Annotated in this window: 61 protein-coding genes and 1 riboswitch (2 of these 62 running past the window's edge); of the genes, 41 read left to right on the top strand and 20 right to left on the bottom strand. The window is 36.0% G+C overall.

Going from position 1 to position 57671, the window contains the following annotated elements:
• The 3 genes in view from HMPREF3031_RS08200 to HMPREF3031_RS08190 are tightly spaced (at most 54 nt apart) and all read right to left on the bottom strand, a layout consistent with a single transcriptional unit that may run on beyond the window.
• Positions 1-529, bottom strand: the 5' portion of a protein-coding gene (locus tag HMPREF3031_RS08200; protein WP_070724813.1) for a hypothetical protein. 110 nt of this gene lie to the left of the window's left edge; 529 of the gene's 639 nt are visible here — the first part of the coding sequence; the start codon lies at positions 527-529; the stop codon falls past the left edge of the window.
• A gap of 54 nt (positions 530-583) precedes the next feature.
• Positions 584-1015, bottom strand: a complete 432-nt coding sequence (locus HMPREF3031_RS08195; RefSeq protein ID WP_002479688.1) for a hypothetical protein — start codon at positions 1013-1015, stop codon at positions 584-586.
• Positions 1012-1494 carry a thioesterase family protein gene (locus HMPREF3031_RS08190; protein ID WP_002479687.1) on the bottom strand — a complete coding sequence of 161 codons (483 nt, stop codon included), beginning with the start codon at positions 1492-1494 and terminating at the stop codon, positions 1012-1014. The genes HMPREF3031_RS08195 and HMPREF3031_RS08190 overlap by 4 nt, the downstream gene beginning before the upstream one ends.
• Positions 1495-1649: 155 nt before the next feature.
• Between HMPREF3031_RS08190 and corA the strand changes: the two genes are divergently transcribed.
• The 5 genes from corA (at position 1650) to nrdG (ending at position 7441) form a co-directional block, all read left to right on the top strand.
• Complete coding sequence (gene corA, locus HMPREF3031_RS08185; protein WP_002479686.1) at positions 1650-2597, top strand: magnesium/cobalt transporter CorA; 948 nt, start codon at positions 1650-1652, stop codon at positions 2595-2597.
• A gap of 95 nt (positions 2598-2692) precedes the next feature.
• A complete protein-coding gene (fni, locus tag HMPREF3031_RS08180; protein WP_002479685.1) occupies positions 2693-3730 on the top strand; it encodes a type 2 isopentenyl-diphosphate Delta-isomerase in 1038 nt (345 codons plus the stop codon).
• A 392-nt stretch (positions 3731-4122) separates the two neighbouring features.
• Positions 4123-4602, top strand: coding sequence for a hypothetical protein (locus tag HMPREF3031_RS08175; RefSeq protein WP_002479684.1), 480 nt, complete (start codon positions 4123-4125; stop codon positions 4600-4602).
• A gap of 461 nt (positions 4603-5063) precedes the next feature.
• Entirely contained in the window at positions 5064-6911 is a 1848-nt protein-coding gene (gene nrdD / locus HMPREF3031_RS08170; protein WP_002479683.1) for an anaerobic ribonucleoside-triphosphate reductase, read from the top strand.
• 2 nt (positions 6912-6913) lie between these two features.
• Positions 6914-7441, top strand: coding sequence for an anaerobic ribonucleoside-triphosphate reductase activating protein (gene nrdG / locus HMPREF3031_RS08165; RefSeq protein WP_002479682.1), 528 nt, complete (start codon positions 6914-6916; stop codon positions 7439-7441).
• 74 nt (positions 7442-7515) lie between these two features.
• On the opposite strand, the gene HMPREF3031_RS08160 is transcribed toward nrdG, so the two are convergent.
• Positions 7516-8130, bottom strand: coding sequence for a DNA-3-methyladenine glycosylase (locus HMPREF3031_RS08160; protein WP_002479681.1), 615 nt, complete (start codon positions 8128-8130; stop codon positions 7516-7518).
• Between the two features lie 253 nt (positions 8131-8383).
• Here HMPREF3031_RS08160 and HMPREF3031_RS08155 point away from each other — a divergent pair, with 253 nt between their 5' ends.
• From HMPREF3031_RS08155 to HMPREF3031_RS08115, 9 genes are all read left to right on the top strand, one after another.
• Complete coding sequence (locus HMPREF3031_RS08155) at positions 8384-9022, top strand: DUF805 domain-containing protein (protein WP_002479680.1); 639 nt, start codon at positions 8384-8386, stop codon at positions 9020-9022.
• Between the two features lie 77 nt (positions 9023-9099).
• Positions 9100-9603, top strand: coding sequence for a DUF805 domain-containing protein (locus HMPREF3031_RS08150; protein ID WP_002479679.1), 504 nt, complete (start codon positions 9100-9102; stop codon positions 9601-9603).
• A 143-nt stretch (positions 9604-9746) separates the two neighbouring features.
• Positions 9747-9953: a helix-turn-helix transcriptional regulator gene (locus HMPREF3031_RS08145; RefSeq protein ID WP_002479678.1), complete on the top strand. Its 207-nt coding sequence runs from the start codon at positions 9747-9749 to the stop codon at positions 9951-9953.
• The gene (locus HMPREF3031_RS08140) at positions 9946-10668 is read left to right on the top strand and encodes a DUF3169 family protein (RefSeq protein ID WP_070724812.1); all 723 of its coding nucleotides are present in this window, start codon (positions 9946-9948) and stop codon (positions 10666-10668) included. The genes HMPREF3031_RS08145 and HMPREF3031_RS08140 overlap by 8 nt, the downstream gene beginning before the upstream one ends.
• Before the next feature lie 120 nt (positions 10669-10788).
• The gene (locus HMPREF3031_RS08135; protein WP_002479676.1) at positions 10789-11688 is read left to right on the top strand and encodes an ABC transporter ATP-binding protein; all 900 of its coding nucleotides are present in this window, start codon (positions 10789-10791) and stop codon (positions 11686-11688) included.
• Positions 11681-12910 carry an ABC transporter permease gene (locus HMPREF3031_RS08130; protein WP_070724810.1) on the top strand — a complete coding sequence of 410 codons (1230 nt, stop codon included), beginning with the start codon at positions 11681-11683 and terminating at the stop codon, positions 12908-12910. The genes HMPREF3031_RS08135 and HMPREF3031_RS08130 overlap by 8 nt, the downstream gene beginning before the upstream one ends.
• A 129-nt stretch (positions 12911-13039) precedes the next feature.
• Positions 13040-13366 (top strand): YnfA family protein, encoded by a 327-nt coding sequence (locus tag HMPREF3031_RS08125; RefSeq protein ID WP_002479674.1) that lies wholly within the window; start codon positions 13040-13042, stop codon positions 13364-13366.
• Between the two features lie 37 nt (positions 13367-13403).
• Entirely contained in the window at positions 13404-14420 is a 1017-nt protein-coding gene (locus HMPREF3031_RS08120) for an aldose epimerase family protein (protein WP_037556172.1), read from the top strand.
• Between the two features lie 21 nt (positions 14421-14441).
• Positions 14442-15128 carry a ribose 5-phosphate isomerase A gene (locus HMPREF3031_RS08115; RefSeq protein ID WP_031262441.1) on the top strand — a complete coding sequence of 229 codons (687 nt, stop codon included), beginning with the start codon at positions 14442-14444 and terminating at the stop codon, positions 15126-15128.
• Positions 15129-15222: 94 nt separating this feature from the next.
• Here the strand turns inward: HMPREF3031_RS08115 and HMPREF3031_RS08110 are convergent, their stop codons facing one another.
• The gene (locus tag HMPREF3031_RS08110) at positions 15223-16212 is read right to left on the bottom strand and encodes a peptidoglycan release complex CPBP-like subunit SdpC (RefSeq protein WP_002479671.1); all 990 of its coding nucleotides are present in this window, start codon (positions 16210-16212) and stop codon (positions 15223-15225) included.
• 352 nt (positions 16213-16564) lie between these two features.
• Here HMPREF3031_RS08110 and hutG point away from each other — a divergent pair, with 352 nt between their 5' ends.
• Positions 16565-17494, top strand: a complete 930-nt coding sequence (hutG, locus tag HMPREF3031_RS08105) for a formimidoylglutamase (RefSeq protein ID WP_002479670.1) — start codon at positions 16565-16567, stop codon at positions 17492-17494.
• Positions 17495-17544: 50 nt separating this feature from the next.
• Here the strand turns inward: hutG and HMPREF3031_RS08100 are convergent, their stop codons facing one another.
• Positions 17545-18426, bottom strand: coding sequence for a LysR family transcriptional regulator (locus tag HMPREF3031_RS08100; protein ID WP_002479669.1), 882 nt, complete (start codon positions 18424-18426; stop codon positions 17545-17547).
• A gap of 498 nt (positions 18427-18924) precedes the next feature.
• Between HMPREF3031_RS08100 and HMPREF3031_RS08095 the strand changes: the two genes are divergently transcribed.
• From HMPREF3031_RS08095 to HMPREF3031_RS08055, 9 genes are all read left to right on the top strand, one after another.
• Positions 18925-20250: a YjiH family protein gene (locus tag HMPREF3031_RS08095; RefSeq protein WP_172954252.1), complete on the top strand. Its 1326-nt coding sequence runs from the start codon at positions 18925-18927 to the stop codon at positions 20248-20250.
• Positions 20251-20306: 56 nt separating this feature from the next.
• Complete coding sequence (gene hutU, locus HMPREF3031_RS08090; protein WP_002479667.1) at positions 20307-21995, top strand: urocanate hydratase; 1689 nt, start codon at positions 20307-20309, stop codon at positions 21993-21995.
• Positions 21988-23229 (top strand): imidazolonepropionase, encoded by a 1242-nt coding sequence (gene hutI, locus HMPREF3031_RS08085; RefSeq protein ID WP_002479666.1) that lies wholly within the window; start codon positions 21988-21990, stop codon positions 23227-23229. The genes hutU and hutI overlap by 8 nt, the downstream gene beginning before the upstream one ends.
• Before the next feature lie 126 nt (positions 23230-23355).
• Positions 23356-24540 (top strand): SulP family inorganic anion transporter, encoded by a 1185-nt coding sequence (locus HMPREF3031_RS08080; RefSeq protein WP_306806850.1) that lies wholly within the window; start codon positions 23356-23358, stop codon positions 24538-24540.
• Positions 24537-25652: an amidohydrolase gene (locus HMPREF3031_RS08075; RefSeq protein WP_002479664.1), complete on the top strand. Its 1116-nt coding sequence runs from the start codon at positions 24537-24539 to the stop codon at positions 25650-25652. The genes HMPREF3031_RS08080 and HMPREF3031_RS08075 overlap by 4 nt, the downstream gene beginning before the upstream one ends.
• Before the next feature lie 71 nt (positions 25653-25723).
• Positions 25724-26548 carry an SDR family oxidoreductase gene (locus HMPREF3031_RS08070; protein ID WP_002479663.1) on the top strand — a complete coding sequence of 275 codons (825 nt, stop codon included), beginning with the start codon at positions 25724-25726 and terminating at the stop codon, positions 26546-26548.
• Between the two features lie 189 nt (positions 26549-26737).
• Positions 26738-27349 (top strand): flavin reductase family protein, encoded by a 612-nt coding sequence (locus HMPREF3031_RS08065; RefSeq protein ID WP_002479662.1) that lies wholly within the window; start codon positions 26738-26740, stop codon positions 27347-27349.
• Between the two features lie 89 nt (positions 27350-27438).
• Positions 27439-27549: riboswitch (SAM riboswitch) on the top strand.
• A 68-nt stretch (positions 27550-27617) separates the two neighbouring features.
• Positions 27618-28925, top strand: coding sequence for a Na+/H+ antiporter NhaC family protein (locus HMPREF3031_RS08060; RefSeq protein ID WP_002479661.1), 1308 nt, complete (start codon positions 27618-27620; stop codon positions 28923-28925).
• 156 nt (positions 28926-29081) lie between these two features.
• Positions 29082-29603 (top strand): SRPBCC family protein, encoded by a 522-nt coding sequence (locus HMPREF3031_RS08055; RefSeq protein WP_002479660.1) that lies wholly within the window; start codon positions 29082-29084, stop codon positions 29601-29603.
• 75 nt (positions 29604-29678) lie between these two features.
• On the opposite strand, the gene glpT is transcribed toward HMPREF3031_RS08055, so the two are convergent.
• Positions 29679-31034, bottom strand: a complete 1356-nt coding sequence (glpT, locus tag HMPREF3031_RS08050; protein WP_002479659.1) for a glycerol-3-phosphate transporter — start codon at positions 31032-31034, stop codon at positions 29679-29681.
• 134 nt (positions 31035-31168) lie between these two features.
• On the bottom strand, positions 31169-31705 hold the full coding sequence (locus HMPREF3031_RS08045) for a hypothetical protein (protein WP_002479658.1): 537 nt from the start codon (positions 31703-31705) through the stop codon (positions 31169-31171).
• A 203-nt stretch (positions 31706-31908) separates the two neighbouring features.
• Here HMPREF3031_RS08045 and HMPREF3031_RS08040 point away from each other — a divergent pair, with 203 nt between their 5' ends.
• The gene (locus HMPREF3031_RS08040; RefSeq protein ID WP_002479657.1) at positions 31909-32541 is read left to right on the top strand and encodes an HAD-IA family hydrolase; all 633 of its coding nucleotides are present in this window, start codon (positions 31909-31911) and stop codon (positions 32539-32541) included.
• A 16-nt stretch (positions 32542-32557) separates the two neighbouring features.
• A complete protein-coding gene (locus HMPREF3031_RS13680; protein WP_002479656.1) occupies positions 32558-32740 on the top strand; it encodes a hypothetical protein in 183 nt (60 codons plus the stop codon).
• A gap of 109 nt (positions 32741-32849) precedes the next feature.
• Here the strand turns inward: HMPREF3031_RS13680 and HMPREF3031_RS08035 are convergent, their stop codons facing one another.
• From HMPREF3031_RS08035 to HMPREF3031_RS08025, 3 genes are all read right to left on the bottom strand, one after another.
• Complete coding sequence (locus tag HMPREF3031_RS08035; protein WP_002479655.1) at positions 32850-33032, bottom strand: hypothetical protein; 183 nt, start codon at positions 33030-33032, stop codon at positions 32850-32852.
• A complete protein-coding gene (locus HMPREF3031_RS08030) occupies positions 33029-33382 on the bottom strand; it encodes a hypothetical protein (RefSeq protein WP_002479654.1) in 354 nt (117 codons plus the stop codon). Before HMPREF3031_RS08030 ends, HMPREF3031_RS08035 begins: the two co-directional genes overlap by 4 nt.
• A 68-nt stretch (positions 33383-33450) precedes the next feature.
• On the bottom strand, positions 33451-34293 hold the full coding sequence (locus tag HMPREF3031_RS08025; RefSeq protein ID WP_002479653.1) for a formate/nitrite transporter family protein: 843 nt from the start codon (positions 34291-34293) through the stop codon (positions 33451-33453).
• A 654-nt stretch (positions 34294-34947) separates the two neighbouring features.
• On the opposite strand from HMPREF3031_RS08025, the gene HMPREF3031_RS08020 reads away from it, so the two are divergent.
• Complete coding sequence (locus HMPREF3031_RS08020; protein ID WP_002479652.1) at positions 34948-36339, top strand: amino acid permease; 1392 nt, start codon at positions 34948-34950, stop codon at positions 36337-36339.
• Positions 36340-36384: 45 nt separating this feature from the next.
• Here HMPREF3031_RS08020 and HMPREF3031_RS08015 read toward each other — a convergent pair whose 3' ends face one another.
• On the bottom strand, positions 36385-37257 hold the full coding sequence (locus HMPREF3031_RS08015; protein ID WP_002479651.1) for a MurR/RpiR family transcriptional regulator: 873 nt from the start codon (positions 37255-37257) through the stop codon (positions 36385-36387).
• A 298-nt stretch (positions 37258-37555) separates the two neighbouring features.
• Entirely contained in the window at positions 37556-37900 is a 345-nt protein-coding gene (locus tag HMPREF3031_RS08010; protein ID WP_002479650.1) for a hypothetical protein, read from the bottom strand.
• A 100-nt stretch (positions 37901-38000) separates the two neighbouring features.
• On the opposite strand from HMPREF3031_RS08010, the gene HMPREF3031_RS08005 reads away from it, so the two are divergent.
• On the top strand, positions 38001-38717 hold the full coding sequence (locus HMPREF3031_RS08005) for a CPBP family intramembrane glutamic endopeptidase (RefSeq protein ID WP_002479649.1): 717 nt from the start codon (positions 38001-38003) through the stop codon (positions 38715-38717).
• Positions 38718-38743: 26 nt separating this feature from the next.
• Here HMPREF3031_RS08005 and HMPREF3031_RS08000 read toward each other — a convergent pair whose 3' ends face one another.
• Positions 38744-39430 (bottom strand): helix-turn-helix transcriptional regulator, encoded by a 687-nt coding sequence (locus HMPREF3031_RS08000; protein WP_002479648.1) that lies wholly within the window; start codon positions 39428-39430, stop codon positions 38744-38746.
• Between the two features lie 399 nt (positions 39431-39829).
• Here HMPREF3031_RS08000 and HMPREF3031_RS07995 point away from each other — a divergent pair, with 399 nt between their 5' ends.
• From HMPREF3031_RS07995 to HMPREF3031_RS07960, 8 genes are all read left to right on the top strand, one after another.
• Positions 39830-40639, top strand: coding sequence for an inositol monophosphatase family protein (locus HMPREF3031_RS07995; RefSeq protein ID WP_002479647.1), 810 nt, complete (start codon positions 39830-39832; stop codon positions 40637-40639).
• Positions 40640-40703: 64 nt separating this feature from the next.
• Complete coding sequence (locus HMPREF3031_RS07990) at positions 40704-41660, top strand: LCP family glycopolymer transferase (RefSeq protein ID WP_002479646.1); 957 nt, start codon at positions 40704-40706, stop codon at positions 41658-41660.
• Positions 41661-41777: 117 nt separating this feature from the next.
• Entirely contained in the window at positions 41778-42080 is a 303-nt protein-coding gene (locus HMPREF3031_RS07985; RefSeq protein ID WP_002479645.1) for a hypothetical protein, read from the top strand.
• 561 nt (positions 42081-42641) lie between these two features.
• Entirely contained in the window at positions 42642-45599 is a 2958-nt protein-coding gene (gene fdhF / locus HMPREF3031_RS07980) for a formate dehydrogenase subunit alpha (protein WP_002479644.1), read from the top strand.
• A complete protein-coding gene (locus HMPREF3031_RS07975) occupies positions 45592-46062 on the top strand; it encodes a helical membrane plugin domain-containing protein (RefSeq protein WP_002479643.1) in 471 nt (156 codons plus the stop codon). The genes fdhF and HMPREF3031_RS07975 overlap by 8 nt, the downstream gene beginning before the upstream one ends.
• A gap of 124 nt (positions 46063-46186) precedes the next feature.
• The gene (locus HMPREF3031_RS07970; RefSeq protein ID WP_037556062.1) at positions 46187-46438 is read left to right on the top strand and encodes a hypothetical protein; all 252 of its coding nucleotides are present in this window, start codon (positions 46187-46189) and stop codon (positions 46436-46438) included.
• A gap of 25 nt (positions 46439-46463) precedes the next feature.
• The gene (locus tag HMPREF3031_RS07965; RefSeq protein WP_002479642.1) at positions 46464-47240 is read left to right on the top strand and encodes an N-acetylglucosaminidase; all 777 of its coding nucleotides are present in this window, start codon (positions 46464-46466) and stop codon (positions 47238-47240) included.
• Between the two features lie 107 nt (positions 47241-47347).
• Positions 47348-48472: an FAD-dependent monooxygenase gene (locus HMPREF3031_RS07960; protein WP_002479641.1), complete on the top strand. Its 1125-nt coding sequence runs from the start codon at positions 47348-47350 to the stop codon at positions 48470-48472.
• Between the two features lie 93 nt (positions 48473-48565).
• Here HMPREF3031_RS07960 and HMPREF3031_RS07955 read toward each other — a convergent pair whose 3' ends face one another.
• The 4 genes from HMPREF3031_RS07955 to HMPREF3031_RS07940 form a co-directional block, all read right to left on the bottom strand.
• The gene (locus HMPREF3031_RS07955) at positions 48566-49534 is read right to left on the bottom strand and encodes a 2-hydroxyacid dehydrogenase family protein (protein ID WP_002479640.1); all 969 of its coding nucleotides are present in this window, start codon (positions 49532-49534) and stop codon (positions 48566-48568) included.
• Between the two features lie 87 nt (positions 49535-49621).
• The gene (locus tag HMPREF3031_RS07950; protein ID WP_002479639.1) at positions 49622-49936 is read right to left on the bottom strand and encodes a DMT family transporter; all 315 of its coding nucleotides are present in this window, start codon (positions 49934-49936) and stop codon (positions 49622-49624) included.
• Positions 49936-50268 (bottom strand): DMT family transporter, encoded by a 333-nt coding sequence (locus HMPREF3031_RS07945; RefSeq protein WP_002479638.1) that lies wholly within the window; start codon positions 50266-50268, stop codon positions 49936-49938. Before HMPREF3031_RS07945 ends, HMPREF3031_RS07950 begins: the two co-directional genes overlap by 1 nt.
• Before the next feature lie 121 nt (positions 50269-50389).
• Positions 50390-50770 carry a DUF4870 domain-containing protein gene (locus HMPREF3031_RS07940; RefSeq protein WP_002479637.1) on the bottom strand — a complete coding sequence of 127 codons (381 nt, stop codon included), beginning with the start codon at positions 50768-50770 and terminating at the stop codon, positions 50390-50392.
• Between the two features lie 431 nt (positions 50771-51201).
• On the opposite strand from HMPREF3031_RS07940, the gene HMPREF3031_RS07935 reads away from it, so the two are divergent.
• From HMPREF3031_RS07935 to HMPREF3031_RS07925, 3 genes are all read left to right on the top strand, one after another.
• Entirely contained in the window at positions 51202-52272 is a 1071-nt protein-coding gene (locus HMPREF3031_RS07935) for an NAD/NADP-dependent octopine/nopaline dehydrogenase family protein (protein ID WP_002479636.1), read from the top strand.
• Positions 52273-52296: 24 nt separating this feature from the next.
• A complete protein-coding gene (gene nhaC, locus HMPREF3031_RS07930) occupies positions 52297-53715 on the top strand; it encodes a Na+/H+ antiporter NhaC (protein WP_002479635.1) in 1419 nt (472 codons plus the stop codon).
• A gap of 235 nt (positions 53716-53950) precedes the next feature.
• Positions 53951-54454, top strand: a complete 504-nt coding sequence (locus HMPREF3031_RS07925; protein WP_002479634.1) for a hypothetical protein — start codon at positions 53951-53953, stop codon at positions 54452-54454.
• Between the two features lie 170 nt (positions 54455-54624).
• Here HMPREF3031_RS07925 and HMPREF3031_RS07920 read toward each other — a convergent pair whose 3' ends face one another.
• Complete coding sequence (locus HMPREF3031_RS07920) at positions 54625-55359, bottom strand: CHAP domain-containing protein (RefSeq protein ID WP_002479633.1); 735 nt, start codon at positions 55357-55359, stop codon at positions 54625-54627.
• A gap of 572 nt (positions 55360-55931) precedes the next feature.
• Between HMPREF3031_RS07920 and HMPREF3031_RS07915 the strand changes: the two genes are divergently transcribed.
• Both HMPREF3031_RS07915 and HMPREF3031_RS07910 read left to right on the top strand, forming a co-directional pair.
• Entirely contained in the window at positions 55932-56984 is a 1053-nt protein-coding gene (locus HMPREF3031_RS07915; RefSeq protein ID WP_037556060.1) for an LLM class flavin-dependent oxidoreductase, read from the top strand.
• Between the two features lie 13 nt (positions 56985-56997).
• Positions 56998-57354 (top strand): DoxX family protein, encoded by a 357-nt coding sequence (locus HMPREF3031_RS07910; protein WP_023015013.1) that lies wholly within the window; start codon positions 56998-57000, stop codon positions 57352-57354.
• Positions 57355-57414: 60 nt separating this feature from the next.
• On the opposite strand, the gene HMPREF3031_RS07905 is transcribed toward HMPREF3031_RS07910, so the two are convergent.
• On the bottom strand, positions 57415-57671 hold the 3' end of the coding sequence (locus HMPREF3031_RS07905) for an ATP-binding cassette domain-containing protein (RefSeq protein WP_002479630.1). 2005 nt of this gene lie beyond the right edge of the window; only the last 257 of its 2262 coding nucleotides appear in the window; the start codon falls outside the window, past its right edge; the stop codon is at positions 57415-57417.

The raw sequence follows: 57671 nt of genomic DNA, 5'->3' as shown, positions 1-57671 counted from the left end.
TTTTATCAGGTGAGAGGTTAATAAAGTATTGTTGTAATGTTTCAGATATGCGTTTCGCTGTTTCTTCAACGATATAAGCCAGGCCGAAAGGAATCGCAAACATAATGGCGATTAAGACCATATTGACAATTTTTATCGCAGTACGATTAAAAATCAATGTTAAAACCGTCAAAATCAAACTGAGAATACCTGCGAAGAAAAAGGCGTAAAAGGCCAGTTTCAATTTGCTGATATTATCTTGCAGTTGGCTGATTTGTGTTAAATCAACATTTTGACTCGAGATGTTTTGCAGTGTCTCTTGGAAATTCAAGATTTGTGAAAAACGAATGGGTTCATTCACGAGTAAAATATTGAAAATAGGTTCTTTCAGCATACTGTAAATCGAGATAATTGTCAGAATCAATACGATGATTTGAATAATTAAACTGACGTAAGAACGCTTCTTTTTTGGTGCGAAATACTGGCCGCGTTGAAGCGGTACTCGATCTAAAGGAGCTTTATCAGCCCGTCGTAAATTATTTTGAGCCATAATGGACCAAATACCTCCCTTTGAAGAAAGAAGAACAGAATGATTTATATATTCTTATAACTTATCTTCTGACTGTATTGTATATATTTTATCACTGATGACTTGAATCACATAGTACTTTCCTTGTGTTTCGTAGAGTTGTGCTACAGTCAGCCCTTCTTCATAATAAGCTTGATTGATCGTGTTGTTTGATGGGATTTCACTATGAAGTTGTGATAATTGTGTTGTTAAATCTTGTTTTGTATTTTGAATTAAAGTCGTGATGTCTTGATTGGTTTCTGTTCTTTGTAATTGATTTTGTAGCGTATCTATCATTTGACGTTTACCTTGTATAATCGCATGCATAATACCACGTTCAAATAATTTATAGTCAGGCCCCTTAGTTACATTGTCTTTGCGTTGATTGAGCTCGCTAAGTTCGACTTTGACATCGTCCGTTAAATCCAACAAAGTTACTTGAAGTTCTTCTTGAAGGGATAAACTCATTTAGAATCTCCTTTTTGAGGTATTTCAATACGATGCCCCAGTTGTTTTGGCCAATCAACCTTAGGTTGTGTGTTGTAGTAAAGTTCAACATTGCGCATAAATGTTTCTGGGAAAGGAGCTGATTTTTCACTATCACGATCGATACCCATCATCATTTGTTCATTCGTTGCGACAATGTTGCCTTGTTCGTTGCGCATGATTAAAAAGAAATGCAGACGCTTATAGTCATAGTTATAAAGATGAATATCAATTTGATAATTATCATCCAACTTAAGCTGGGATAAGAATGTTGTGTGTTCTTCAATTGTGAAAATCGTGTAGTTTAACTGCTTACGTTCGTCTAATGAAAGACCGTTATTATAGTTGAATTCATTCGTTGCTTGGCTGAACGCTTCGTTATATTGTGAATCATGCATATGCTGATTATGATCAATCATAGATTTTTCTACTGTACCTGTTAATGTAAATAGGTTGCTCATTAAAAAACTCCTTTACCGATTATTATTTTTTTATTTATCATGTATTGTTTTATACTTTATAACCCTCCATAATATACAAATCAATAGGGATAACTTCAAACATAATTAATACTAAAAATGATAAACTAATTTTATGACATAGGGGAGGGAAACGCATGAGTATGTCCATATATTATCAAACTCATTCACATGGCTTCAAAACAGTAGAAGACAAGCGTGATATTCCGTCAGATGCGACGGTGATTTGGTTTGATTTGAATGAACCGACTGAACAAGAAAATAAATTTTTATTAGATAACTTTGATTTTAACCCATTAGAAGTTGATGATACTATACATGCTAATCCAAGGGCGAAGTATAAGAATTATGGAGATTATCAAAATATCGTATTTCATCGACTTTCAGAACAAAACTATCAAGTTGAAGTCTTGAATATTTTCATTAAAAACAATATCTTAATCACATATCATCATCAGCCGATTGATGAAATTGAAGCAGTTCACAAGCAAGTCACTGCTCATTTCGATAAAGATTTAGATTGTGATGATATCGTTCTATATATCCTTGACCATATTGTGGATGAATATTTCAATCACGTGGAAAAGATATCTGATAAAGTGTTTATGTTTGAAGATGAACATGGAGGAGAACGCACCAACAAGTATATGATGGATGATTTGTTTGATTTACGTTCTGATATTATCAAGATGAACCGAATCATCATGCCAATGAAAGAGTTGATTGATACGTTGCAATATTCGAGTGCTTTAGTGAGAGATGAAAGGCATAGAATGTATATTCAACATATTAAAGATCATATCGTCAAAGAAGAAAATATGTTGAGAACAGCGCAGGATATCACGAAAGAAATCAGAGACAATTTTGAATCATATACTACATATAGAATGAACCATGTCATGCAGATATTAACTATTGTTTCAATGATTTTCATGCCATTAACATTGCTTGCGGGGATATACGGAATGAACTTTGAATATATGCCAGAATTGAAATGGCATTATGGTTACTTTATATGCCTAGGATTGATGGTACTAATTACGTTATGGTGCCTTTGGTTCTTCAAACGTAAAAATATGCTTTAGCATGATTTGAAATGGGAGCATTAAAAACTGGAACGAATGTCAGTTGATTGATACACTATCACTAATACATGAAAGAAAAGAAAGTAGGAAAGACAATGAGCGACTCTAAAAGGGAACAACGAAAAGATGATCACGTAAAAATTGCGATGGCACAAACTGATCCGAAACTAACTGATTTTGATCGTGTCAGATTTGTACATCATTCTATTCCAAGCGTGGATGTAGAACAAGTAGATTTATCAGTCAAATTACCAGACTTTGACTTAAGTTCACCCCTATACATTAATGCCATGACAGGCGGCAGTGAATGGACAAAACAAATCAACGAAAAGCTTGCGGTAGTTGCGAGAGAGACAGGGCTTGCAATTGCGGTAGGTTCAACACATGCTGCATTACGTAATCCAAAAACTGTAGATTCATTCAATATTGTAAGAGAAAAGAATCCAGAAGGTATTTTGTTTAGTAATGTCGGTGCAGATGTGCCTGCAGACTTAGCTAAGAAATCTGTAGAGATGTTGGATGCAAATGCACTGCAAGTACATGTCAATGCACCACAAGAACTTGTAATGCCAGAAGGTAATCGTACATTTTCAAATTGGATGGAAAACTTGAGCTTGATTGTTCAAACAGTTGATGTACCTGTGATTGTGAAAGAGGTCGGTTTCGGTATGAGCAAAGAAACGATAGAAGCTCTATATGAAATCGGTGTACGTTATGTAGATGTCAGCGGCCGCGGCGGTACGAACTTTGTTAATATCGAAAATGAACGCCGTGATTTAAAAGATATGTCTTACCTTCAAAATTGGGGACAATCAACAGTCGAATCTTTATTAGAAAGCCAATCACTACAAAATAAAATGATTGTATTTGCGAGCGGCGGTGTACGTAACCCGCTGGATGCTGTGAAATGTATTGCGCTAGGTGCGGATGCAGTAGGTATGTCTCGACCTTTCTTAGAACAAGTTGAAAATAATGGGATTACACAAACTGTAGAATATGTAGAAGCGTTTCTTGAACAAATGAAACGAATTGCGACGATGTTGGATGCATCCAATATTCAAGATTTACAACAAACGTCAGTTATTTTTGATCAATATCTAAAAAATTGGATAGAACAACGTGGATTAAAATAGAAAATAGCACAAGAATCATTGTATGAAAATATACAAAAATAAGTGGAAATATAAGGAGAGCGGTTCAACTGGTAGAGGGTTGAACCGCTTTTTTAGTAACAAATTGGTTTTGGTATAGGCAATCACGAAGAGCTGGACCTTTGAGTCCATAGGCTCTGGCAACGCTTACACTTATTATAGAACATTAATTTGCACAAAGCAATTAGATTCATAAAAATTGATGGATTGTACAAAATAAAATGATTGGTAAATAACAAAATTACAGATGAGTATTATTTAGTACCTATAAGAAACATTTTGACATAAATGTGTATTGATTTATATCTATCTTTAGAAACTGAGCTGAATTTATAATAGGAGTATATTAATTCTCTGTCGAAGGGGGTCAGGGAGTGAGACCTAGTTATTCACAATTCAAAGAAACCGTGCTGATAGAACCGACATCACCAGTTGTTGAACCGTTTTTATACTATTATGATAAGAACCAACATCACATCTCAGGGCTACACATCAGTATAGAAGTTGAGTTAAATAATTGGAATGTTTCTCTCGAAAACAATATCAACACGAATATTATTACAGCCAGTCATACTTTTAAAGTTGATCGTGCTGAAAATAATGTGAAGTATCATTTGGTTGTCATAACACCCGAGACAAATACCGCTATGATAATAGACATCAATCAGGATTTGCGTATAGAGTTGAGTCGTTCATCGACAAAATATATATACGACATAACCAACTATTTGATTAGTGGCGAGAATTATATATATACTGCTTATTTAAGCTGTCAACTGACTCATCATAATTTACAAAATTTCAAAATTGAACGTATTTTTAATGAATGCTTTATCTTAAAAACTTCTACGTGATTTTGAGTGGTCGGACTGTTAAATAAACTATCATACAGTGCTTCAACTCTAAATTTTAAAATATGGACACTAACTTTTTTCAAAGAATGTTAACATATATACATGAATGATTACATCCAAAGTAATAAAGGATGAGTCTTGACAGTTGTTTGTGTGTGACTCCAACATAAGCAATGTGACAGATTAAATAAGCAAAATGATTTAGAAACTTAGGGTAGACTATTTACAGATTGTAATAGTTTTTGTGAATTGATGAGATGTCCTTGTCTATGACATATAGATGAGGGCATTTTTGCGTAGTTAGAAAATGTTGGAAATAGAGTCGTCCTAAATACTCTATTCAAAATAAAGCCACAACATTTTGACATATCTGTTAAAAGTATGGTCATCCTCTTCTAAATTCTATATATTGTGGTAATTTAGTATTTAGAACACAAGATATAGTAGAAAAGGGGAATTCTATGTTGAAACTAGAAGAGAGCTTAAGTCGCTTAATTAATAAAGATCCGACAGTAGTTAATGAAAACGCGAATAAAGACAGTGAAACATTTACGACAATGCGTGACTTAACTGCAGGTGTCGTTTCAAAATCATATGCCTTAGAACACTTATTACCAAAACATGTGGCAGCAGCACATTTAAATGGAGATATTCATTTTCATGATTTAGATTATCACCCATTCCAACCTCTAACAAACTGTTGCTTGATTGATATTAAAGGGATGTTGGAAAAAGGGTTTGAAATTGGTAATGCACAAGTAGAATCACCAAAGTCCATTCAAACTGCGACAGCTCAAATCGTTCAAATTATTGCGAACGTATCAAGCAGTCAATATGGTGGTTGTACAGTTGATCGTATTGATGAAGTATTAAGTCAATATGCAGAATGTAACGCCAGAAAACATCGCGAAATCGGAGAAAAGTTTGTATATCCTGAACAATTGGATGATTATGTCCGTACGCAAACTGAAAAAGATATTAAAGATGCGATGCAAAGTTTAGAATATGAAATTAATACACTTTATACGTCTAATGGACAAACACCTTTCGTGACACTAGGTTTCGGCTTAGGCACAGATACATACAGCCGAATGATTCAAAAGGCAATCTTGAAAACTCGTATTCAAGGTTTAGGGCATCATCATGTGACTGCCATTTTCCCTAAATTGGTTTACTCCATTAAAAAAGGTGTCAATTTTGCGCCTGAAGATATCAACTATGATGTAAAACAGTTAGCTTTAGAATGTTCTACTAAACGTATGTATCCAGATATTTTGAACTATGATAAAACTGTTGAAATTTTAGGTGACTTCAAAGCGCCGATGGGTTGTCGTTCATTCTTACCAGCATGGCAAAACGAAAAAGGTGAAAATGAAAACAGCGGTCGTTGTAATTTAGGTGTTGTTACTTTGAACTTACCGCGTATTGCGATTGAAACAGAAGGCGATCCAGCTGCATTCTGGAGATTACTTGATGAACGTATGACATTGATTCATGATGCATTAGTTTATCGCATTGAACGTATTCAATCTGTGATTCCAAATAACGCACCAATCCTTTATAAAAGCGGTGCATTCCATAATCGCTTAAAAGAAGATGATAATGTGATGGAATTATTCAAACATAAACGCGCAACTATCTCAATGGGCTATATTGGTCTTTATGAAGCAGCAACTGTTTTTTATGGACCTAACTGGGAAACAAATCCAGAAGCGAAAACATTCACATTAGACATTTTAAGACGCATGAAAGATTTCCAATATCAATGGACAGATGATTACGATATTTTCTTCAGCTTATACAGTACACCAAGTGAATCATTAACAGATCGATTCTGTCGTTTGGATACAGAACGTTTTGGATTAATCCCAAATATCACAGATAAAGGCTATTACCAAAACTCTTTCCATTACGATGTACGTAAAGCAGTGTCACCGTTTGAAAAATTGGATTTTGAAAAAGATTATCCTTTCTTAGCGAGCGGCGGTTATATTCATTATTGTGAGTATCCTAAATTAACACATAATACAAAGGCGCTAGAAGCGGTATGGGACTATTCATATGATAAAGTCAGTTATTTAGGTACGAATGCGCCGATAGACAAATGCTATGAATGTGGTTTTGAAGGGGACTTTAAAACAACAGCACATGGCTATGAATGTCCACATTGCGGTAATCATGATCCTGATACAGTAGATGTGGTTAAAAGAACTTGCGGTTATCTTGGTAATCCTGTTCAAAGACCAACGATTGAAGGGCGTCATAAAGAAATTGCTGCACGTGTGAAACATATGAAAGGAAACGAATAACGATGTTATATGCACAAGTTGAAACTGGACAAGGTTATCTCGCAAAGATTGAAGAAGAATCGTTTGTGGATGGAGAAGGGGTCAGATGCAGTGTGTATGTATCAGGTTGTCCTTTTGCATGTGCCGGCTGTTATAATGTCGCAGCACAAAAATTTAAATATGGCACACCTTTTACAGATGAAACGTTGACTCAAATCCTTGATGCTTGTGCACCAGATTATATTGCTGGGTTAAGCCTGTTAGGCGGCGAACCATTTTGTAATATAGACATTATCCAACCCTTGATTGAAGCATTCAGAGCACGTTTTGGTCATACTAAAACGATTTGGGTTTGGTCTGGTTTTATGTTTGAGAATTTAAAACATAATACAAAAGCACGTAAAGAACTTTTAAAACAAATTGATGTCTTAGTAGATGGACCTTTTGTCCAACAACTTTATCAACCAGGCTTAGCATTCAAAGGTTCGCTGAATCAACGTGTCATCAATGTACCTTTATCTCTACAAACAAATACCATTATAGAAATATAAAAAAAGTGGTCTCTCCTGAACATAAGGAGGACCACTTTTTTCGTTTATCAATAACTATTAAATTTAGTATCCATTTAAGATTTCCAAGTTTCTTGTGCGGGTTTCATCTCAGATTTCCGCATACGTGAAACGTAAGGGTTACCCTCTACAGTAAAGCGTAATGGTTTATGTGTCCATTCACCTTTATTAGGAATGCCGATACGTGGACTTTCAACAATGTCAACTGGATAACGACGTTGTTTTGTATCGATTTTTAGAGGGCCTTCATTTAATTTAAAACCATCTAAGGCCATTGTCATATTAAAGGCACGTGTCCATTTACCTGGACCATTTGTTAAGTCTATACCATCTTTGCCGTTACGATTTTCTTTCATTTGTTCAGTAATCGTTTCGGGTTCTAGTGCACGGATTAGTACCCCTTGGGCAGTACCTGCTGGTTGTGTCACAAAGTTGATTAATAGATGTGTATGCATGACATGTGCATAGATTGTACCGCCATCTTTATACATGGATTGTACACGAGGTGTATTTCGTCCATTGTACGTATGAGCAGCTTGATCAACATCGCCTAAATAGGCTTCTGTTTCAACGATATAACCTGCATACGTTTGTTCACCATCGTCGAATTGGACTTTAACTCCTAATAGATCACGTGCGATTTCCTCGGTTGTGCGATGAATAAAATCCATGACTTTCCTCCTCATCTATTTAATACAGTACTTTCTATTTTACGCAAAGATGATAAGGAATAACAATATTTCGTTTGAAGAAGAAGTTTGTAGATATTGTAAAGTTCAGAAAAACTATGCTAATTTTACAATAAGACTGTTAAAATAAAAAAGAATAGTTTTAAATAACTATTACCTTTTAAAAGACATAAAAGAGTAAGTTGTAATACATAGAAGTATCGTAAAACAAAAAGTTAGAGAGAGGAGGATGAGTATGATAAGACGTGTTGGGTTTTTAGAAGCGTTTAAACTTTTCTGGAAAAATTATGTTAATTTTACAGGCAGATCGACACGCTCAGAATATTGGTTTGCGGCGTTATGGATGTTGATTTTATATGCGCCATTAACTTTTGTGATGATTTTAGGAACCATATTTTTAGTCGGTGGGGCTGCAGTTGATTCCAGTGGAGTAGCAGTTATGGGTATGATTTTATTCCTCATCTGCATGTTGGTTTATGTATTGTTTGCCTTAGCTACATTTATTCCAACTTGGGCTGTTATGATCAGACGTTTTCATGATACAGGCAGAACTATGGTGACGCCGATTGTTATGTTCGTATTGAGCATTGTGATGAATGTGTTTAATTTTGTACTTAATATGGATGAATCAACTGAACTAACACCAGCGTTAATTATATTTTTAATCATCAGCTTGGTTTATTTAGGTTTGTGGATTTATGTTCTTGTAGTGCTTTGTCTACCGAGTCAAGATAAAGATAATAAGTATGGTTGCAGTCCTTATGTGCATCGTTTTGAACAAGGTAATACGCCAGCCTCTAATACATCTCATGCTAAATCAGTTCAATCGACAAAAGGCAGTACGACCAGTCATGATTCAGGTTCAGATTTTTAATTTTGCTAGCGTTTATTGAGATAAGCATCTATTAGAAAGTAGTTCATATAGAATCTAAAAAATGGAGGAGATATACGATGCATGAACAACACAAAAAGAGTGTCGGATTCGTAGAAGCTTTTGTTTTATTCTGGAAACGTTACATTGATTTCAACGGAAGATCACGACGTTCAGAGTTCTGGTTTATGGTACTATGGACAATGATTATTAACATTGTATTGAATAGTCTGGATGCTTTATTAGGTTTGAATCAAAGTTTTGATAATACTTCTTTTGGTTTAACAACACTTTTTGAAATCGCAAGCTTCATTCCAGGGGTCGCTTTGCTTACAAGACGTTTCCATGATACAGGCAATACAATGGTGGTCCCAATTATCTTTTCTGCGCTATTAGTAATAGAACGTATTCTTTTATTTGTGGATTTAGGAGATGGCATGTTTGCTACAATTGTAGATGCCATTATCTCTATTGCACAGCTAGTATTTGTAATTTGGGTGATTGTCGTAGGTGTACAAAAGTCACAAGAAGGGCACAATGCTTATGGTCCAGAGCCTGTTGGACAACGTTACAGACACGCCTAAAATCGAATAACAAAATAACAACACGGACGATACTTTTATATAGAAGGTATCGTCTTTTTGTTTATTATATATGTCAATTTGACTAATATACTTGTCAAATTGACTATTATCATATAGCATGTGTATTAACGGAGGTAAGGCGCATGAAAACACGATTAAAAGAATTGCGGGCACGAGATGGCTATAATCAAACACAACTTGCGAAAAAAGCAGGGATTTCACGACAAACCGTCTCATTAATTGAACGAAATGAATTTATGCCTTCCGTACTGACTGCCGCAAAAATTGCGCGGATATTCGGAGAACGCATTGAAGATATTTTCATTTTCGAGGAGGACGACTATGAGTAGCACGAAAAAGAATTGGAAATATGCAGGGAAAATCGCATTAGGTGGACTAGCAGGCGGATGTGTAGGATTATACTTCAGTTTTCTAGGTAACCATTCATCGTTACAACTGTTCGATTTTCAAGCAACCATTATTACCACACTGTTTACTATACTTTTAATTATAGGTATTGGTATTGTAATGAAATTGCAGCTATCCCAAGCTAAAAATTACAAGCATCTTTCAGAAGAAGATGAAGTGTTAGGAGATCATTATGATACTTTGTTCAATCGTAAGTTTTTCAACGCTTCAGTATTGAGCCATCTCAGTACATTTGTTGCTTTAGTGAATATTATTTTAGTCACTGTGTTTAAATTTGCCAATAATCATTGGGAGGTTTCAGTCATCCCTTTTTTAATTTCATCAATTTTTAGTGTGATGTATCAAATCTATTTGCCTAAATTAGATTCAAGATTACCAAATCCTAATGATGAACAATATGTAGATAAAATGATGAAAGCGATGGATGAAGGCGAGAGATATGTTACATTTTCAGCGATATTTAAGTTATTTCAATATAACTTACTTGCATTAACTATTTTGATTCTCGTATTGGCATTCTATTCAGCAATTACAGGTCATACACAATCATTAGCTTTAACACTGCTATTTATCTTGTTTGTCTTTAATGTTAGTTTTTATTACATAAAAATTTACAAGTATTATAAAAGCAAATAAGTGTAAATTCTTTGTGAACAGTTTGTAAAGTTAGAGGTTTAATAATATTATTATCATATACTTATGGTATATGATTAACAGAGTTGCTTTTCCAACACCAACGATAAGGAGTGATGCACGATGGCTTTAGTTTTAGAAGATGTGACAAAGCAATATGGCGATAAGACAGTGGTCAACGATATTTCATTAACACTTGAAAAAGGGAAGATGTTAGGATTCTTAGGACGAAATGGTGCTGGGAAGACGACAACGTTCCGTATGATTTTAGGACTGACACCATTAACAAAAGGAATCGTTACATATAATGGTGAAAAGATGGGTGAACATATGTTTAACCAAGTAGGTTATCTGCCTGAAGAACGTGGTTTGCATCCAAAAATGAAAGTCGCAGATGAGTTGCGTTATCTTGCGACTTTAAAAGGAATGTCAAAAAAAGATTTTAATCAAGCGTTAGACTATTGGTTAAATCGTTTTGAGATTAAAGAGAACAGAGATAAGAAAATTGAATCATTATCTAAAGGTAACCAACAAAAAATTCAATTGTTAGCTAGTTTGATTCATAAACCTGAATTATTGATTTTAGATGAACCTTTCAGTGGTTTAGATCCAGTCAATGTAGAATTATTAAAATCAGCAGTTAAAGATCTGAACGAACAAGGTACTACTATTATTTTCAGTTCACATCGTATGGAGCATATAGAAGAACTGTGTGATGATATCTGTATTTTGAATCATGGTGATTTAGTTTTACAAGGCGACATACAATCGATTAAAGATCAATTTGATTTGAAGAAAATTGTGATTGAAACTGAAGATGCTTTAGAAAATTTAGAAGAAGTTAAAGGTGTTACACGTGTAGAACGTTCAAAACGTATGATTACTGTTTCTGTAGAAAATCAAGCAGCCGCAAAACGTGTCTTTGACGTAGTAGCTCAACATGGGTTTGTGAAACGATTCCAAGTGCTTGAACCTTCAATTCAAGATATTTTTATTCAACAGGTAGGTGATATTCATGAATAAATTTTTAGCTACGTTCAATTTGACGTATAAGAATAAAGTGAAATCACGCGCATTTATCATTATGACGGTCATTTTAGCAGTGATTATTATTGCGGCAGCTAACTTCAATAAGATTATCGATTTGTTTGATAACGGGCCAGATAAAATCGGCATTGCTTCTAATGAACCGAAAATTGCGCAAATGGTCAAAGCACAAAGCAAACATATTGAAGAAAAAGGTACAGAATTTAAAATCTTATCTAAAGAACAAGTGTTAAAAGAAATAAAGAAAGATAAAATTGATAAAGCTTATATCATTGATCAACAAGGACAAAAAATTAAAGGCGAAGTTGTTAGTAAAGACGCACCTTCTGATGAGAGTGTTCAAAAATTAGAAAGTATTTTAACACCGATTCAAACCCAAGCAGCAGCGCAACAAATTAATTTAAGTCCAAAAGAACTTTCTGATTTACAACAAAAAAGTGAAGTCACTTCAAAAGCAATCGGTAAAGGTGGCTCAGATACTTCTCAAAGCAATAAATTTTTAAATTGGATTATTTTATATGCGGGCATCATGTTGATGTTCCTGGTGATTATGAACTATGCCAACCAAGTAGCGATGGAAGTTGCGACAGAAAAAACATCACGCGTTATTGAAATGGTCATTACGAGTATTTCACCTGTGAAGCATATCTTAGCTAAAATTCTAGCGATGATTTGTGTCGCTTTTACACAAGTGTTGATTTTAGTTGTGATTGGTGCCGCAGCACTGTATTTTTCAGATGCAGGCGACTTAATGAAAAAGTTTGATATGACTATGACACCTACGACAACACGATTGATTATTGTCGGCGTACTTTCTATCATTATCGGCGTGGTTTCATATACTGTATTAGGAACAATTTTAGGCGCACTTGCGACACGTATTGAAGATTTAAATCAGTCGTTGATGCCGATGACAATTATTAGTTTCATTGCTTTTTATATCGCATTATTCAGTATGAACAATCCAGATATGATGTTAGTTAAAGTAGCAAGCTTTATTCCATTGTTATCACCATTCTTATTATTTGTTAGAGCTTCGACACCGAATTTGGAACTATGGGAAATCATAGTGAGCATGGGTTTATCTGTAATCGTACTTGTTTTACTCGTATGGATAGCAGTGAGAAGTTATCGTGATTCAGTTTTAACGTTCGATAAGAATATCTTTAAAGCGTTGAAACGTGCAATTAAAAAATAAAAATGACAATCCTATAAAAAGATTTCTAAATGGCGCATGGTTTACTGGATTTCATCTAGTAAACCATGCGCCTTATTGTTAAAATATAAAGTGAGGAAAGTATTATAAAAAATAGGTGGCAGTCAGTATATGATGTATCCAATTGCAATTTTTATTTTAGCAGGGCTGTGTGAAATCGGCGGCGGTTATTTAATTTGGTTGTGGTTGAGAGATGCACAATCACCGTTGTTAGGGATGCTTGGAGGTATCCTGTTAATTACATACGGTATCATCGCAACATTCCAAGTATTTCCAACATTCAGCAGAGTATATGCAGCATATGGCGGTGTGTTCATTGTCATGAGTATTATATGGGGATATGTTTTTGATAAACAGATGCCAGATAAATATGATGTCATCGGCGGCATTGTATGTATTATCGGTGTCTTGATTATGTTGCTGCCTGATAGAGGCTGATGATTTTCATCGGGCAAGGAAAGGGTGTATTGAAATGATGTTTACAGAAGTGGAGCACCAAAGAAACGGTTTGGATTTAATCAAGGTTGATAACGACCAAGCGAAAATTATCTTTTCAAATTTTGGGGCGCGTATTGTGTCTTGGAAGTATGAAGATAATAATATTGTGTTAGGAAATGTCGTTGAAGCGGATGAGTATTACCATGAAAATCCGTATTACTTCGGCGCAAGCGTCGGTCGTTTTGGGGGACGTATTGAAGACGGACGTTTTGAATTAGAGGGTAAAACTTACCAACTTGAACAAAATGATCCGCCTCATCATTTACACGGCGGTTTTCACGGAATTAATAAACACTATTTTGATTATGAAATTAAAGATGACAATGGCGGCTATATTCAAATTATCTTTACTACAACTGTTAAATCAGCAGATGATCATTACCCGGGCGATATTAAACTAAAGATTATACATACGTATGATATCGACAATCGATGGACGATTGAATATAGTGCAGAAGCAACAGAAACAACGTTATTTAATCCGACTAACCACGTTTATTTCAACTTGAACAGAGATAATAAAGAGGTAAACAACCATATCTTAACAAGTTCAACATTGAAAATGCATTTATTAAATGACAAGAATTTACCAACGCTTAATGATAATGTAGATTTAATTCAGGTATTAGGTAAACAATCAATGCGATTTGAAGATATCGGCAAAGCTGAAGATGAACGATTACATGCTCAAATTGAACGTTATCATGGCTTAGATCATCCATTTACAATCGGTGATGAACTGACTGTTGAAAATAGCCAATTCTTATTGAAAATGAAAACAGATATGCCACATGTGGTTATCTTTACTTTTAATGAAACCAGCAATTGGGAAAGTGATATGAACATTTATAAACCACACTCAGGTTTTACTTTAGAAGCACAATGCTTACCAAATGATATTAATTTACTAGGAGAAGAAGCACCTTCTATTTTACGTAAAGGTGACACATTCTTTTCTAAAACAACGTATCAAATTATAGAAAAATCTGAGTAATATAATGACAAGGAGTATTCAGTGATGGATGTTAGAGCGTTAAAATTACAAACTGTGAAAGACGCAGTCTCAGAAATTAAAGATGGTATGGTTGTCGGTATTGGTACAGGCAGCACGATTGAACTCTTATTACCGCATATCGCGAAATTATTAGATGATGGCGCTACAATTACAGGCGTTTGTACGTCTAATAAAACCGCATTGCTTGCGAAAGAATTAGGGATTACGATTGTTAACGTCAATGATGTCGATCATATTGATGTGGCAATTGATGGTGCAGATGAATTTGATCCGCAATTAAATTTAATCAAAGGCGGTGGTGGTGCACTGTTTCGTGAAAAAGTTATTGATGAAATGGCTGAACGCTTTGTGGTCATCGCAGATGAAACGAAACAAGTAGACTACTTAGGCCAAACTTTTAAATTGCCAGTAGAAGTTGATCGCTTCAACTGGATGCTAGTAGCGAAAAAAATAGAGAAAGATACTAAAGCAAAAGTATCACGTCGTAACGTGGAAGACATTACCTTTATCACAGATAATGATAATTATATTTTAGATGTTGAATTACCACCAAACACTGATCCATATGACATGCATGAATATTTAATTCATTTAACAGGTGTATTAGAAACTGGATACTTCTTAGATCTTGCTGACCGTGTAATTGTCGGTAAACAAGAAGGTGTCGAAATTATTGATAAGGTCTAAAGAGACTTATTTTATTTAAATGAATAGGTTAAAAAGAAGCGCTGACAGATAACTGAATGATATCTGCCAGCGCTTTTATAATATAGCGATTCACTTATTTAGGTTCGTCTGTGTCTTTAGTTTGTGCGGGTTCATCGTCTTTGATAGATTCAGAATCGTCTGTTGAATGTTCAGGCTCTGTATCTTCAGTGACTGGTGTAGTTTCTTCTGTTTGTGCAGTTTCTGATACTGCAACATCTTCGTCTTCTTCATCTTTTGGATAGTCTAAAGGATTGTTCGGTTCAACTTCCTCTAAAGAATCTTTTGTGAAGAAATAGAAAGCTGCTCTGATAAGCAGACTGAGTAAGATGAAAACAGCGCCTACAAGTGCTGTGCTTAATGCGATTACTTTCATAGAGAAGACGTCTCCTAGTTCTTCACTGAAGAAGAAGACTAATCCAAATGACATTAAAGCATGGAATGCCACAGCAATGTAAATTGTACGTCCTTTAGTACCTCTGATCAATTCGCCGATAATCATTGAGAATGCGAAGTGATACAACAAGTTATATAATGTGAATTCTAATGTATAAGTCGTATTCACATTCCATAAGGCATATAGGATACCGATCAGGATAGATGCGAATAACGTATTCGTTTTTGTTTCTACGACATTTTGCAAGTATGAACGGAAACCGAATTCTACAAAGAATGCCATTAAAAGATGTCCGATTAAAATAGATGTGACAGACACAGATAAGTTTTTAGATTGTAAAATAATAAAACTGTCTGCGTAAGTATTAAAGGCAAACATACAAATAATACAAATCACAAGCGGTAAGATTAAAGCTAAAATAATGCGTTCAATCACTTTAAAACTGATTGTGAATTTTAAACTTGCGAGCTGAGCGCGTTTATTTCGAAATACAATTAAGCAGATAATAGCTGCGATAAATGGCGCAAGTGTACTCAAATCAAAGACAAAGCGTTTGAATGGAACTTGGCCTTGAAAATCTTTCAGTACCAATGGGAGTGCGTATGCAAGTACATAGAAGACAAAGATCGTCATAGCCCATTGGAAACCTGATATGCGTTTCGTGTCCATTATGAAACCTCCAATAATTACGGCGATATCCATACATTTTTATATTAACTTCTATCATATAATACATTACAAACAGAGTGAATCCTTAAGTATGTATTGAGAGTTTTAACCGTATTTTTAAGCGTATGGATTTACATAATAACCTAATAGTATTATACATCTCAATAAAACATAAATAAATCACTTCCCCTGAAATGACTTCTAAATGAAATCTCGTTGTAAAGGTTGAATACAATAGTCTTAAGTGTAAGCGTTTTAAATTTTTTCAGAAAAGGGTATGCAAAAAGTAGAATAGACTATTAAGAAATGTATATAATGATTCACAAGGTATGACTTAAGGAGGATGTGGAACATGTATAAGCAAGCCAACAAAGATTTATGGACAGGTAGAGTGGATAGTGAAACAGATTCATCGCAATTCAGACACTTCCAAACAATTGAACTAAAAGACATCAATGAAACAAATTTTGATCGAAAACAAGGAACTGGTATTTTAGGCTACGCTGTAGATAAAGGGGTAGAACTGAACAATGGCCGCGTAGGTGCACAAGAGGGACCAGATGCGATACGTAAAGCATTTGCGAACTTATCAGTGTTAACACCTTGCTCAGTTTATGATTATGGCAATGTCTATCATGATCATGACGCATTGATTGAAACACAAGAAGAATATGCAGACTTAGCTTCAAAAATGTTTGACAATCATAATTATTCATTATTAATCGGAGGCGGACATGATATTGCTTATGCACAGTATTTAGCCATGCGTAAATCGCATCCAGATGCATCTATTGGCGTTATTAATATTGATGCGCATTTTGATACAAGAGAAGCAGAATCATCCACTTCAGGAACAAGTTTCAGACAAATTTTAGAAGAAGATGACAATGCGCATTACTTTGTTTTAGGTATTCAACCTGCGAGCAACACAAAACATTTATTTGATTACGCGGAAAAACGTGGCATTGAATATGTCACAGTAGATGAAATCTTACATGAGATTTCTCCAACGATTAAAGATAAAGTAGACCACTTCATTAATAAGCATGACGTGATTATGCTGACGATATGTATGGACGTGGTAGATAGCGCATTTGCGCCAGGTGTCAGTGCACCGGCAGTAAATGGCTTAACACCGCATATTATTTTAGAGTTAACAAGACGTGTCATCGGACATGAGAAGTTAATTTCTGTAAGTGTTGCGGAAACTAATCCATTGCATGACGTCGATAATCGCACCGCAAAACTTGTCGCATTATTACTGCATAATTTCATTCATTAATAGATATAAATAAGACGGATACTTCAATTTGTGGAAGTATCCGTCTTATTTTAGTTCATTTTCCAATAATTGATACAGGCATCAATCAATTGATTGGCAGGTTCTGAAAGCTTACGTTTCTCTAGATAGTTTAAATAAATCGTTCGTTCAATATTTGGTTCTAATTTGACCGCATTTAAATGATTTGCTGAAGAAGATTGGTAGTAGAATCTTGGGATGATTGTATGTCCTAAACCTCTATGAACAAGTGTTGTCGCAGTTTCAAAACGATCGACCTCAAGTACAATATTCGGATGAATATTCATATGTTTAAAATATTCATCAACGTGCTTACGGACTTGGTATTGTCGATTAGGCAAGATTAAAGGCAATTGTTGTAATGCTTCAGCACTGATGCTCTTTTGATTATTAAACGTATTCTTCGGTGTAATCAATACATAAGGCTCTTGGTATAAAGGAACAGAGACAATCCCTTCACGTTGAATGGCTTCATTAAAAATTGCGAATGAAATATCAAAATTCAGCAAGCTGGAAATAATATGTTCAAGACTATGTTGTTCGACAATTTGATAGCGCTGTTTATGAAATTGATAATGATGTTGTTGGATGACCATTGCCATCCATGCACTTGTAGACTCTAATATTGAGAGTTTAATGCGTGGTTCATCACTGATATTTAAATCATACATCTGATCTAGCGTACGATGATACATCTCGACTAAGTCTGTCGCATGTTTATAGAATTGAATGCCTTTCTCTGTAATCTTTAAAGCTTTTGTTGTACGGATAAATAGAAGATACCCCAAATCATCTTCTATTTTCTTTATCGCAGTTGTTAAAGATGGCTGACTGATATGTAGAAACTGTGCTGCTTTTGTAAAAGAATTGTATTTAACAACTGCTAAAAAGTACTCTAATTGTATAATTTTCATGAAATTATCCCCCTGATTAGACATGCCGAAATCTTTGTAACACGTGCGTTTTCCCCTTGTTATAGTTTGAAGCTATAAATGATTAGTTTATTGATATTTGAAGCTTATAATCATCTACGCGTATACTTAAGTTGTATTACAAGTTATACAAAAATATTCTAACGCAACAGTTTTAACGTTAAAATTTCGGAATATTCAATAAACTACCACAGTTAATAATCTAAAAATTATAACTATTCATTCATTATAACATGGAATAGTCAGTGTAACTTGTAAGAATGGTAATGTGAGGTCGGTCCGTAAACAAGGGGACGTACATAAAATGAAGGGGATCATTTTTACGTAAGTTGATCGACCTTTTACTATCATTCACAAATTCATAACATGATGCGAAGCTTAAGTCATCGAGAGCCAGTCAGTTGAAACAGCTTTGTCGTACTTGTAAAACAAAGGGGTGTGTCAAGTATGAAAACAGAAGCAGATTTGGTTTCTGGCGATATGGAATTCCAGCCTGAGAGTAAACCCGCTGATAAGCAGACGGGGGTCGGCATGTGGCGGTTTTACGTATTCAGCATTATCGGAATTTTATGTTTCTTCGTACCAGTGACAATTAACGGAACGAACACGATTATTGTAGATCATGTTCATTTATGGATTCGCGCAGCATTCGGAGTAGCAATGCCTTACGTTGCCTTGCTGATGATTTTAGTAGGTGCAGCATTACCGATTATTCGTAAAGACTTTATGAAATCAACGACAGACTTTGTGGTGACTTTATTTAAAGTACTCGGTGCTGTCATTGGTATTATGTATGTCTTTAAAATAGGTCCGGCATTGTTATTTAATCCGAATTACGGACCGTTCTTATTCGATAAGTTGATGTTGCCGCTAAGTATCTTGATTCCAGTCGGTGCCGTGGCACTATCATTACTTGTGGGTTACGGGCTGCTTGAATTTATCGGGGTATTAATGCAGCCGATTATGCGTCCAGTCTTTAAGACGCCAGGTAAATCTGCAGTAGATGCCGTAGCATCTTTCGTCGGAAGTTATTCATTAGGTCTCTTGATTACAAACCGTGTCTATAAAGATGGAATGTATAACAAGAAAGAAGCGGTCATTATCGCGACAGGTTTCTCAACAGTATCCGCAACATTCATGGTAATTGTCGCAAATACATTAGATTTAATGCCGCATTGGAACTTATTCTTCTGGAGTACGTTGATCATTACATTTGTAGTGACAGCTATTTCGGCACATTTACCGCCGATTCGTAATGAATCAGAAGAATATTACGAAGGACAAGAAGGTCAGAAAGAAGTAGAAGTTAACGGCAATCGTGTTGTCGCAGCTTATGATGAAGCAAAACGTCAATCACATGGTTCTTTACCATTACTCAAAAATATTTGGGTGAACGTTAAAGATGGATTTGAAATGACGATGGCGATTTTACCATCTATCTTATCAATCGGATTCTTCGGATTGTTGCTAGCGAATTTCACACCAGTGATTGATTGGTTAAGTTATATTTTTTATCCGTTTATCTACATTTTCCCGATTGCGGATAAACCATTGCTAGCGAAAGCTTCAGCGATTTCACTGATTGAGATGTTCTTACCATCATTATTAGTTGTGAAGTCAACGATGGCAGTTAAGTTAGTGACAGCTATTACAAGTATTTCAGCGATTATCTTCTTCTCAGCGCTGGTACCTTGTATTTTAGCAACGGATATCAAAATTCCAATTTGGAAATTAACTCTGATTTGGTTCATCCGTGTGGCATTAACTTTACTAATCGCAATTCCATTTGCGTTATTAATTTTCTAAATCGAAATCTAAAACTGTGTATTTAATATCATAACTAAACAAAGGAGAGATTGATTATGACTAAAGAAGTAGCAGCGAAAGGCAGACAAATTAAAGCGAAAAAAGGATTGGAAATTGAATGTAAAGGATGGGAACAAGAAGCAGTCCTTCGAATGTTATACAATAACTTAGATCCAGAAGTAGCAGAGCATCCTGAAAAGTTAGTCGTTTACGGGGGTATTGGTAAAGCGGCACGTAACTGGGAAGCTTTTGATGCTATTGTAGATACATTGCGTCGTTTAGAAAGTGATGAAACGATGTTAGTTCAATCTGGTAAACCTGTTGCTGTCTTTAAAACACATGAAGAAGCACCACGAGTATTATTATCGAACTCTGTACTTGTACCGAAATGGGCAAACTGGGAACACTTCCATGAATTAGATAAAAAAGGCTTAATGATGTATGGTCAAATGACAGCGGGAAGCTGGATTTATATCGGTTCTCAAGGGATTGTTCAAGGAACATATGAAACGTTTGCTGAACTCGCAAACCAACATTATAACGGTTCATTAAAAGGTACAATCACATTAACAGCTGGTTTAGGCGGCATGGGTGGTGCGCAGCCATTAGCTGTAACGATGAATGAAGGGGTAGTTATCGGTGTAGATGTGGATCCATCTCGTATCGAAAAACGTATTGAGACACGTTATTGTGATATTATCACAGATTCTTTAGATGAAGCGTTAGAAAAAGCACAAGAAGCGAAAGAAGCAGGCAAACCATTATCTGTTGGTTTAGTCGGCAATGCACCTGAAGTTTATAATGAGATTTTAAAACGTGACTTCAAGATTGATATCATTACAGACCAAACGTCTGCACATGATCCGTTAAACGGCTATGTACCTGAAGGTTATTCTTTAGAAGAAGCGTCTGCGTTACGCGATGCAAATCCTGATGAATATGTAAAATTATCTTCACAATCAATGAAAAATCATGTAGCAGCAATGTTAGAATTCCAAAAACGTGGTGCAGTAGCATTTGACTATGGTAATAATATCCGTCAAGTAGCGTATGACCAAGGTTTAGAAAACGCTTTTGATTTCCCTGGATTCGTACCAGCATACATTAGACCGTTATTCTGTGAAGGTAAAGGACCTTTCCGTTTTGCGGCATTAAGTGGTGATCCAAAAGACATCGAACGTGCAGACCAAGCAATGCGTGAACTTTTCCCTGAAGATGAGAAGTTAATGCGCTGGTTAGATATGGCAACAGAAAAAATTGCATTCCAAGGTTTACCTTCAAGAATTGCATGGTTAGGTTATGGCGAACGTGCCAAAATGGGCTTGAAATTAAACGAACTAGTACGTAATGGTGAAATCTCAGCACCAGTTGTGATTGGACGTGACCACTTAGACTCAGGTTCAGTAGCATCACCAAACCGTGAAACTGAATCAATGAAAGACGGTTCAGATGCTGTAGGTGACTGGGCAATCTTAAACGCATTAGTCAATACTGCAGCAGGTGGTTCTTGGATTTCAGTCCACCACGGTGGCGGTGTAGGTATGGGTTATTCATTACATGCCGGTATGGTTGTTGTTGCAGACGGTTCAGATCGTGCAGAAGCACGCTTGAAACGAGTATTAACAACAGATCCGGGTATGGGTGTAGTAAGACATGCTGATGCTGGCTATGATATTGCGATTGATACAGCAAATGAAAAAGGTGTCGATATTCCAATGTTAAAGGAGCAAGATTCTAATGAGTAATGATGTTGTTATCCAAAATATTGCACAATTAATTTTACCGAAGAAAACTGATAAACCTTTAAAAGGCAATCAGTTAAATGAGTTGAAAATCATTGAAAATGCAACATTAGTTGCGAAAGACGGTAAAGTAGTTTATGCAGGACCTCATACAGAAGAGTATGATGCACAAGAAGTGGTAGATGCGACAGGCAAAGTCGTATCTCCTGCTTTGGTTGATGCACATACACACTTAGTATTCGGCGGTTCAAGAGAGCATGAAATGGCATTAAAACAACAAGGTGCGTCTTATCTAGAAATTCTAGAACAAGGCGGCGGTATTCTATCTACAGTTAAAGCAACACGTGAGGCAACTGAAGATGAGTTGTTAAAGAAAACAGACAAGTCTTTACGTGAAATGATGTCTTATGGTGTCTTAACAGTAGAAAGTAAGAGTGGATATGGATTAGATAAAGAGAATGAATTGAAACAATTAAAAGTGTCACATGCTTTAGAGAAAAAGTATGGCATTACAATGAAACACACATTCCTAGGGCCACACGCTGTGCCGAAAGAAGCGGAATCTAATCAAGCATTCTTACAAGAGATGATTGACTTATTACCAGAAGTAAAAGAATATGCAGACTTTGCGGATATCTTCTGCGAAACGGGTGTCTTCACAGTTGATGAATCACGTGAATATATGAAAGCAGCTAAAGAACAAGGCTTTGATGTGAAAATTCACGCAGATGAGATTGATCCTTTAGGTGGTTTAGGTGTAGCGATTGAACAAGGTGCGATTTCAGCTGATCACTTAGTCGCTTCAAGTGAAGAAGATAAACAAGCATTAAAAGATAGCGACACAGTTGCGGTTGTTTTACCAGGAACAACATTCTATTTAGGTAAAGATCAATACGCAGATGCACGCGGTATGTTGGATAATAATGGTGCAGTAGCCATTGCCTCTGACTTCAACCCAGGCAGTAACGTAACGAATAATTTACAAATGGTTATGGCAATTGCAGCACTGAAATTAAAATTAACTCCAAATGAAATTTGGAACGCAGTCACAGTCAATGCGGCAAAAGCAATTGATGCAGATGCAGGTACGTTAGAACAAGACGACCGCGCAAACTTCGTGATTTGGAATGTACCGAATTATGAATATGTACCATACCATTATGGTATCAACCATGCGGAATATGTTTATAAAGACGGTAAGTTATTTATTGACAACCGTATTGAAGTACAACAATAAGCTTTAACTATCAGTTAAACACAACTTTTTACAGCCATGCTTATGATTTCTCATAAGTGTGGCTGTTTTTTGCTTCTTAATAGTCTGACAATTTATGTTAAGATAAGTGCATAGAGAAGTGGGCGGGTGAAAAAATTGGAACGTCAAATGTATGTGAATCAATGGAAAGGTGATATCAAAGACAATGTGTTGGCAGGTATTTTAATTGCGTTATCTGCATTGCCTGGTGCAATTGCTTATTCATTTATTGTCGGCATGAACCCTTCAATCGGCTTATTGAGTATGGGGATTATGATGATTGTACTCAGTCTGACTGCAGGCAGGACTTTAATGATTACAGGACCAAGCAGTGGTATAGCCTTAGTCGCAGCACCTCTAGTCATGCATCATGGTGTCGGATACTTAATCTGTGCAACGATTGTCATGGGGATACTCCAATTAGGCATGGGTGCGTTAAATGTAGGACGATTGATTGAACGCATTCCTCAAGCAGTTGTAATCGGCTTTATGAATGCCTTAGCTTTATTATTAATGTCTTCGCAAATCGATAATATTTTCAACATTTCAATCGCAACGTATGTTTTTGCGATAGTCTCTTTTTTAATTATTTGGTTCGCGCCCCGATTCATTTCGTTTATTCCAGCACCTTTGATCTCAATTATTGTCTTAACCATCATTGCACATCTTATTCATCCGAAACTACATTATGTAAAAGATTTAGCGGATATCTATGTGGTATTACCTAAACTACAATGGTCTCAGTTTCATCTGTTTACAGAAAGTCATGCCTTAATGGTTATTGTGGGTTACGGTATCACGATGGCAATTGTAGGTACACTGCAATCTTTATTGACTGCACAAGCATTGGATGTGCTAACAAATGAAAAGAGTTGTTTAAATCAAGAATCAGCTGCACAAGGACTTGCGAATTTAGCAGCAGGATTATTTGGTGGTTTTGGAGGCAGTGCATTAGTCGGTCAATCAAAATTTAATGTGAAAGTCGGTGCAACTGCACGTTATGCGACCTTAGTGACTGCTTTGTTTTTATTATTGACAATTTACGTTTTAGGGCCTATTATCGCTCTGATTCCAATGGTCGTACTCGCGACTGTATTAGTTTCGATTGCGTTGAATACCTTTGATAGACGTACTATACAAGCGATTAAAGCGAAGCCTGTTTTAAATGCCGCAACAATTATCGGTACGATGATTGTTACGTTAGTAACGAATAATTTAGCCTTTGGTGTCGCAGCAGGTTCAGCAATATATTTAGTGATTTACGTTGTAAGTAAAGGAAGGGAAAGTTTATGAGTCATTTTGAACAATTAGTCGAATGGAGACGTATGTTTCATCAGCATCCAGAAGTTTCTTATCAAGAATATGACACTACTGCGCGTTTAAAAGAACTTTTAGAAGAACATGAGATTAAAATTATAGATTATCCACTAGACACAGGATTGGTGGCAGAAATCGGTGAAGGCGAAACGATTGTTGCGTTACGTACAGACATTGATGCTTTACCGATAGAAGAACAAGTAGATAGTGAAATCACGTCACAAAATAAAGGTGTAATGCATGCTTGCGGACATGATATACATATGGCAAGTATTTTAGGTGCTGCATTGTTGCTGAAAGAGAAAGAAGCAGAATTGCCTGGACGTGTGCGTATTTTATTCCAAGCTGCCGAAGAAGTGGGCAGCGGTGCACAACAAATGGTAGAAGCGGGTGTATTAGAAGGTGTTAAAGCTGTGACAGGTTTTCACAATGATCCGACATTAAAAGTGGGCACGTTAGCGATTAAACCAGGTGCGATGACTTCAGCAGTAGATCGCTTCTTTATTCGAATTAAAGCAAAAGGGGGTCACGCCGCAAAACCTGAAGAAAGCAATGATCCGATGATTATTTTAGGACAATTATTAACGAGTGTGCAGTCTATCGTCAGTCGTAATGTTTCAGCCTTTGATTCTGCAGTTGTGACAATTGGGGAAGTATCAGCTGGCAACACGTGGAATGTGATTCCAGATTCAGCACGCATTCAAGGAACAGTTCGAACATTTAATAATGAAACACGTGCACTTGCAGAACAACGTCTACAAAGTATTTGTGATGGTTTAGCATCTGCCTTTAATGCGGAGATTGAATTAGAATATATTCATTTACCGAATGCAGTCATGAATCATGAAACATTAACACATATTGCACAAGAAGCGGCAGAAGAGACAGGTTATAAAGTTGAACAATTGAGCCAACCTAAAACAATTGGTGAAGATTTCTCAGCTATGAGTGATACTGTTCCTGGTGTTTTCAGTTTCATCGGTTCACAATCTGATTATGATTTACATCATCCGAAATATAACCCGAATGAAGACATTTTGAAAAAAGCGCCTGAGTTTCTTGCGAATTTAGTTCAAAAATTATTTTAATTTGCCGATGAATGAAATATGGATTTTGTGGTATATCAATAGAGAGACAAATAATTGAGGAGTGATAGATAATGGCACCACAAGATCCACGTACAAAATTCTCTGATCAAGATTATCCAAAACAAGAACAAGAATGGCCAGGTTTCCAAACAGATATGGATCCAAAACCAGACTGTGGCGAAACATCATATAAAGGACATGGACGCCTTGAAGGCTTGAAAGCATTAGTTACAGGCGGTGACTCTGCGATTGGTCGTGCAGTCGCAATTGCGTATGCACGTGAAGGTGCGTCAGTTGTGATTAACTATCATCCAAAAGAAGAAGAAGACGCACAAGAAGTTAAGAAAGTTATTGAAGATACAGGCGGAACTGTTTATTTAAAACCAGGTGATTTATCAGATGAACAATTCAACTACGATTTAGTTGAATATGCACACGAAACGCTTGGCGGTTTAGACAATGTGACATTGGTTGCTGGACATCAGCAATACCATGAAGGATTCGAAAACTTCAAAACAGAAGATTTCACACAAACCTTCACAACGAATGTGTATTCATTATTCTGGACAGTTCAAAAAGCACTTGAGTATCTAAAACCAGGTGCGACGATTACAACGACAACATCTATTCAAGGTTATGACCCTAATCCAATCTTGCATGACTATGCGGCTACAAAAGCTGCGATTATTTCACTAACAAAAAGCTTAGCAAAAGAATTAATCGATAAAGGTATCCGCGTGAACTCAGTAGCACCCGGACCATTCTGGTCACCGCTTCAAATCTCAGGTGGTCAACCGCAAAGTAAAATTCCTGAATTCGGTCAAAGTTCAATGATGGGCCGTGCAGGTCAGCCAGTAGAATTAGCAGGCACTTATGTCTTACTTGCTTCAGACTAATCAAGTTATACAACAGGACAAGTGTATGGCGTAACAGGCGGTAAACAAATTAACTAAGCTATGATTAAGACAGCGTTCCAACAATGAATGGAACGCTGTTTTTATACATACAAACACATTATTCGCAAAGTAAGGTTTAGTTTATTATGCTATAGGTATAATTAGTATAGTAACTAAGGAGGCAGAATGATGAAACATTTTAACCCTAAAGATTTAACGCAAAGAGAAAATTATAAATTATTAAGCGGCAGCGTCTTACCAAGACCGATTGCTTTTGTGACTTCTCAAGATCAAGAAGGTCATTTAAATGCGGCACCATTCAGTTTCTTTAATGTGGTCAGCAGTCATCCGCCGATGATTATGATTTCAACTGGACGCACAGAAGGTGTCCGTAAAGATACAGCACAAAACATTATTGATACTGGAGAATTTGTGGTACACATTTCTGAATTGTCTATGATTGAAGGTATTAATAATACTGCTGCACCGATTGAACGTGAAGCAAATGAGTTAGAACGTACAGATTTTAAAACAATTCCTTCAGATGTCGTTAATGTACCAGCAGTCGAAGGGGCGCGAATCCGATTTGAGTGTAAACTGGATCGTGTGATTGAACTCGGTGATGACAAAGCGGGCAGCGATTTAATCTTAGGTGAAGTTGTACGTTATCACATCGCTGATGATGTTTATATCGAACCGCATAAAATTGATGTACAAGCGTTACATCCTGTTGGTCGTTTAGCGGGTAATGACTATGTAAAATTAGGTCAAGAATTTGTATTAGAAAGACCAACAGAATAATTGCTTAATGAAAAGTTCATACTTTGATGATTGACTAACTATTACAATCATGATAGGTTTAAAAAGATTCAAAAAATAAAAATAAATATAGCTTATCAAGAGAGGTGGAGTGATGGGCACTTTGAAACCTCGGCAACATGGTTCGCTGATAGCGACGCGTGTGCCAATTCCCATAGCAACTATTTGCTAAGAGATAAGAAACATAATGTATCCTTTTTTCTTAGCTGAAAAAAGGATTTTTTAATATCATGAGTGAGGTGTTTGAATCATGTCTGAACAAAAACAAAAAGGCAATGCAGTCGCACTGATTCCTTTAATTCTATTTGTCGGTTTATTTTTAGGAGTTGGGATTATTACTGGCGACTTTACGAAGATGCCGTTAAATATTGCGATTACGATTGCGGTTATTGTCGCATTAATAATGAATCGCAAAGAAAAATTCACAGAGAAAGTTGAAGTCTTCACCAAAGGTGCAGGCCATTCTAATATTATTTTGATGGTCTTGATTTTCGTATTAGCCGGCGCATTTTCAAAAGTGACTGAAGATATGGGCGGCGTGAAATCTACCGTTAATTTAGGATTAAGTTTAATTCCAGGAAACTTATTGATTATCGGTTTGTTTATTATTTGTATGTTCGTTTCTATTTCTATGGGGACATCAGTTGGTACAGTCGCAGCCATTGCACCAGTCGGCTTTGGGATTAGTGAGGCGACTGATATTTCAGCAGCACTAGCCATGGCAACAGTCGTCGGCGGTGCGATGTTCGGAGATAACTTATCTATGATTTCAGATACGACAATTTCTGCAGTACGTACACAACATACAAAAATGAGTGATAAGTTCAAAGTAAACTTTAAAATTGTATTGCCAGGTGCCATTTTAACGATGGTTATTTTAGGTATTTTGACACATAGCGCAACAATCAGCAGTACAAAAGATTACAGCTTTGAATTTATTAAAGTGATTCCATATTTATTAGTTTTAATCTTAGCTTTGATCGGTGTGAATGTGATTATTGTTTTGATAGGTGGAACAGTACTCTCAGGTATTATCGGTTTAATCGACGGCTCATTTAACTGGATCGGATTCTTGAAAGCCGCTTCAGAAGGTATGATCGGCATGGAAGATATTGCGATTATCGCATTAATGATCGGTGGTTTAATCGGCATCATTCAACATAATGGCGGTATTACATGGCTACTTAATTTTGTTCGCAGCAAGGTCAAATCAAGACGCGGTGCAGAGTTCGGTATCGCAAGTTTAGTCAGTGCCGCAGATATTTCAACTGCGAATAATACGATTTCTATTTTAATGGCAGGTCCACTAGCTAAAAATATCGCAGATGAATATGATATCGACCCAAGAAAATCAGCAAGTATTTTAGATATTTTCGGCAGCTGTTTCCAAGGCCTTTTACCTTATAGTCCGCAAGTCATTGCGGCTGCGGGCGTCGCAGGTATTTCGCCATTTATGTTAGTGCCTTATTCGATTTATCCGATTATTTTAGGAATCAGCGGATTAGCCGCAATCATCTTTAATTTTCCAAAACTGAATAAACGTAAACAAAAAGCGTAAATAATTTTTACTTTCTCACTTGAAAAATGTTAAAGTAATCTTGTTGTGAAATAACCACAGAGGCATAGTGACAAATGCTTTGCTAGTAGGATTACTTTGGCTTATGCTTCTAAATGCGTTAGAATAATAAAGAGTGCGAAAGTAGGTGACGACAGAGTGGCAAGATATAATATTGAAAATGACGTCGTAGTCATATCATTGGAACGTTTTATGCGCATCCCGCCCGAATTGATTTATCAAGCTTGGACAGATGCGGATATCATGAGACGTTGGTTCATGACTTCTAACCGTTCAAATCAATCGATTGACTTGATTCCAGAAGAAGGCAGACGTTATGAAATTGTTGATGAACGTAACGGTAAAAAGAACAGAGTAACAGGGGTCTTCCAAGAACTAGAAGCACCTAACCGAATTGTGATGACCATCGGTATGCCTGAACTGAGCGACAAAGAAGATACGATTGAAGTAGAAATTTTTGAACGTGAACCAGGTTCAGACATGACACAAATGAACTTCCGTTATACTGCTGTTGTTCCGAAAGAAAGACGTTGGACAACTTTGGAATACAAACAGCAGAAGAAAGAATATCATGATGCGACGGCACACGGCTTTGAAAATATGTTCATTAAGCTTCAAGACATTTTAAGAGAAATGCAAGAAGACAAAGAAGAATTTTAATCAAAACAAGCGACACACAATGCTAGAAAGCAGCGTATGTCGCTTGTTTTATTTTATATATTCAATTTTCAACAATTAGACAGTTTCTTGACCACGTTTATTCCAAGTCAGAATAAAGCTTAACATAGCTAGAATACTAATCACTGTTAATAAGATGAAACCTGCATCCCAACCAAATTGATCAACCACGAAACCAAGTACGATGTTAGCCATGACTGCACCAAATAGGTAACCGAATAAACCTGTTAACCCGGCAGCTGTTCCTGCTGCTTTCTTAGGTACATAATCTAATGCTTGCAAGCCTATTAACATCACTGGTCCATAGATTAAGAAACCAATCGCAACGAGTGCTAAGTTATCTACTAATGGATTACCTGGAGGGTTTAACCAGTAGATTAAGACGAAAATAGTTACGCCTAACATAAAGAAGAAACCTGCTGGACCACGACGTCCTTTGAAGAGTTTATCTGAGATCCAACCACACAGTAATGTTCCAGGAATCCCAGCCCATTCGTAAAGGAAGTAAGCCCATCCAGAGGATTTCATATCGAAATGTTTCTCTTCGCTTAAATAGACTGGTGCCCAGTCAAGTACACCATAACGAACGAAGTAGACGAAGATATTTGCGAAAGCGATTGCCCATACCCATTTGTTATTCAACACATATTTGAACAAGATTTCTTTGGTAGTTAATTCTGTTTCAAGTGTTGTTCTTGAAGCGGTAGGATAATCATTACGATAGGCTTCAATCGGTGGTAAACCTTGTGATTGTGGTGTATCTCTAATTAAGATATAAGAGATGATCGCAATGATAATCGCAAGTAATGCTGGATAAATGAAGACACCCTCAAATCCTTTTAGATAACCGAAGTTATATAAGGCAGTCATAGAAATACCCCAAGTCGCAATCGGTGCCATTAAGCCGCCGCCGACATTATGTGCGACGTTCCAAATGGCTGTTTTACTGCCTCGTTCACTCACACTGAACCAATGGACGAGGACACGTCCTGAAGGCGGCCACCCCATACCTTGGAACCAGCCGTTTAAGAACAGCATAATAAACATGATTAAAATGCTTGAAGTAAAGAATGGAACAAAACCAAGCAACAGATTGACAATCGCAGTCAAAATCAATCCTAGTGTTAAGAACATGCGTGCGTTGCTTCGATCACTGACAGTTCCCATCACAAATTTACTAAAACCGTATGCGATTGAAACGGCTGACAGGGCAATACCTAATTGACCTTTACTGAACCCCTGTTCAATCAAATCAGGCATCGCAAGAGAAAAGTTTTTGCGTAATAAATAATAACCCGCATAACCGATGAAGATACCTAAGAATACTTTCATTCGTAGTTGTTTATATGTATCATCAACTTGCTCTTTTGATAGAGGAGCAATCGGCTTTGGCGGTTTTAAGAAGTTAAACAAGAAAGCGCCTCCTTTACAAATAATTAACTTAATCTTAATACTAAATTTACAAAAGAGCAATGAACATTTTTATTTTTTAGTTTTAATATAAAAAAAGACACTCCAATCATGGAATGTCAGAACGGTACACTTAATTATGAGATTGTAGAATATTTATGCTGAGCGATACGTGGTCTGTAGTTCGCACCTAATACATCGATGTTTTGTGTCGCAAGCGCATGAATCAATTTAGATAATACGTGCGGTGTACATGAAATATCAATGTGATACGTTGTGAGTACATATTTAATGTCTTCTTGATGTTTAAGAAACTGCATAATATCAATGATTTTATCTTTGACAAACATATCTTGTAAACCGTCAATTTTAAGTTTGAAATGCATAGAAGCTTGAATATTCGGCGCAAATTGATAGACGAAGTCTTTGTCTGCAAAAGGTAAAATCTGGTAGATAGGGTAGTTGTGATAACTTAAGAAACTGATGAAGTAAGGCAGGTTGCATTTTGGAATACGGACTTTTAAAACAGGCTGTTGTTTAATTCGAGTGAATTCTGCTTGAACAGCGTGACTGCTTTGAAGTTGTCTGCATAATTTTAATAATTGTCTTCGCTTAAGCCATGTTGATAGATGCCCTATATTAATAATAAAAGTGTCATATTTATCTATAAACATAGACAATTCCTCCAGAAGTATAGTTTATATTTGAGTGGCATAAGATGGATGGATTGCGTGTTGTTCAAATTCATTGTAAATTGTATCACGCTTTAAAAACTTTTTCACTAGGACTTTTGGACGAAATGAAGATAATTGTTAATTTTGTCATTTTTTCAATATAATGAGTGTAATACATAGGAAAGAAAGAGAGTGAATACATCATGCGATATAGAGCAGTCGTATTTGATTTTGATGGTACGATTATTGATACAGAACAACATTTGTTTGATGTGATCAATCAACATTTAACTACACATCAAAAAAATCCAATTTCAGTAGATTTTTATCGTCAATCCATCGGCGGTGCAGCCAAAGGATTGCATCAATATATAGAATCACAAATAGGAGAAGAAGCAACTAAGGCATTGTATGATGATCATCATCAACAAAGTCGACATCTATCGATGATTGAAAATATTAGTCGTTTGATGGAACATTTAGAGGCTAAACATATTCCTTTTGCGATTGCGACGAGCAGTAGTCGTGAAGTGATTCAACCTGCACTTCAAGCATTAGGATTAACAAAGCGGGTTGCAGTGATTGTCGGAAGAGAAGATGTAGAAGCGGTCAAACCTGAACCAGACTTATACTTAACTGCGGTTCAACAATTGAATATGAATCCGGTGAGTTGTTTAGCTATTGAAGATTCAGTCAATGGTGCAACTGCTGCAGAACGTGCGGGACTTGGAGTAATTGTAAATACAAATCAAATGACTGAACAGATGGATTTCAGCAATTTAAATTTAGAAGGAATGAATTTAGATGCTGAAACAATTATGAAACAATATTTTTAAGTGAGCAGGTGAGCGCATGTTGCTATTATTCTTTTTAGCAGGACCGTTAATTATTGGTATTGGAAACTTAATACTTGCACCTATCTTTAATAGAAGGGTGCCGATGAATGTCAGGTTTCGCGCGTTCATGATAGGTTCTATGATTTACTTGATATCTGCCTACTTAGTTTATCAGTTTGTGTTGAAAGGGCAGTTATAACCTTAATGAGCAACTGATGGAAAAAGAGGATACGAACCATTAATGAAATTAAAATTATAATAAAAACAGAGGGTTCAAAAGTTAACGGCTTTTGAATCCTCTGTTTTGTTTATTTCAACATATAAACTAGACCGACGATGACTAAGACTAATAAAATTGCGTCTACTCCAATCATTAATGCACGACGGTTTGCTTGTTCACCTTGTGCTTTCAAACGTTTGTACATGAGATAGTTTGGTACAAGGTTGATGATAAGGAGCACTATGATAATAATAATTAAGGTAAGCTTCACTCTGATTCTCCTTTATAATCCTTTGATAAATAATCCCAGAGAAAGGCAATGACAATACCAAGTACTAGGCCAAGGCCTACTCCAAGTTTCATATGATTTGTAAAGTGTCCGATAACAATACCGAGTATAACGGTAATCGGTAATACAATCCCGACTTTCATTTTTTTAGCTGGAGAAGTCAATGCGCTAAACAAAGCGACATAGCATACACCGAATACCGCAGCAGCAATTATCGACATAATTAAAGTATGTGTCAGCGATTCTTGACTGGCTGAGCGGTTTAAGAAAAAGAATAACGCACCAAATATAAATGTATATAATAGTCCGCGTGAAACTAATTGTTTAGACAATGTTGACGTCTCCTTTCAATTCAGTTCACTCAAATTATAACATAGTATATTGGTGCGTCGTATGCATATTAAAGCTCGTTCTTAAATTGTTTATGGTCATTCAAGTAAGCATAGAATAGACCGATGATTAATCCGCCGCCGATATAGTTACCGATGAATGCAGCTATGATATTGATGACTGCAGGCCAGAAGTGTAAAACATCTGATTGGTAAATAGCGCCGCCGATAAATAGACATGCGTTATAAACAACGTGTTCGTAACCCATGAATGCGAAGATAGCAACCCCAAACATCATCACAAACATTTTTGCTAGAATGTCTTCAATTTGCATCGCAATAACTAATGAGATATTGATAAAGAAGTTGGCAAAAATTGCTTTAGCTAATATTTGAGTAAAGTCAGCTGTCATTGTTTTGTGATGTAGCAAGACTTCTAATTGTTTCATCATTTCTGGTGTAACGACATCACTGAAACGTAAGATAATAAAGAAGGCTAGGGCACCTAACATATTACCGATGAAACATAACATAAAGATTTGGAAAGCGCGCCATGGCGAAATAACTTTATAATATAAACCCACTGTGAAATACATAAAGTTACTTGTCAGGAGTTCTGAATTGGTAAAAAGAATCAGTACTAAGGCAAAGCTGAAGGCAACTGATCCGACGATGTTGATAATTCCTGTGTTGATTTCTCCTGTGTGTACTTCTTGTACAAAACCAGCTTTAATGGCTAATACAAAGACTGCAATAATACTGATAATAAAACCTGCCATCATGGCACGTAATAAATAGCGCTTAAAATAAGTCGCTTGTAAGACGTCTTTAGTTTGGATAGTTTTAACAACTTCTTTAACCCATTTACGTCCATAAAATACATTATCCCAACGGATATATTTTTCACTGTTCATTCCTAAAAAAACTCCTCGCTCTAGCAAAATGTTTAATATTAATTCAGGCTGAGAGGGTTATCTCATTTTCTGTAATGCATATAGTATAATCGCATTTCTTATTTTTGTGAATACTTTCACATAAACTTTTTTCATAAATATGACTGTCTCGTGAAAATTATTAAAATACTGCATTTATATATAAAACAGTGATTGTGTCAAAAAGACAATTGTCTCTATGTACATGACAAAGAATCAGAAAATTATCAAAAGTACATTGCGCTTTTATAAAACTCCGTGCTATAATGTTCAAATAAAATGTATTTACTAAATGGACACTGTTCATTGTGTGTGTTTTAGAAATACAATATTTTATTTGAGTGCGAAATGCATTAAAATGCGCGATGACTGCTTTTGTTGTATTTTAGGAAAAAATAAATGAAAGCGCATACATAAAAGTGTAATTTTTATGTTTTCATCTAGAAATTTTATAGTATAATAGCCTCAATGGGCTTGAAAAGTTACAAATCGATAGCAAAAAGAAACATTGTTAAATTTTTCGCAATCTTTTAAATTTTAGTAAATTGGGACGCTGAAATAGAAAGAGAGAATGGGGCAGCTATCGATAACTTGTAATAGGGCCTGGAAATCATGAAAGAGAAGGGGTATTTTCTAATGGAAGAAACTCAATTACACAGGGGATTAAGTTCTAGACAGATTCAAATGATCGCACTCGGTGGTACCATCGGCGTTGGTTTATTTATGGGTGCGACAAGTACAATTAAATGGACAGGACCATCTGTTATTTTTGCTTATTTAATTGTTGGACTATTTTTATTTTTAGTAATGCGTGCAATGGGAGAAATGGTTTACTTACATCCTACTACAGGTTCATTTGCGAACTTCGCAAGTGACTATATTCATCCAGTAGCAGGATATTTAACAGCCTGGAGTAACATATTCCAGTGGGTTGTAGTTGGTATGAGTGAAGTTATCGCAGTCGGAGAATACATGAGATATTGGTTCCCAGAACTTCCAGATTGGATTCCTGGTGTTATCGTTATTGTATTATTAGCTTCAGCGAACTTAGTATCAGTTAAAGCGTTCGGTGAGTTTGAATTCTGGTTCGCGATGATCAAGATTGTCACTATTGTTTTAATGATTATTGCTGGTTTCGGATTGATTTTCTTTGGACTTGGTAACGGCGGAAATGCCATCGGTTTATCTAACTTATGGTCACACGGCGGTTTCCTTCCTAACGGTTGGCTTGGCTTCTTCTTTGCCTTATCAATCGTTGTAGGTTCTTATCAAGGTGTAGAATTAATCGGTATCACAGCAGGGGAAACTAAAAATCCTCAAAAGAATATTAAAAAAGCAGTTAACGGTGTTATCTGGCGTATTTTAATCTTCTATATCGGAGCTATCTTCGTTATTGTAACTGTTTATCCATGGGATCAACTTGGTACAATCGGTAGTCCATTCGTAGCAACATTCGCGAAAGTCGGTATTACAATTGCAGCTGGTTTAATCAACTTCGTAGTATTAACAGCCGCAATGTCAGGATGTAACTCAGGTATCTTCAGTGCGAGCCGTATGATTTATACATTGGCACAACACAAACAATTACCTAGATTCTTCTTGAAAGTAATGAAAAATGGTGTACCTGTGTACACAGTACTTGCGATTTCAATTGGTATCTTTATCGGTGTTATCTTAAACGTTATCTTACCTTTATTCATTAAAGGTGCAGACAGTATTTTCGTATATGTTTATAGTGCATCAATCTTACCTGGTATGATTCCTTGGTTTATGATTTTAATCAGTCATATCCGCTTCAGACGCCTTCATCCTGAAGAAGTCCAAGGTCATCCATTCAAAATGCCAGGCGGGGCACCAGCAAGTTATGCGACTATTATTTTCTTAATTATCGTATTAATCGGTATGTTGCTTAATAAAGAAACAGTTGTATCAGTTGTTATCGGATTCTTATTCTTAGGTTTCATGACAGCGTTCTACTTCATCAGAGGATACGACAAATTACCTTATAAAGATCAACATTTAGAATAATATAAGACAAATGAAAAAGAGTTGGGCGTTATGCTCAACTCTTTTTTAATGTTCAAATTTAATTTTAGAAAGATGTTTCTTATAGTTGTTTAAAGCCATTTTAGATTGCGTAATTGTATCTAACGCATTTGAAAAGTCCATAGACAAATAACGGTAATACAGCACATTGATAGTAAAGAGCTGGGCTGTCAGAGAAGTAGTAGCCGCCATACGAAACTCATTTTCTTCTGATTCGCTGTAAATCAAATCAATATCACTATAGCGTGTCATCGGATTATGATGTGTACCCATTAAGGTAATCAGGCACAAATGATAATCCGACGCAACACGTGCAATGGCTTCGAGTTCATTGTGTTCACCGCTATTAGAAATTAAGAATAATGTATCACGGGCGTCATGAGTTGCAATTAAACTGATTAACGCGTGCACACTTTCAACGCATTGTGCATTTAAACCAACCTTAGATAGTTTCTGTGTTAAATCTAATGCTGAAACAAAGGAAGCGCCAAAGCCAAATAAGAAGATGGTACGTGAACGTTTCAACCTGATACAGACTTGTTCAATCTTCTGTTCATCAACTTCATCTGAAACTCTGCATAATGTTTGAGTGCTGCGTGACAACATTTTGCGTTTAATAGAATCAATCGATTCATTCGGTTGTAATTCAATAGGTTGGGGTTTTGTACGTTTGGAAAGGTATTTTGATACTTCCGTTTTTAATTCTTGAAAGCCGCCATCTGTTACTTTGTAACCGAAGCGGACGACCGAAGAAGGACTGGTATTGGTGCTGTTCGCTAAATCTAAAGTTGTCATATCAATGACTTTTTGTGGCCGTTTTAAAATAAAGTCTGCGATTTTTTTCTCGCTTTTAGTTAAAACATTATATTTTGTTTCTAGTTTAAATAGTATGTTTGTCATCATAATCACCTGCTCTATGAAAAAACAAAGCTGCTTTTTCATTTGTTTTGTAAATCATAGATAGCAGTAAACAGAACCCTTAGTTGCTACAGTTTACTTTGATTATTGTTTGTACGCCTATTAAAGCACGACTCAGACAAACCGACAGTCTCCCAATTATCAGTTCATCTTTATAATGGTTTCTAGTGTACTATAGGATGACAGCTAACACAATTGAGAATTTTAAAAACAACACTCACTAGTATTATCATACCTAACTGATAAAGATTTAAACGATTAACGTAAAAATATTAAAAAATTAGTCAATAATTGAGTGTGAGGTTAAAAGAAAAAGCAAGTGATGAATGGGTTTTTGCCACGTTTTGATCATCACATTTGTATTGCCAGTGTTAAGGATTACTAACGGCTGCAAGATTAATTTGGCTAATAAGTCACAGTAGCGTTGTGTAATAAAAGAAGGGTGTGTTTCAACTAAGCTTTGTGCTTTATGATAATATGCTTGTAGATATGTTGTGATATCATTTGCAGTCTGTTCAGCAGGTTTCTGTTGATTTAAAGTTATATAGTGATGATAGGTGTCGCTTAAAGTAATCAAATGAATCAGTTGTGCGTAAATATCTGTTTCAATGGTTTGTTTTGTCATTACTAATCATTCCTTAAAAGATAAATTTAATTTGTGATTTGAAAGCCGATAACTTAAGATAAATGCATGAGAAGTTAAATTTTGTATAGAGGAGCATCTTATGGAGTTAAAAAATAATAAGCCAGCATGGAGAGATTTAACGTTAATTCCGATTGGTTTTGTTTTAATCTTTCTATTTACTTTTTTAGAAACGTTAATAGCAGCCAATTTTAATGTACCGATGACCGTTGAAACATTGATTCCAATTTCAGCTATAGGTCAAATCAATACATATATCGCACTTTTAATTATTTACTATTATTTTCACTATAGTGAAATGCCTATGAAATTGTCGTCAGGATGGCATTATGTTAAGAAACATTGGTTGTTCTTGTTAATTATGCTGCTGATCGCAATGGGAGGAGAAACACTCTACAATTATTTGGTTTCGTTCTTGCCTGAAAATTTACAGTATACAGAAACACAAAATGAACAGGAATTAGAATTATTGTTCAGAAATCCGGCATTTTTACCTTTCACATTTATTTTTGTAGTAATTATAGGTCCTGTTGTTGAAGAATTATTCTTCCGTACCATTTTGATTGGAGAGTTAGGGAAGAAGTTGAATTATATTGTCATGGCGATTATTTCGGTTATCGGCTTTGCGTTGATTCATGTTACAGGAGCCGAATCTCCATTTGAAATCGGGTCCTATTTAATTATGGCAATTGTTATTGTTTATGTATATTTCAAATCAGGTAAAAATACTGCAGCTACTATCGCAATTCACATCGCGAATAATTTTGTTTCTTTTATCATCACAATTTTATATCTATAATAAAAAATCCAACTGAGGTGTATCCCTTAGTTGGATTTTAAAAATTGTTGATAATTATAGATAGTAATATCGTGAGTCTTTAATGTTTTATGGAATGAATAAGAGATGTCTTGAATAGCTTGAATCGGTATTTCTTTTGTATGTCCATGACCAATATCGAAAATAACGACACGCCATTCAGCTTTGCGACATATCAATCCGATAAAGATGACATTTTCAGTATAGGTCTCACTTTCCAAATCATATTCGACTAACATCACATTACGCTCTGCGCAATAAATTAATAAGTCTGAAAAGATTTGCGGTATTGTCTCGTTTGGATTAGATTCAAATTTAATGTAGCGATCCATGCGTTTTAACAAACGTCTGATATGTGTTGCTGGCTGATTGAGACATTTCTTGATAATTTGTGCAATTTCTTTTTTATAAGGTAAACGAGAATAAGATTGACTCTCGTTTAATGTCATAAATAAAGCTAGCATTTGTGCTTCGTTTAATTCGAGTTGAATCGGTGCAGGATGGCTTTGAATCTGGTATCCGCCGAGCATGCCTTGTTTTGCGATAATTTGGACACCTTGTTTTTCAAGATCTTGGATATCTCTTAATATCGTACGCTTTGAAACTTTAAGTGTTTTCGCAAGTTGTGCTGCAGTGAGTTGATGGTTGGTTTCAATTGCCTGAACAAGTTTATTTTGACGTTCTATTTTATTCAATTAAGCCACCTCCGATATATTACATATTACAATCATTATATCATATCTCTTAAAATTTGATGTTTTTAGGTAATGTACTTGTAGAAAAAATTAAAAAAAGTCGAAAAAATTTCAAGTAAACGCTTACATTTTATAAAATTATGTGCTAAACTATCATTAGTAACTAGGAGATAGCACTTAGTGAACAAAGGGGTAATGATAAATCATGTCGTGTGATTTATTAGAACGTGCGAATCACTAGTTAATTAACATCTTCAATATTATTACTTACTTTCCTTTCTATGCCGACTAGTTAAGCTAGTCGGTTTTTTTATTGATTATAAAGTCGTTAACAGTTCATTTGTGTTCCATGCTAGAATGAAAACATACATAAGAAAAATAAAGGATGAGGTGTGTAATTTGAATAGTAATCAACTGCTTCAATTAGACCAAGCAATCAGACACTGGTTGAAAGGGTTGGATGATATTATTCCTAAACTGATTGCGGATATGCATACAGAAACAAAAGCAAATCAGTTTGATTTAGTAACCAATGTAGATCAAATGATTCAAGATCAATTTGACGCATTTTTAAAAGAACATTACCCAAGTCATGAACTTTTCGCTGAAGAAAAAAATAATGATTTAGTAGATGCGAAACATGGCGATGTTTGGATAATGGATCCGATTGACGGTACTGCGAATTTAGTAAAACAAAAAACAGATTATTGTATTATCTTAAGTTATTTCTCAGAAGGTCAACCGATGCTTGCTTACATTTATGATTATCCGCACCATACACTTTATAAAGCCATCAGAGATGAAGGTGCATTTGAAAATGAAGTACGTATGCCTAAGATTCCTTCTTTAGATATCAGTGAAATGATTCTGTCGTATAATCCATATGTTTTAAATGAACATACACAAGCAGATTTAAAAGCGGCAGCATTCAGTTATCGATTAATCGGGGCTTGCGGATTAGATTCTTTACGCGTGATGAAAGGTCAATTCGGAGCACACATTAATACAAATGCGAAACCGTGGGATATTTCTGCACAGTTTTTATTTGCGAAAGAACTTGATTTGAAAATGACGAATCTTGATAATGAACCAATTGATTTTGCGGTTGGCGGACCGTTTATTATTAGTAATAAAGGGTGTCATGAAGCGGTCCTTGAAATATTAAATCAAAAAGGCGGTTATCAAGTTAATAAAATAACTAAGACTTAAGCACCATGTTAGTTAAAATCAACTATAATATAATGGATTGAAATGAAAGATGAGGAGTGGTTGGGTGAAGAGAACAGATAAACCTGGTCGTAAAATGGGACTTGTACCAAAAATATTATTATGGGCATTTGGAATTTTAGTAATACTTGCGCTTGTTGCAGCAATCTATTTAGCAATTAAGATTTTTGCGGTTGGCGGAAAAATTCATAACCCTCTAGACAGAGACAAATCAGAATTACGAAAAGAAAAAGTAGATTTAAACAAAGGTGATCCATTCACAATTGCTTTATTTGGTGTGGATAGTAATGAAAAACGTCAAAGTGAAGGGGACGGACAACGTTCTGACTCAATCATGGTGTTATCTATTAATCCAGATAAAAAGACAACTGAAATTGTCAGTATCCCACGTGATACTCAAGCTGAAATTGTCGGACATGATTCAGTAGAGAAAATCAATCATGCTTATGCGTATGGTGGTCCGGATATGGCTGTGAAATCACTTGAGAAATTGTTGGATGTACCGATTGATCATTATGCGACAGTTGATATGGATGGCATCAAAGGTATGGTCGATGAAATCGGCGGTGTAGATGTTATCAGTAATGCGACATTTAGTTATAGTGGTTACAGCTTTGTGAAGGGCGAAAAAACACATTTAGATGGTGATAAAGCTTTAGCGTTTATTCGTTCACGTAAAGAAGAAGGTGCAGGCGGTGACTTCGGTCGTCAAGAGCGCCAACAATTAGTGTTACGTGGTATTGCGAATGAATTAACAAGTGTGAAGTCACTAACGAACTTTAATGGTGTGACGGATCAAATCAAAGAGAATGTTACAACTGACCTATCTCTAGGTGAATTAAATACAGTCCGTTCTAAATATCAAAAAGCAAATGAAAATATGAACCGTTTAGAACTACAAGGCGGTGGAGGTATTCAAAGTGATGGCGTTTATTACTTTGTACCTGATGAAAGTTCATTGAATAACGTTTCAAATGCGCTAAGACAAAATTTAGAATTATAAATGAAATGCCGAGGCAGGGTTAATCTTTGTCTTGGTATTATTTTACCCTAAAATTTAAAATTGTATATAAATAAAATACATGTTTTGGGGTAATGATAAACAGAGGGGGAATTTTTTATGACAAATAATAATAAAGATCAAAATAAAGTAGATGAAAAAGAAGTACAAGATGTATCTGAAATGGTTGATGAAGGCGGCTTAGGTGCAGATAATTATTATGGCATCAATGAATTCCAACCGAATGGCAACACTGTAGAAGTTGGAATTGATCAATTCAAATTGAAAGTCAGCGAATATAATGATGCTGATTTAGTCAATTCATTAATTGCACATGCAGATGCAAACCATAATGAAGAAAAATTTGATGAAGCTATCAATATTATTAAACAAGAAGTATTAGGTAGATTACACGATAAGTAAGCAAAATACCGGCATGTGATATGTCGGTATTTTTTAAAAGAAAGTTTAAACTAATTCGTCTATGAAATAGAGTAATACATTATGTTAAATCCTTTAAATCGGCACCAAAAAAAGAGATTCATGAATAAAAAGTTTAATATGTCAACTTTAGAGAGAATATATAAGTATGGGACTTAACATTTAACTTTAAAAGTAATAGAATTAGTAATAAGACTATTTTTTATTGCGTGGGGCAAAAAAAGACTAGTCTTCAATATTTACGGAATATATAAAATAAATAGAGGTTTAGGAAATGAGTTGAATCTTTAGAGGCTGAATGTTTCTAAAGGAAGTGAGATGCAACCGCAAACTTCGTTGCATTGTTCATCTAAAGATTGCTTAATTTCAATAGATATTAATGTTGATACATACATTCGTATCTGTGACGTAAGCGTGACATCGGGGATTTCATGCGACTCTTATACTGTTCTTTTGACCCTCATCAATCAGAATGCAGTATACCTGTCGGTATGTCATCAGCTTAAACACATTTGCAAGACCTCAGAATATAGGGGTGATTACATGCAAGAACATCTTGTCCTTACATTAGACGGGAAAGACTATCTTGTGGAACCAGGTACGAATCTTCTCCAGTTTATTAAATCTAGAGATACATTTGTGCCGTCAATCTGTTATAACGAATCATTAGGGCCGATTGAAACTTGTGATACATGTGCAGTAGAAATCGACGGAAAGATTGCACGTGCATGCGGCACAACAATTGATCGACCAATGGTCGTTAATACGACAAACAGCGATGTTAAAGCATCTCAAAAAGAAGCTTTAGATCGTATTTTAGAAAAGCACATTCTGTATTGTACAGTATGTGACTACAACAACGGTGATTGTGAAATCCATAATACAATGGATGAATTCGGTGTTCAGGAACAATCATATGAATATAAAGACAAAGGTTACGAGAAAGACTTCGGTCCTTTCTATCGTTATGACCCAAGTCAATGTATTCTTTGCGGTCGTTGTGTAGAAGTTTGTCAAGACGTTCAAGTCAATGAAACATTATCAATCGACTGGGAACGTGAACAACCACGTGTTATCTGGGATAACGACGTATCAATCAACGAATCATCATGTGTATCTTGCGGACAATGTGCGACTGTATGTCCATGTAACGCAATGATGGAAAACCACATGGTGGGTGAAGCAGGTTACATGACTGATACTGAACCAGGTACATTAGCAGACATGATTGACTTAACTAAGAAAGCAGAACCAGGTTATGGTCCATTATTCGCAATTTCAGATTCAGAATCTGCATTACGCGAAGAACGTATTGAGAAAACGAAAACAGTATGTACATACTGTGGTGTGGGATGCTCATTTGATGTATGGACGAAAGACCGTGAAATTCTTAAAGTTCAACCGCAACATGATTCACCAGCAAACCGTATTTCATCTTGTGTGAAAGGTAAATTCGGTTGGGACTTCGTCAACTCTGAAGAACGTTTAACGAAACCTTTAGTACGTAAAGGTGACGAATTCGTTGAAGTAGAGTGGGAAGAAGCATTGAACGTAATTAGCGAAAACTTCTTACGTATCAAAGAAGCTAAAGGTTCAGATGCATTATCATTCATCGCATCATCTAAAGGTACAATTGAAGAATCTTACTTGATGCAAAAATTAGCACGTCAAATGGGTACAAATAACGTCGATAACTGTTCACGTTATTGTCAAGCACCCGCAACGAAAGGTTTATTCAGAACTGTCGGTCACGGTGGTGACTCAGGTTCAGCGGATGATTTAATGAAAGCAGGCATGGTGGTATTAGTAGGTACAAACACTGCTGAAGCTCACCCAGTTATTGCTTCTAAAATCAAACGTGGACATAAATTATTCGGTAACAAACTTCATGTATTCGACATTCGTCGTCATGAAATGGCTGAACGTGCAGACAAATTCTATCAACCAAAACCAGGTACTGACTTGGCATGGTTAGCTGCAGTTACGAAATACATTATCGATAACGACCTTCACGATAAAGCATTTATCGATGAGTGGGTAGATCACTTCGATGAGTACTACAAATCATTAGCACCATTCACATTAGAATTTGCGGAAGAAACAACAGGTATTCCTAAAGATGACTTGATTCACTTCGCACATGAAATGGTTGATTCTAATGGCGTATGTATCGCTTGGGCGATGGGTGTTACTCAACAAGACATCGGTAGTGATACAAGTACTGCAATCTCTAACTTGTTATTAGTAACAGGTAACTATAGAAGAGAAGGTACAGGTGCTTATCCATTACGTGGTCACAACAACGTACAAGGTTGTAGTGATGGCGGTAGTATGCCGGATAAATTCCCTGGTTACCAAGATGTAACTGACGATGAAGTACGTGCGAAATTCGAAAAAGCATGGGGTATGGAACTACCAGCTATTGCTGGACGTGATAACCATCAAATGATGGAAGGTATCCATAACGATGAAATCGACGCAATGTACATCTATGGTGAAGACACTGGTATCGTAGATGCAAACATCAACTTTGTACAAGCAGCGCTTGAAAAAGTCGACTTCTTAGTCGTTCAAGATGCATTCTTGACACAAACAGCACGTTTCGCAAACGTTGTTTTACCAGCTAGTCCTTCACTTGAAAAAGAAGGTACTTTCGCAAATACAGAACGTCGTATTCAACGTTTATATCAAGCAATGAAACCATTAGGCGACTCAAAACCTGACTGGGAAATCATTCAATTGATCGCAAACAAAGTTGGATTAGACTGGAACTACTCACATCCAAGTGAAATCATGGATGAAATGGCAAGCTTAACACCATTATTCGCTGGTGTAAGATATGACCGTTTAGAAGGTTACAATTCATTACAATGGCCTGTACATGAAGATGGAACAGATGAACCTACTTTATACTTAGACGGGTTCAACTTCCCTAATAAACGTGCCAAATTATATCCATTAACATTCGACAACTTCTTCAAAGAAGATGAAGAATATGATATCCATGTTAACAATGGTCGTATCCTAGAACACTTCCATGAAGGTAATATGACTTACCAAGTGCCTGGTATCAAATACAAAGTGCCGAATGTTTACGTTGAAATCTCACCAGAACTTGCGGAAGACCGCGGTATTCATGAAGGTGCAGACGTTAGATTAGTTTCTTCAACAGGTCAAGTTGAATTAGTTGTTCACATTACTGACCGTGTTAAAGGTAAAGAAATCTATATTCCGATGAATAATAACGCTGACGAAGATGGTACTGCAGGTGCAGTCAATATGCTGACAAACAGTGACGTTGACAAAGACACAGATACACCATCTTACAAACGTACATCAGCACGTATGGAAGTTATTACACGTAGAGGTAAGTCACCACTTAACCCTTCTAACTTCCGTGTGAATACAGAACGTAACCCGCAATACAGTGTTCAAGTTCAGAAAAAATGGGCACGTCCAGACTACGTGTTCCCAGGAAATCAGGTGAGACACGATGGCTGAAAACATTAGAAAAATCAAACGTATGGAAATTTCACATGAAGAGCAAAAAGCGAAAGATCTTGCAGAAGTAACTGATGCCATTTCAGAAAACAAAGATGTTATCATCAAAGCAATCCGTTTAATGCGTGTCTTAGATGATGCGAAAATCTTAGACGCTGGTATCGGCGCAGTTGAAAAACGTGGCTTCATTACAAACAAGATCACAAAAGAGTTGAATAAAGAGCAATATACTGGCTTATTAAACAACTTAGCACCACTTGTATTCATGCTTGGTAAAGTGGATGTAGCAGGTACAGAAGAAATGTTGCTTAAGTTGAACAAAGGACTTAAAAATGCGAATGCTGCAAGTCCAAATCAACGTACAACAATTTCTAGCTTAGTCGGCTTATTGAAAGACGATGAAGCAAACAGAAGTATTACGTATTTCGTAAACTTATTAAAAGGAATGTCACGCGAAGATTAAGCGCCATTCTATAAGAGCTGTTCTTTTTAGAACGGCTCTTTTTTTACATACAGAATCTATCTGCCGACGCTGTCAGAAATATGATAAACTTTAATAGAATTTAGATGTAGATGATAGAAAGAAGGTGTTGACGATTAACCCGAACATATTAAAAGCTTTAGCACTGATTTCAAATTTATTTGTCGTGCTTGGTTTTATTTTTTTGATTATGATGAAAGCCGTGCTTGCGATTACCATGTTTGCGATCGGTTTAATTATCAGTTTAATGATGTTTAATGTTTTATTCCGTGACAGAACAGGAATGAAGATAATTATCAATCTCTCTTTTACAATTGTGATGATTGTAATCATTGCAGCATACTTTATGTTGAAATAGAAAAAATACATGAGGAGTTCGCATAATGAATCGTAAAGTAAAAACGCGTATTTTCAGGCTGTTTGTCGGCTTAATTCTTTTAACTTTTATTATTCTATTTATCATTAATGAAACGAATTGGTTCAGCAATGATAAGAATTATACATTTGATGAAGCTGTTCAACTTCAAACTTCAAAAGGTGTATTGAATACGAAAGAAGACAATGGTCAATTTGTGAATGCATCTAAAGCAGATGTTGAACAAGCTATGGCAATTAAAAGACAGAATCATAATATCAGTTATATGGATATTTCAGAGCCTGTCTCAATGGATGAAAAAGAAGTGAATCAATTATTAAAAGGCAAAGGCGTGCTTGAAAATAAAGGGGACGCATTTTTAAAGGCACAAGATAAATATGATGTGAATGTTATTTATCTCGTCAGTCATGCATTAGTGGAAACAGGACATGGTCGTTCTGAGTTATCGAAAGGCATTAAGTTTAAAGGAAAAACATATTATAATTTTTATGGCATCGGTGCGTTTGATGAAGACGCAATGAAGCATGGCCATAGTTATGCGAAAAAGCAGAAGTGGACGTCACCAGAACGTGCAATTATGGGCGGTGCACGTTTTGTACGAGAAGACTTCTTTGATAAAGGACAAATTTCACTTTATCAAATGCGTTGGAATCCTAGCAATCCTGGTCAGCATCAATATGCGAGTGACATCGGTTGGGATCAAAATATTGCAGGTATGATGGATACGTATTATCAAAAATATGGTATTAAAAAAGATGATATTCGTAAAAACTTCTATAAATAACCAAAGAGGGCAGCAGCCCTCTTTTTTAAGCTATCCAGCTAGATACATAGGAAATAGGGAATATGATAGAATAAATAGGAAGTGTTAAAAAGAGGTGGATTATTGAGATGAAAATAGCAATTGTCGGCGGCGGCATTGGCGGACTCACCGCAGCTGCCTTATTACATGAACAAAATCACGAAATACATGTATTTGAACAACAAGATGAAATCAAAGAAATCGGTGCAGGTATCGGCATCGGTGGTAATGTATTAGACAAACTCGGCAATCATGATATGGCAAAAGGAATTAAAAATGCAGGACAAGTCATCAAAGAAATGGAAATTTTAGATGACAAAGGACATGTATTAAATAAAGCAGTGATGAAAAAAGGAACAGTTAATTTAACACTGCCAAGACAAGCTTTATTAGATGTTATCGCATCTTATGTTCCAAAAGAATTAATCCATACAGGAACTAAAATCGTGAAACTCGTACAAAACAGTTCGAAAGTTACTTTAACAACTGCACAAGGTGATACACATTACTTTGATTTATGTATCGGTGCAGATGGCGTACATTCAATTATTCGTGGACAAGTAAACCCTAAAGCCACTGTTAACTACCAAGGTTATACATGCTTCAGAGGAATGGTCGACGATGTAACTTTGAATGATCCGCATACAGCGAAAGAGTTTTGGGGTGCTAAAGGCCGTGTAGGGATTGTACCGATGTTAAATAACCAAGCGTATTGGTTTATTGCGGTTAATGCGAAAGAAAACGATCCTAAATTTAAAGAGTTCACGAAACCTTATATTCAAGCATATTACAATAACTATCCAAATGAGGTCAGACGTATTCTAGACCAACAAAGTGAAACGGGTATTTTACACCATAATATTTACGATTTAACACCGCTTCAATCCTTCGTCTATGGTCGCACATTATTACTAGGTGATGCAGCTCATGCGACAACACCGAATATGGGACAAGGTGCAGGACAAGCGATGGAAGATGCGATTGTGTTAGCAAATTGCTTAAATACTTATGATTTCAGAGAAGCTTTAGCACGTTATGATGCGTTACGTGTGAAACATACTGCAAAAGTGATTAAACGTTCTCGCAGTATCGGTAAAAAAGCACAATATCAAAATGGCTTGATGATTGGCTTGCGTAACTTTGTGTTGAAACGCACACCGTCTAAATTGATTTCAAATCAAGCGAAATTCTTATACAAAACGAAATCTGTATAAACAACCAACATCGTTTAAAACGATAAATAAAGAAATAAAAAAATGAGGTCTGGGATATTTTCCCAGGCCTCATTTTACTTAAGTGTAAATATCTTATTTAACGTTATTTACAACATATTGGGGTGCTTTGTTGTCTTTTAAGACATCTACTGTGTTATTTGCGACAATTTCAGCCATGCCGTCACGTGCTTCAAATGTAGCGTTACCGATATGCGGTGTAATCACGACATTATCTAGTGATTTCAAATCTTCAGTGATTTTCGGTTCGAATTCATAAACGTCTAACGCTGCACCTTCGATGACTTTGTCTTTCAATGCATCAGCAAGTGCTTGTTCGTTTACAATCGGACCACGCGCAGCATTAACTAAATAAGCTGTCGGTTTCATTTGTTTGAATTGTTCTGTATCGAACAAGTGGTGCAATTCTGGTTTGTAAGCAGCGTTGATTGTGATAAAGTCTGATTCTTTTAATAATGTGTCAAAATCAACGTATTTCGCACCTAATTCTTTTTCTTTATCTTCTTTACGATGTGGACCTGTATAAAGGATATCCATATCGAATGCTTTCGCACGTTTAGCAACTGCATAACCGATATTTCCTAAACCGAAGATACCGATAGTTTTACCTGATACTTCACGACCTCTGAAGAATAATGGTGCCCAACCATCGAATCCTTTCGTACGTGATAACTGATCACCTTCAGCAATACGACGTGCCACTGCAAGAACTAACGCAAATGTTAATTCTGCTGTTGAGCGTGTTGAAACGCCAGGTGTGTTTGTCACATAGATGCCCTTAGATTCAGCATATTCAATATCTACGTTATTAAAGCCGGCACCGTAGTTTGCGATCACTTTTAAGTTTTCGCCTGCTGCGATGACGTCTTTATCTACGTTTGTAGATAAAATACTGATTAATGCATCCGCATCTTTCACGCCATTTTTTAATGTTTCTTGATCCACAACTCCTGGACCATCGTACATATCGACTTCGATATTATTCTTTTCTAGAATATCAAGTCCTACTTGTGGGATAGGGCCTGCAATATAGACCTTAGCCATACAAAACACTCCCTTTCTTAGTTTATATATCAATTATATTAAAAGGAAGAAGGAGAAACAATGAATACACCGTAAGCGTATGCATGACTATGAAATGAGTTTTAACCCAACAGAAGAAACGACAATTAAGCCAATACAAAGAATACGCCAGATATTTTTGGATTCATTATAAAATATCATACTGATAATTGCACCGCCGCCAGTTCCAATACCTGTCCAAATCGCATAAGCCGTTCCCATCGGGATGGAATTCATAGCGAGTGATAAAATACTGAAACTGAAGATAAAGGCGATACCTAATAACACAATATAAAATTTCTTGCCTGTTCGATTCAATTCATTTAAAAGAATCACGCCAAGAATTTCAAAACAGCCTGCGATAAATAAATATAACCATGCCATCAGTGTGAGCCCTCGCTTTCTGTTTCATCTGTTGATAGTTTCAGTCCAAGAATACCAATCAATAATAAGATGATGAAAAAGAGTTTGGTAAAGCTGAAGGGGTCGCCATAGACCACCATATCTAAAATAATGGTGCCCACTGTACCGATACCTACGAAAATCGCATAAGCCGTTCCCACAGGCAATGATTTACAAGCATTGATTACTAATGCGAAACTGATCGCAATCATAATTAAAGTCAGTCCCCAACTGAGCACTGAATCTGCATTTTTAATACAATTGACCCAAATAATTTCTACTAAGCCAGCTAAAATGACTTTAAACCAGCGCATACACACGCCTCCTTCTTCTTAATTCAGCACTGTCTATTTTCTCAAATTACACACAGAGAAACAATGAATGTGTTTATGAAAAAAGCATCAAAAAAACACACAACGCTGTGGTTGTGTGTGATTAGTTGAAGAAGCGGATAGATAGCGGGATTAGGTATTCCTCGCCATTATATGCTTTGACAGCCGCTATGACTGAGAATACAATGCTCAATATACCGAGAACCGGTAATATTATCATACCAATTAATACGATGCATAAAACTAATGCTACAATCGTCCATATCGTATAAGAAATAACGAAATTAAAATAGTTTTTAGCGGTCTTATTTACAAAATAAGAATCACTGCCTTTGGTTAACCAAATAATTAAGGGTCCGATAATAGTTGTAAAAAAGCTGAGTATATAAATTAAACACGCGAATAAACGTGCATCTTCTGTTGGAAATTGTTGATAGACTTCAGTGTGCTCGGTGACTTGTTCAGGTGAATGTTCCTTAGTCATAGCGCTCCTCCGATATTTAAGATTACTTTAAATATAGCAATAATTGAGTTTAAATGAAACACAATCGGAAAAACTTCAATATTTTTTACCATTTTGGACACCTAACAAAAACAATAAATAAAGAGAAGTAGGGTATGAAATATATAGACGTTATTGTTAATAAGTAGCTAACAAATTTTTATTTTATTATTTGTCTAATCATGTTACGATAACTATAATACACTATTTGATGGTCGCAGAAAGCTGTAACTGTGCGTGTTCTAGCATACACAAGTCTCGCAAGTTTTCTGTTTTATTTTTCTTTAAGACGGTTAAATAGAATAAATAATATTTTCACACTTCGAGAGACCGTACATCACTTTATTTCTAGCAATAAAGCTATTGTACGGTCTCTCATAATCATGACTAAACAAAGAAAGAAGGTATGAAGCATGAAAATAGCAATTATTGGTTCAGGTAACGGTGCTGTCACAGCAGCCGTTGATATGACAAGCAAGGGCCACGATGTCAAATTGTATTGCCGTAACGCTTCTATCGAAAAGTTCGATAAAGCGATTGAACAAGGCGGTTTCCACTTCAATAATGAAGGTGAAGAAAGCTTTGTGAAATTTACACAAGTCAGCGATGACATCGAAGAGGTTATACAAGATGCAGAAATTATTCAAATGATTATTCCATCAACATTTATTGAATATTATGCACGTATTATGGCGCCGTTCGTTAAGGATGACCAAATTATATTCTTCAACATGGCAGCTGCTATGGGTTCAGCACGATTCCTTAACATATTAGAAGATGAATATATCGATGTATGCCCACGTTTTTGTGAAGCAAACACATTAACGTATGGTACGCGTGTTGACTTTGAAGAGGGTATTGTTGATCTATCTTTAAATGTACGTAAAGTCTATTTCACTTCTTATATTCAAGAACATTTAAGTGAAGACTTTGAAATTGTTGAAAAGATTTATCCTCAAATTATTAAAGAAGAAAACTTATGGAAAACAAACTTAGAAAATGGTAACCCAGAAGTGCACCCAGGACCTACTTTATTAAACGTTGGACGTATTGATTACTCTGGAGACTTCTCATTATATAAAGAAGGGATTACTAAACATACGGTTCGTTTACTGCATGCGGTAGAGCTTGAGCGTCTGTCACTTGGCCGTCGTTTAGGATTCGAACTGCAAACAGCAAAAGAAGCACGTATTCAACGTGGTTATTTAGAAAGAGATCGTGAAGATGAACCGTTAAATCGTCTGTTTAACGAAAGTCCTGTTTTCTCACAAATTCCAGGGCCAAATCACGTGAAGAATCGTTATTTAACTGAAGATATTGCATTCGGTTTAGTCTTATGGTCTAGCTTAGGGCGTGAAATTGGGGTAGAAACGCCGAATATTGATGCGATTATCGTCATAGCTTCTACAATTTTAGAACGTGATTTCTTTGAAGAGGGTCTGACAATCGACGAGTTAGGCAGAGATAAAGTTGGATTAGATTAACAATTAAATAAAGGGGGACATATTATGAAGAGAATGCCGACATTACTTGAATCCATTTCAACCATCGTTGTAATGATGTTATTAGTTATTGTTGGATTTGTGGTATTTGGAATTCCAGTACAACCATTATTAATTCTTTCAGCGGCTTATGCGTCAGTAATTGCCTGGCGTGTAGGCTTACGTTGGAAAGATTTAGAAGAGGGGATTACACAGCGGCTGAGTACAGCGATGCCTACGATTTATATTATTTTATGCGTAGGGATTGTAGTTGGGACATGGATGTATTCTGGAACCGTACCTGCTCTGATTTATTATGGATTAAAATTGTTGAATCCAAGTTATTTCTTGGTCTCTGCATTTTTAATTTCAGCGATAACGTCTATGGCCACTGGAACCGCTTGGGGTTCTGCATCAACAGCAGGCATCGCATTAATTGCGATTGCACATCAATTACATATTGATGCGGGTATGGCTGCAGGTGCAATTATTGCAGGTGCAGTTTTCGGTGATAAGTTATCACCACTCTCTGATACAACAAACTTAGCGGCAATGGTCACGAACGTGAACATTTTTGCCCATATTAAAGCGATGTTATGGACGACGATTCCTGCGTCGATTATCGGTATGATAGTTTGGTTCTTTGCGGGATTAAATCATAAATCGAGTGCGGATAAAAGCCAAATCAATGCATTATTACGTCAACTCGAAAATGTATATCATATTAATTTCAGTGTATGGATTCCAGCGATTGTTATCATCGCATGTTTATTATTCCGCTTCTCAACCGTACCGGCTATGTTAGTTTCATGTGTGGCAGCGATCTTTGTCGGAGCACTGAATCATGGCTTTAATTTTACTGATGGTTTTAAAGCGGCCTTTGACGGTTTTAAACCAGATATGATTGTCCATCAAGTCAATTTAAATGATAAAGCGGCGACTTTGCTTGAGCAAGGCGGCATGATGAGTATGACACAAGTCATTGTGACAATCTTCTGCGGCTATGCGTTTGCGGGTATTGTCGAAAAATCAGGTTGTTTAACAGTGATGTTGAACACAATTAAAGATAAAGTCACTTCGCCAGGCACATTAATTTTAGTTACAGTAATATCTGGTTTGATTATGGTATTAGCAGCAGGAGTAGCATCTGTTGTGATTATCGTAGTAGGTATGTTGTTATATGATATGTATGATGAGATGAAGCTGTCTCGTACAAACTTATCACGTACACTTGAAGACTCAGGTACGATGATTATTCCATTGATCCCTTGGGGCACATCAGGAATTTATTATACACAACAATTAGGTGTAAACGTCTATTCTTACTTTATTTGGACGGTACCTTGTTATTTATGTGTGATTTTCGCTATATTCTACGCCTTTACTGGCTGGTCAGTGAAAAAGGTGAAATCACCAGACACAACACATTATACACAGCACGGTTAAAGATGAACTGTCTCGCTTTTTAAAGTGAGGCAGTTTTTCTTTGACTTTTTACAATTTTTCGGATTTTACACATTAAACGCGTGAATCCAGGGTATAACATACTAATGGTGGAACAATTATAGTTATCTAAGAAGGATTAATTGCAATTCCAATCATTATCATTAAAAAATTAATATTTATTAGGTTTAGTTGTGTACTAAAACGGTTATTAAATATATATGAATGAGGTGATTCCATGCTATATGTAGTAATACTTGTAGCGATATTACTATTGTGTCTAGGAATTCATCGATACTTCAATTTAGATAATTTAACTGTAAAATATCCTTCTATTATCTATTTAGTAATCAGCTTTATATTGTATTTTGTAGCGATTTTGCAATATAGAGTTGATTCTTCTATGTCGGAATTTTTAGCACATGAAATGTTAATGACGTCTATCTTCGGGCTATTAATATTTTGGACATTATCCCAAACTAACAAAACAAAAGATACTGTTGTTTATACAGTAATGATATTAATCTTATCTCTTATTGAGGTTATGACTACGAGTCCTCAGCTTGGGATTAATGCCACAGTAGAAATGTTTGTGGTACGTATTGTCCTAACAGCCGGTATGGCCATAGGTTTAGGAGGCTATGTTCTTTATAGACAACTTAAACGACCCGTATCAGAAAGCTTCCCATTATTATATGTGTTAGCTTTCGCATTCTGGATTATGATCGCATATTGGTTATAACGTAGTAAATAGATAGAAAAGCCGGCAGGCTTAGGTGTAAATTCCTAAGTCTCCGGCTTCTTTGTTATGCGTATAAGTTAGTGGCAGGATAAGGAATAGAAATAAAAAAAGGGCATAAAAAAACCAACTGATTGTAGCTGATCAGTTGGTTTATATCGTAAATTTATTAATTAGTGGATGTAGTTGTATCCGCCTGCTTGGCTAGCTGAGATTGTACGTGTAGTTACAACGCCAGGACCTTGACCGTAGTTCATTTCTGAAACGTTTACTGAACCGTCGCTGTTTACACTTTCAACGTATGCAACGTGACCGAAAGCACCTTGGCTAGTTTGTAAGATTGCGCCAGCTGATGGGTTGTTGTTTACAGTGTAACCTGAAGCTGCTGCTGCGTTAGCCCAGTTGTTAGCGTTGCCCCAAGTTGAACCGATTTTACCGCCAACTTTGTCGAATACGTAGTAAGTACATTGACCTACAGTGTATAAGTTAGCACCTGATGATGAACGGTTAGCGAATGTGTTAGTGCTTGTTTTTGGTGCTGAAGTAGTTGTTACTTTAACGTTGTTGTCTGATGTTGAGTATGAAGCACCTAAACCGCCAGTACGTGGAGCAGTTGCTTGTGTATTGTAGCTAGTGTAGTTTGTATAGTTATTGTTAGCTGTGTTGTTGTTATTGTATTGAGCGTAAGTACCATAGTAGTTATTGAATTGATTAGATTGGTTCCAGTTACCTTCCCAAGTGTAGTGGTAGTTACCATCTTGATCAATTGTATATGAGTAGCTGTAAGAATAAGGATCGTTTGAGTTGTATCCGTTATTTTGTGCAGCGTCTGCATCGTGATTAGATAAAGTTAAAGCAGCGATTCCTAAACCTGCTGTAGCGATTGTAGTAGTAGCGATTTTATTCATGATAAAATATCCTCCTAAAGATAATAAGCTAAATTATTTTTTAAGTCTCGTGACTGGATTAACATTTACTAAATTTCATAATTTGTTTTGTTTGTTTCGTTCTCTTAACGACAAGACTTACTCTACCAAAAAAAATTGCACTTGTGTGGTTTGTTATCGTTTTGTAATTTAGTTCTAATAATTATGTATTTGGATGTAATAAGCATGAAAGTAGGACTATAGTCTTAGAATGTTGATGTTATCGCATTTTTAACATTTTTAATTATTTGTAAAGGCTTTTCATATTACAGTCTTGTAATATAACAGAAAACTTTGAAACATAATTTCTAATGAATAAATGTTGCTTTGTAGTTAATATGACGGAGATTTATTTTTAAAATTCTGTCGAATAGATAGTCATCTAATTAAATACAATAGGTGGATGTTAACTATTAACTTTATGTAAAGTTAGGCTTTTCTTCATTAAATGGAAGTTTTTATCTCTTTGTTCAGCTCGAGTTGAAAGTATTGACTTAAGGAAAGAACAGATGTATTATTTAAGTATAAAAATTATACCTAAAGAGGTGAAAAAAGTGAAACTCGAAATTGGAATGACATCCTTTGCAGACAACACTGATATTTATACAGAAAACGGCATTCAAGAAAAATTAACAGCAGCAGAACGTATTAGAAACATCGTAGAAGAAATCCAACTTGCTGATGAAGTAGGGCTGGATGTATATGGATTAGGTGAACATCATCGTTCAGATTATGCAGTTTCAGATCCTGTGACTGTACTTGCGGCAGCAGCGACAACAACGAAACGTATTAAACTTTCATCGGCAGTAACGGTTTTATCATCAGATGATCCAGTACGTGTCTATGAACGTTTTGCGACATTGGATGCAGTATCTAACGGACGTGCTGAAATTATGGTAGGGCGCGGTTCGTTTATCGAATCTTTCCCATTATTCGGTTACAACCTTGATGATTACGATCAATTGTTTATTGAGAAGTTGGAATTATTGAAACGTATCAATCAACATGAGATTGTTAAATGGGAAGGCGGTTTGCGTCCAGCAATTAACAACTTAGGTGTATATCCTAGAGCAGTGCAAGAGGAAATTCCAATTTGGCTCGCAACAGGAGGCACACCAGAGTCTTCTATGAGAGCTGCAGAGTTCGGTTTACCGATTACCTACGCGATTATCGGTGGTAATCCTAGACGTTTCAAACGTAATATTGCAGTGTATCGTGCAGTTGCTGAAAACAGAGGTTATCGCGCAGAAGATATGCCGGTTGCAGTACATTCTTGGGGTTATATCGCAGAGACTGATGAAGCGGCACAACGTGAGTTTTACGCGCCGACTAAAGTCGCACATGATATCATCGCCAGAGAACGTAATTGGCCGCCATACGATCAAGCGCATTTCCAACGTGAAATCAGCGATGAAGGTGCAATGTTTGTAGGAAGTCCGGAAACAGTCGCAAAGAAAATGATTAAAGTAATCGAAGAATTGAACTTGAATCGTTTCATGATTCACCTGCCAGTAGGGTCTATGCCACATGACCGTGTAATGCATGCAATTAAATTATACGGAGAAAGGGTAAAACCTATTGTAGAGGAATATTTTAATAATAAATAAAGGAGATTGTATTATGTTATTACGTTATTTAAACAATATTAAAATCGCTAAGGAATTATTACAGGCTTCAGAGCCAAAATTAAAAGGTGACGCAGGTATGAAAGATACTTTCGCAAATGTGTTCGGCCTTGATTCTAAATGGGTAACAGTTGCAGGTACTTTAGAAGCAGCAAGTGGTTTAATCTATTTACTAAGCTTCGGCAACAAAAAAATGACAAATGTTGCTTCATTATTAGCAGTAGGTGTATTAGGTGTTGCAGCTTACAAACACTACGAAGCAGGTCATGGTAAAGAAGGCGCTAAACACGCAACTGACTTATTGAAATTAGCTGCATTATCTTCAGCTGATACAATTTGCAGTAAAAAATAATAAATAATCAGTGTATATATGAATAAGGCTCAATCACAAAACTGTGGTTGAGCCTTTTTATTATGCTTGAGTATAACGTTTTAAATGTTTGGCAGTTAAGGTATCTGTTTGTAGGAAGTCTTTAGGCAAGCCGCTGAATAAGATTTGTCCTCCTTCTAAACCAGGACCTGGTCCGACATCAATGAGCCAATCCGCTTCACACATCATGGATAAGTTATGTTCAATCAGAATCACTGTATTCCCAGCTTCAATTAAATCATTGAAGCGATTCAATAGTAGAGGAATGTCTTCTTCATGTAAACCTGTTGTCGGCTCAT

The organism is Staphylococcus sp. HMSC072B07, from assembly GCF_001815505.1.
Lineage (GTDB): Bacteria > Bacillota > Bacilli > Staphylococcales > Staphylococcaceae > Staphylococcus > Staphylococcus simulans.
This window is presented reverse-complemented; position numbering and strand designations above follow the sequence as displayed.

Bases quoted from the DNA above. Each gene is read 5' to 3' on its own strand.
- HMPREF3031_RS08195 (WP_002479688.1), bottom strand. From the start codon at position 1,015: ATGAGTTTATCCCTTCAAGAAGAACTTCAAGTAACTTTGTTGGATTTA.
- HMPREF3031_RS08190 (WP_002479687.1), bottom strand. From the start codon at position 1,494: ATGAGCAACCTATTTACATTAACAGGTACAGTAGAAAAATCTATGATT.
- corA (WP_002479686.1), top strand. From the start codon at position 1,650: ATGAGTATGTCCATATATTATCAAACTCATTCACATGGCTTCAAAACA.
- fni (WP_002479685.1), top strand. From the start codon at position 2,693: ATGAGCGACTCTAAAAGGGAACAACGAAAAGATGATCACGTAAAAATT.
- nrdD (WP_002479683.1), top strand. From the start codon at position 5,064: ATGTTGAAACTAGAAGAGAGCTTAAGTCGCTTAATTAATAAAGATCCG.
- nrdG (WP_002479682.1), top strand. From the start codon at position 6,914: ATGTTATATGCACAAGTTGAAACTGGACAAGGTTATCTCGCAAAGATT.
- HMPREF3031_RS08160 (WP_002479681.1), bottom strand. From the start codon at position 8,130: ATGGATTTTATTCATCGCACAACCGAGGAAATCGCACGTGATCTATTA.
- HMPREF3031_RS08155 (WP_002479680.1), top strand. From the start codon at position 8,384: ATGATAAGACGTGTTGGGTTTTTAGAAGCGTTTAAACTTTTCTGGAAA.
- HMPREF3031_RS08150 (WP_002479679.1), top strand. From the start codon at position 9,100: ATGCATGAACAACACAAAAAGAGTGTCGGATTCGTAGAAGCTTTTGTT.
- HMPREF3031_RS08145 (WP_002479678.1), top strand. From the start codon at position 9,747: ATGAAAACACGATTAAAAGAATTGCGGGCACGAGATGGCTATAATCAA.
- HMPREF3031_RS08140 (WP_070724812.1), top strand. From the start codon at position 9,946: ATGAGTAGCACGAAAAAGAATTGGAAATATGCAGGGAAAATCGCATTA.
- HMPREF3031_RS08135 (WP_002479676.1), top strand. From the start codon at position 10,789: ATGGCTTTAGTTTTAGAAGATGTGACAAAGCAATATGGCGATAAGACA.
- HMPREF3031_RS08130 (WP_070724810.1), top strand. From the start codon at position 11,681: ATGAATAAATTTTTAGCTACGTTCAATTTGACGTATAAGAATAAAGTG.
- HMPREF3031_RS08125 (WP_002479674.1), top strand. From the start codon at position 13,040: ATGATGTATCCAATTGCAATTTTTATTTTAGCAGGGCTGTGTGAAATC.
- HMPREF3031_RS08120 (WP_037556172.1), top strand. From the start codon at position 13,404: ATGTTTACAGAAGTGGAGCACCAAAGAAACGGTTTGGATTTAATCAAG.
- HMPREF3031_RS08110 (WP_002479671.1), bottom strand. From the start codon at position 16,212: ATGGACACGAAACGCATATCAGGTTTCCAATGGGCTATGACGATCTTT.
- hutG (WP_002479670.1), top strand. From the start codon at position 16,565: ATGTATAAGCAAGCCAACAAAGATTTATGGACAGGTAGAGTGGATAGT.
- HMPREF3031_RS08100 (WP_002479669.1), bottom strand. From the start codon at position 18,426: ATGAAAATTATACAATTAGAGTACTTTTTAGCAGTTGTTAAATACAAT.
- HMPREF3031_RS08095 (WP_172954252.1), top strand. From the start codon at position 18,925: ATGGAATTCCAGCCTGAGAGTAAACCCGCTGATAAGCAGACGGGGGTC.
- hutU (WP_002479667.1), top strand. From the start codon at position 20,307: ATGACTAAAGAAGTAGCAGCGAAAGGCAGACAAATTAAAGCGAAAAAA.
- hutI (WP_002479666.1), top strand. From the start codon at position 21,988: ATGAGTAATGATGTTGTTATCCAAAATATTGCACAATTAATTTTACCG.
- HMPREF3031_RS08075 (WP_002479664.1), top strand. From the start codon at position 24,537: ATGAGTCATTTTGAACAATTAGTCGAATGGAGACGTATGTTTCATCAG.
- HMPREF3031_RS08070 (WP_002479663.1), top strand. From the start codon at position 25,724: ATGGCACCACAAGATCCACGTACAAAATTCTCTGATCAAGATTATCCA.
- HMPREF3031_RS08065 (WP_002479662.1), top strand. From the start codon at position 26,738: ATGAAACATTTTAACCCTAAAGATTTAACGCAAAGAGAAAATTATAAA.
- HMPREF3031_RS08060 (WP_002479661.1), top strand. From the start codon at position 27,618: ATGTCTGAACAAAAACAAAAAGGCAATGCAGTCGCACTGATTCCTTTA.
- HMPREF3031_RS08045 (WP_002479658.1), bottom strand. From the start codon at position 31,705: ATGTTTATAGATAAATATGACACTTTTATTATTAATATAGGGCATCTA.
- HMPREF3031_RS08040 (WP_002479657.1), top strand. From the start codon at position 31,909: ATGCGATATAGAGCAGTCGTATTTGATTTTGATGGTACGATTATTGAT.
- HMPREF3031_RS13680 (WP_002479656.1), top strand. From the start codon at position 32,558: ATGTTGCTATTATTCTTTTTAGCAGGACCGTTAATTATTGGTATTGGA.
- HMPREF3031_RS08025 (WP_002479653.1), bottom strand. From the start codon at position 34,293: ATGAACAGTGAAAAATATATCCGTTGGGATAATGTATTTTATGGACGT.
- HMPREF3031_RS08020 (WP_002479652.1), top strand. From the start codon at position 34,948: ATGGAAGAAACTCAATTACACAGGGGATTAAGTTCTAGACAGATTCAA.
- HMPREF3031_RS08015 (WP_002479651.1), bottom strand. From the start codon at position 37,257: ATGACAAACATACTATTTAAACTAGAAACAAAATATAATGTTTTAACT.
- HMPREF3031_RS08010 (WP_002479650.1), bottom strand. From the start codon at position 37,900: ATGACAAAACAAACCATTGAAACAGATATTTACGCACAACTGATTCAT.
- HMPREF3031_RS08005 (WP_002479649.1), top strand. From the start codon at position 38,001: ATGGAGTTAAAAAATAATAAGCCAGCATGGAGAGATTTAACGTTAATT.
- HMPREF3031_RS07985 (WP_002479645.1), top strand. From the start codon at position 41,778: ATGACAAATAATAATAAAGATCAAAATAAAGTAGATGAAAAAGAAGTA.
- fdhF (WP_002479644.1), top strand. From the start codon at position 42,642: ATGCAAGAACATCTTGTCCTTACATTAGACGGGAAAGACTATCTTGTG.
- HMPREF3031_RS07975 (WP_002479643.1), top strand. From the start codon at position 45,592: ATGGCTGAAAACATTAGAAAAATCAAACGTATGGAAATTTCACATGAA.
- HMPREF3031_RS07965 (WP_002479642.1), top strand. From the start codon at position 46,464: ATGAATCGTAAAGTAAAAACGCGTATTTTCAGGCTGTTTGTCGGCTTA.
- HMPREF3031_RS07960 (WP_002479641.1), top strand. From the start codon at position 47,348: ATGAAAATAGCAATTGTCGGCGGCGGCATTGGCGGACTCACCGCAGCT.
- HMPREF3031_RS07955 (WP_002479640.1), bottom strand. From the start codon at position 49,534: ATGGCTAAGGTCTATATTGCAGGCCCTATCCCACAAGTAGGACTTGAT.
- HMPREF3031_RS07950 (WP_002479639.1), bottom strand. From the start codon at position 49,936: ATGGCATGGTTATATTTATTTATCGCAGGCTGTTTTGAAATTCTTGGC.
- HMPREF3031_RS07945 (WP_002479638.1), bottom strand. From the start codon at position 50,268: ATGCGCTGGTTTAAAGTCATTTTAGCTGGCTTAGTAGAAATTATTTGG.
- HMPREF3031_RS07940 (WP_002479637.1), bottom strand. From the start codon at position 50,770: ATGACTAAGGAACATTCACCTGAACAAGTCACCGAGCACACTGAAGTC.
- HMPREF3031_RS07935 (WP_002479636.1), top strand. From the start codon at position 51,202: ATGAAAATAGCAATTATTGGTTCAGGTAACGGTGCTGTCACAGCAGCC.
- nhaC (WP_002479635.1), top strand. From the start codon at position 52,297: ATGAAGAGAATGCCGACATTACTTGAATCCATTTCAACCATCGTTGTA.
- HMPREF3031_RS07925 (WP_002479634.1), top strand. From the start codon at position 53,951: ATGCTATATGTAGTAATACTTGTAGCGATATTACTATTGTGTCTAGGA.
- HMPREF3031_RS07920 (WP_002479633.1), bottom strand. From the start codon at position 55,359: ATGAATAAAATCGCTACTACTACAATCGCTACAGCAGGTTTAGGAATC.
- HMPREF3031_RS07910 (WP_023015013.1), top strand. From the start codon at position 56,998: ATGTTATTACGTTATTTAAACAATATTAAAATCGCTAAGGAATTATTA.